This is a genomic window from Stenotrophomonas sp. YJH_SMC_110 (assembly GCF_059369255.1).
The window spans coordinates 170,603-226,946 of sequence record NZ_JCAFSM010000005.1 but is presented as its reverse complement, the minus strand read 5'-3'; the positions used below and the strand labels follow the sequence as shown (position 1 = coordinate 226,946).

50 protein-coding genes (2 of these 50 cut by a window edge) are annotated in these 56,344 nt (G+C 68.2%); 25 read left to right on the top strand and 25 right to left on the bottom strand.

The window, feature by feature from the left end; all coding sequences use genetic code 11:
- From lldP to AC5P6H_RS11885, 5 genes are all read left to right on the top strand, one after another.
- Positions 1-99, top strand: partial view of an L-lactate permease gene (gene lldP, locus AC5P6H_RS11905; protein WP_164077365.1) — the end only. The gene continues 1,560 nt to the left of window position 1, outside the view; the window shows 99 of its 1,659 coding nt (coding positions 1,561-1,659); its start codon lies beyond the left edge, outside the window; it ends in the stop codon at positions 97-99.
- Positions 100-152: 53 nt separating this feature from the next.
- A complete protein-coding gene (lldR, locus tag AC5P6H_RS11900; protein WP_495202666.1) occupies positions 153-917 on the top strand; it encodes a transcriptional regulator LldR in 765 nt (254 codons plus the stop codon).
- 4 nt (positions 918-921) lie between these two features.
- Positions 922-2,061: an FMN-dependent L-lactate dehydrogenase LldD gene (gene lldD, locus AC5P6H_RS11895; RefSeq protein WP_014647492.1), complete on the top strand. Its 1,140-nt coding sequence runs from the start codon at positions 922-924 to the stop codon at positions 2,059-2,061.
- Positions 2,058-3,758 (top strand): D-lactate dehydrogenase, encoded by a 1,701-nt coding sequence (dld, locus tag AC5P6H_RS11890; protein WP_495202665.1) that lies wholly within the window; start codon positions 2,058-2,060, stop codon positions 3,756-3,758. The genes lldD and dld overlap by 4 nt, the downstream gene beginning before the upstream one ends.
- Positions 3,759-3,869: 111 nt before the next feature.
- On the top strand, positions 3,870-4,754 hold the full coding sequence (locus tag AC5P6H_RS11885; RefSeq protein WP_495202664.1) for a hypothetical protein: 885 nt from the start codon (positions 3,870-3,872) through the stop codon (positions 4,752-4,754).
- A gap of 69 nt (positions 4,755-4,823) precedes the next feature.
- Here AC5P6H_RS11885 and AC5P6H_RS11880 read toward each other — a convergent pair whose 3' ends face one another.
- Positions 4,824-5,120 carry a hypothetical protein gene (locus AC5P6H_RS11880; protein WP_014037553.1) on the bottom strand — a complete coding sequence of 99 codons (297 nt, stop codon included), beginning with the start codon at positions 5,118-5,120 and terminating at the stop codon, positions 4,824-4,826.
- Positions 5,121-5,289: 169 nt separating this feature from the next.
- Here AC5P6H_RS11880 and AC5P6H_RS11875 point away from each other — a divergent pair, with 169 nt between their 5' ends.
- Entirely contained in the window at positions 5,290-5,949 is a 660-nt protein-coding gene (locus AC5P6H_RS11875; RefSeq protein ID WP_495202663.1) for a decarboxylase, read from the top strand.
- Positions 5,950-6,017: 68 nt separating this feature from the next.
- Entirely contained in the window at positions 6,018-6,797 is a 780-nt protein-coding gene (locus tag AC5P6H_RS11870; protein WP_041863570.1) for a CDP-diacylglycerol diphosphatase, read from the top strand.
- Here AC5P6H_RS11870 and AC5P6H_RS11865 read toward each other — a convergent pair.
- Positions 6,794-7,429, bottom strand: coding sequence for a GNAT family N-acetyltransferase (locus AC5P6H_RS11865; RefSeq protein ID WP_075076513.1), 636 nt, complete (start codon positions 7,427-7,429; stop codon positions 6,794-6,796). The two genes, AC5P6H_RS11870 and AC5P6H_RS11865, sit on opposite strands and share 4 nt — an antisense overlap.
- Positions 7,430-7,608: 179 nt before the next feature.
- Between AC5P6H_RS11865 and AC5P6H_RS11860 the strand changes: the two genes are divergently transcribed.
- Positions 7,609-10,335, top strand: a complete 2,727-nt coding sequence (locus AC5P6H_RS11860; protein ID WP_197575067.1) for a TonB-dependent receptor plug domain-containing protein — start codon at positions 7,609-7,611, stop codon at positions 10,333-10,335.
- Between the two features lie 80 nt (positions 10,336-10,415).
- Here AC5P6H_RS11860 and AC5P6H_RS11855 read toward each other — a convergent pair whose 3' ends face one another.
- Complete coding sequence (locus AC5P6H_RS11855) at positions 10,416-11,057, bottom strand: hypothetical protein (protein WP_075076515.1); 642 nt, start codon at positions 11,055-11,057, stop codon at positions 10,416-10,418.
- A 184-nt stretch (positions 11,058-11,241) separates the two neighbouring features.
- Here AC5P6H_RS11855 and AC5P6H_RS11850 point away from each other — a divergent pair, with 184 nt between their 5' ends.
- Positions 11,242-12,402 (top strand): amidohydrolase family protein, encoded by a 1,161-nt coding sequence (locus AC5P6H_RS11850; RefSeq protein WP_495202662.1) that lies wholly within the window; start codon positions 11,242-11,244, stop codon positions 12,400-12,402.
- Positions 12,403-12,479: 77 nt separating this feature from the next.
- On the opposite strand, the gene AC5P6H_RS11845 is transcribed toward AC5P6H_RS11850, so the two are convergent.
- The gene (locus AC5P6H_RS11845; protein ID WP_069118246.1) at positions 12,480-12,917 is read right to left on the bottom strand and encodes a DUF3806 domain-containing protein; all 438 of its coding nucleotides are present in this window, start codon (positions 12,915-12,917) and stop codon (positions 12,480-12,482) included.
- A 208-nt stretch (positions 12,918-13,125) separates the two neighbouring features.
- Positions 13,126-14,007: a LysR substrate-binding domain-containing protein gene (locus AC5P6H_RS11840; RefSeq protein WP_046431153.1), complete on the bottom strand. Its 882-nt coding sequence runs from the start codon at positions 14,005-14,007 to the stop codon at positions 13,126-13,128.
- Positions 14,008-14,129: 122 nt separating this feature from the next.
- Between AC5P6H_RS11840 and AC5P6H_RS11835 the strand changes: the two genes are divergently transcribed.
- Both AC5P6H_RS11835 and AC5P6H_RS11830 read left to right on the top strand, forming a co-directional pair.
- Positions 14,130-14,831: an ankyrin repeat domain-containing protein gene (locus AC5P6H_RS11835; RefSeq protein ID WP_049440918.1), complete on the top strand. Its 702-nt coding sequence runs from the start codon at positions 14,130-14,132 to the stop codon at positions 14,829-14,831.
- A gap of 51 nt (positions 14,832-14,882) precedes the next feature.
- Positions 14,883-16,340 carry an amidohydrolase family protein gene (locus tag AC5P6H_RS11830; protein WP_495202661.1) on the top strand — a complete coding sequence of 486 codons (1,458 nt, stop codon included), beginning with the start codon at positions 14,883-14,885 and terminating at the stop codon, positions 16,338-16,340.
- 93 nt (positions 16,341-16,433) lie between these two features.
- Here AC5P6H_RS11830 and AC5P6H_RS11825 read toward each other — a convergent pair whose 3' ends face one another.
- Positions 16,434-17,363 (bottom strand): LysR family transcriptional regulator, encoded by a 930-nt coding sequence (locus tag AC5P6H_RS11825; RefSeq protein ID WP_445978872.1) that lies wholly within the window; start codon positions 17,361-17,363, stop codon positions 16,434-16,436.
- A 93-nt stretch (positions 17,364-17,456) separates the two neighbouring features.
- Here AC5P6H_RS11825 and AC5P6H_RS11820 point away from each other — a divergent pair, with 93 nt between their 5' ends.
- Positions 17,457-18,647 carry an MFS transporter gene (locus AC5P6H_RS11820; RefSeq protein WP_445978873.1) on the top strand — a complete coding sequence of 397 codons (1,191 nt, stop codon included), beginning with the start codon at positions 17,457-17,459 and terminating at the stop codon, positions 18,645-18,647.
- A gap of 425 nt (positions 18,648-19,072) precedes the next feature.
- Here AC5P6H_RS11820 and AC5P6H_RS11815 read toward each other — a convergent pair whose 3' ends face one another.
- Both AC5P6H_RS11815 and AC5P6H_RS11810 read right to left on the bottom strand, forming a co-directional pair.
- The gene (locus AC5P6H_RS11815; protein ID WP_014647476.1) at positions 19,073-19,726 is read right to left on the bottom strand and encodes a response regulator; all 654 of its coding nucleotides are present in this window, start codon (positions 19,724-19,726) and stop codon (positions 19,073-19,075) included.
- Entirely contained in the window at positions 19,719-22,748 is a 3,030-nt protein-coding gene (locus AC5P6H_RS11810) for a sensor histidine kinase (RefSeq protein WP_495202660.1), read from the bottom strand. Before AC5P6H_RS11810 ends, AC5P6H_RS11815 begins: the two co-directional genes overlap by 8 nt.
- Before the next feature lie 96 nt (positions 22,749-22,844).
- Here AC5P6H_RS11810 and AC5P6H_RS11805 point away from each other — a divergent pair, with 96 nt between their 5' ends.
- The 7 genes from AC5P6H_RS11805 to AC5P6H_RS11775 all read left to right on the top strand — a co-directional run bounded on the left by AC5P6H_RS11805 (position 22,845) and on the right by AC5P6H_RS11775 (position 29,639).
- Positions 22,845-23,177 (top strand): hypothetical protein, encoded by a 333-nt coding sequence (locus AC5P6H_RS11805; protein ID WP_014647474.1) that lies wholly within the window; start codon positions 22,845-22,847, stop codon positions 23,175-23,177.
- Positions 23,178-23,254: 77 nt separating this feature from the next.
- A complete protein-coding gene (locus tag AC5P6H_RS11800) occupies positions 23,255-23,671 on the top strand; it encodes a helix-turn-helix transcriptional regulator (RefSeq protein ID WP_049407118.1) in 417 nt (138 codons plus the stop codon).
- The gene (locus AC5P6H_RS11795; RefSeq protein ID WP_014647472.1) at positions 23,668-24,324 is read left to right on the top strand and encodes a hydrolase; all 657 of its coding nucleotides are present in this window, start codon (positions 23,668-23,670) and stop codon (positions 24,322-24,324) included. Before AC5P6H_RS11800 ends, AC5P6H_RS11795 begins: the two co-directional genes overlap by 4 nt.
- 2 nt (positions 24,325-24,326) lie before the next feature.
- Positions 24,327-24,770 carry a DoxX family protein gene (locus AC5P6H_RS11790; protein ID WP_329768152.1) on the top strand — a complete coding sequence of 148 codons (444 nt, stop codon included), beginning with the start codon at positions 24,327-24,329 and terminating at the stop codon, positions 24,768-24,770.
- Between the two features lie 119 nt (positions 24,771-24,889).
- Complete coding sequence (locus AC5P6H_RS11785; RefSeq protein ID WP_180835401.1) at positions 24,890-26,737, top strand: amidohydrolase; 1,848 nt, start codon at positions 24,890-24,892, stop codon at positions 26,735-26,737.
- Entirely contained in the window at positions 26,716-27,999 is a 1,284-nt protein-coding gene (locus AC5P6H_RS11780; protein ID WP_495202659.1) for an alginate export family protein, read from the top strand. Before AC5P6H_RS11785 ends, AC5P6H_RS11780 begins: the two co-directional genes overlap by 22 nt.
- Positions 27,993-29,639 carry an MFS transporter gene (locus AC5P6H_RS11775; protein ID WP_241886992.1) on the top strand — a complete coding sequence of 549 codons (1,647 nt, stop codon included), beginning with the start codon at positions 27,993-27,995 and terminating at the stop codon, positions 29,637-29,639. Before AC5P6H_RS11780 ends, AC5P6H_RS11775 begins: the two co-directional genes overlap by 7 nt.
- Positions 29,640-29,752: 113 nt before the next feature.
- Here the strand turns inward: AC5P6H_RS11775 and AC5P6H_RS11770 are convergent, their stop codons facing one another.
- Positions 29,753-30,577 carry an alpha/beta fold hydrolase gene (locus AC5P6H_RS11770; RefSeq protein ID WP_495202658.1) on the bottom strand — a complete coding sequence of 275 codons (825 nt, stop codon included), beginning with the start codon at positions 30,575-30,577 and terminating at the stop codon, positions 29,753-29,755.
- Positions 30,578-30,763: 186 nt separating this feature from the next.
- Between AC5P6H_RS11770 and AC5P6H_RS11765 the strand changes: the two genes are divergently transcribed.
- Positions 30,764-31,150 (top strand): hypothetical protein, encoded by a 387-nt coding sequence (locus tag AC5P6H_RS11765; protein ID WP_014647466.1) that lies wholly within the window; start codon positions 30,764-30,766, stop codon positions 31,148-31,150.
- Positions 31,151-31,225: 75 nt separating this feature from the next.
- On the opposite strand, the gene AC5P6H_RS11760 is transcribed toward AC5P6H_RS11765, so the two are convergent.
- From AC5P6H_RS11760 to AC5P6H_RS11700, 13 genes are all read right to left on the bottom strand, one after another.
- Positions 31,226-31,936 carry a DUF2968 domain-containing protein gene (locus AC5P6H_RS11760; protein WP_014647465.1) on the bottom strand — a complete coding sequence of 237 codons (711 nt, stop codon included), beginning with the start codon at positions 31,934-31,936 and terminating at the stop codon, positions 31,226-31,228.
- Between the two features lie 106 nt (positions 31,937-32,042).
- Positions 32,043-34,193 carry a TadG family pilus assembly protein gene (locus tag AC5P6H_RS11755; RefSeq protein ID WP_049408179.1) on the bottom strand — a complete coding sequence of 717 codons (2,151 nt, stop codon included), beginning with the start codon at positions 34,191-34,193 and terminating at the stop codon, positions 32,043-32,045.
- Between the two features lie 8 nt (positions 34,194-34,201).
- Entirely contained in the window at positions 34,202-34,663 is a 462-nt protein-coding gene (locus tag AC5P6H_RS11750; RefSeq protein ID WP_049440896.1) for a DUF3613 domain-containing protein, read from the bottom strand.
- Positions 34,660-35,550, bottom strand: a complete 891-nt coding sequence (locus AC5P6H_RS11745; protein WP_495202657.1) for a tetratricopeptide repeat protein — start codon at positions 35,548-35,550, stop codon at positions 34,660-34,662. Before AC5P6H_RS11745 ends, AC5P6H_RS11750 begins: the two co-directional genes overlap by 4 nt.
- Positions 35,550-36,485, bottom strand: coding sequence for a type II secretion system F family protein (locus AC5P6H_RS11740; protein ID WP_014647461.1), 936 nt, complete (start codon positions 36,483-36,485; stop codon positions 35,550-35,552). Before AC5P6H_RS11740 ends, AC5P6H_RS11745 begins: the two co-directional genes overlap by 1 nt.
- Before the next feature lie 28 nt (positions 36,486-36,513).
- Positions 36,514-37,470 carry a type II secretion system F family protein gene (locus tag AC5P6H_RS11735; RefSeq protein WP_046431116.1) on the bottom strand — a complete coding sequence of 319 codons (957 nt, stop codon included), beginning with the start codon at positions 37,468-37,470 and terminating at the stop codon, positions 36,514-36,516.
- Positions 37,471-37,472: 2 nt separating this feature from the next.
- The gene (locus AC5P6H_RS11730) at positions 37,473-38,822 is read right to left on the bottom strand and encodes a TadA family conjugal transfer-associated ATPase (protein WP_014647459.1); all 1,350 of its coding nucleotides are present in this window, start codon (positions 38,820-38,822) and stop codon (positions 37,473-37,475) included.
- Positions 38,807-40,063: a CpaE/TadZ family protein gene (locus tag AC5P6H_RS11725; RefSeq protein WP_041863560.1), complete on the bottom strand. Its 1,257-nt coding sequence runs from the start codon at positions 40,061-40,063 to the stop codon at positions 38,807-38,809. The genes AC5P6H_RS11730 and AC5P6H_RS11725 overlap by 16 nt, the downstream gene beginning before the upstream one ends.
- 27 nt (positions 40,064-40,090) lie before the next feature.
- Positions 40,091-41,449: a type II and III secretion system protein family protein gene (locus AC5P6H_RS11720; RefSeq protein WP_180835396.1), complete on the bottom strand. Its 1,359-nt coding sequence runs from the start codon at positions 41,447-41,449 to the stop codon at positions 40,091-40,093.
- A gap of 18 nt (positions 41,450-41,467) precedes the next feature.
- Positions 41,468-42,502 (bottom strand): Flp pilus assembly protein CpaB, encoded by a 1,035-nt coding sequence (gene cpaB, locus AC5P6H_RS11715; protein WP_197606048.1) that lies wholly within the window; start codon positions 42,500-42,502, stop codon positions 41,468-41,470.
- Positions 42,503-42,527: 25 nt separating this feature from the next.
- Positions 42,528-43,004 (bottom strand): TadE/TadG family type IV pilus assembly protein, encoded by a 477-nt coding sequence (locus tag AC5P6H_RS11710; protein WP_032962550.1) that lies wholly within the window; start codon positions 43,002-43,004, stop codon positions 42,528-42,530.
- On the bottom strand, positions 43,001-43,546 hold the full coding sequence (locus AC5P6H_RS11705; RefSeq protein ID WP_126412472.1) for an A24 family peptidase: 546 nt from the start codon (positions 43,544-43,546) through the stop codon (positions 43,001-43,003). The genes AC5P6H_RS11710 and AC5P6H_RS11705 overlap by 4 nt, the downstream gene beginning before the upstream one ends.
- 89 nt (positions 43,547-43,635) lie before the next feature.
- Positions 43,636-43,824 carry a Flp family type IVb pilin gene (locus tag AC5P6H_RS11700; RefSeq protein ID WP_005416979.1) on the bottom strand — a complete coding sequence of 63 codons (189 nt, stop codon included), beginning with the start codon at positions 43,822-43,824 and terminating at the stop codon, positions 43,636-43,638.
- Between the two features lie 693 nt (positions 43,825-44,517).
- Between AC5P6H_RS11700 and AC5P6H_RS11695 the strand changes: the two genes are divergently transcribed.
- The 4 genes from AC5P6H_RS11695 (at position 44,518) to AC5P6H_RS11680 (ending at position 52,887) form a co-directional block, all read left to right on the top strand.
- Positions 44,518-45,498: an AraC family transcriptional regulator gene (locus AC5P6H_RS11695; RefSeq protein WP_495202689.1), complete on the top strand. Its 981-nt coding sequence runs from the start codon at positions 44,518-44,520 to the stop codon at positions 45,496-45,498.
- 235 nt (positions 45,499-45,733) lie between these two features.
- Positions 45,734-51,571 (top strand): ESPR-type extended signal peptide-containing protein, encoded by a 5,838-nt coding sequence (locus tag AC5P6H_RS11690; RefSeq protein WP_495202656.1) that lies wholly within the window; start codon positions 45,734-45,736, stop codon positions 51,569-51,571.
- Between the two features lie 61 nt (positions 51,572-51,632).
- The gene (locus AC5P6H_RS11685) at positions 51,633-52,475 is read left to right on the top strand and encodes an OmpA family protein (RefSeq protein WP_134808999.1); all 843 of its coding nucleotides are present in this window, start codon (positions 51,633-51,635) and stop codon (positions 52,473-52,475) included.
- Between the two features lie 148 nt (positions 52,476-52,623).
- The gene (locus tag AC5P6H_RS11680) at positions 52,624-52,887 is read left to right on the top strand and encodes a DUF6959 family protein (protein WP_223224455.1); all 264 of its coding nucleotides are present in this window, start codon (positions 52,624-52,626) and stop codon (positions 52,885-52,887) included.
- Positions 52,888-52,967: 80 nt separating this feature from the next.
- Here the strand turns inward: AC5P6H_RS11680 and AC5P6H_RS11675 are convergent, their stop codons facing one another.
- Positions 52,968-53,795 carry a class I SAM-dependent methyltransferase gene (locus AC5P6H_RS11675; RefSeq protein ID WP_495202655.1) on the bottom strand — a complete coding sequence of 276 codons (828 nt, stop codon included), beginning with the start codon at positions 53,793-53,795 and terminating at the stop codon, positions 52,968-52,970.
- Positions 53,796-53,858: 63 nt separating this feature from the next.
- Between AC5P6H_RS11675 and AC5P6H_RS11670 the strand changes: the two genes are divergently transcribed.
- Entirely contained in the window at positions 53,859-54,266 is a 408-nt protein-coding gene (locus AC5P6H_RS11670) for a MerR family transcriptional regulator (RefSeq protein WP_495202654.1), read from the top strand.
- A 73-nt stretch (positions 54,267-54,339) separates the two neighbouring features.
- Here the strand turns inward: AC5P6H_RS11670 and AC5P6H_RS11665 are convergent, their stop codons facing one another.
- Positions 54,340-55,056 (bottom strand): MgtC/SapB family protein, encoded by a 717-nt coding sequence (locus tag AC5P6H_RS11665; RefSeq protein WP_014647448.1) that lies wholly within the window; start codon positions 55,054-55,056, stop codon positions 54,340-54,342.
- Positions 55,057-55,157: 101 nt separating this feature from the next.
- Positions 55,158-56,344, bottom strand: partial view of a chloride channel protein gene (locus AC5P6H_RS11660; RefSeq protein ID WP_075077104.1) — the 3' portion only. It continues 586 nt past the right edge of the window; only the last 1,187 of its 1,773 coding nucleotides appear in the window; its start codon lies off the right edge, out of view; the stop codon is at positions 55,158-55,160.

The following is a 56,344-nucleotide window of genomic DNA, read 5'->3' as shown; positions in this document are numbered from 1 at the left end:
CTGTTCCGCTTCACCGTCAAGCACAGCCTGATTTTCACCACGATGGTCGGCCTGATCACCCTGGCCCAGGCCTACTGGCTGACCTGGATGATTCCCTGAGCCATGCATGGCTGGCCGACCACCCGCTGTGCGCTTCGGGCCACAATGGCGCCATGAGCACGCAACGTATTTCGGACAGGGTGGCCGCGCAGCTGCGCGGCCTGGTGCAGGAACAGCGGCTGCGGCCAGGCGACCGGTTGCCCGCCGAGCGCACCTTGGCGGTGCAGCTGGGGGTCTCGCGCACCGCGCTGCGCGAGGCGATCGCGCGGCTGGCCAGCCAGGGCCTGCTGACCGCACGCATCGGTGGCGGCACCTACGTGGCCGAACCGGCGGCGCGCGCGCGGCAGGCGCTGGATGAACCGCTGGCGCCGTACCTGCCGCTGTTCCAGGGCGACCCGGAATACCGTTTTGACGTGCTGGAGATCCGCCACGCGCTGGAAGGTGCCACTGCCTGGCATGCGGCGCTGCGAGCCACCGATGAGGACCGTATGCGCATCGCGCAGGCCTTCCAGACCATGATGGACGCGCACGGCAAGGACGACCCCACCGGTGAAGCAGAGGCTGACGCGGCCTTCCACCTGTCCATCGCCGAGGCCTCCCACAACCTGGTGCTGCTGCAGGTGATGCGCGGCCTGTTCGAACTGCTGCAGACCAACATCTCGCAGAGCCGCGAGAAGCTCTACACCTCGGCGAGGACCTTCTCGCCCCTGTCCGACCAGCACCGCGAAATGATGGATGCGGTGCTGGCCGGCGACCCCGAACGCGCGCGCGCCGCTGCGCATGCCCACCTCGAGTTCGTGCACACCACGCTGCGCACGCTCGATGACAACGAAGCCCGGCGTGCGCGGGCCTCGCGCCTGCCTTCCCCACACGGTTGACCCCATGATCATCTCCGCCTCCACCGATTACCGTGCCGCAGCGCAACGCCGGCTGCCGCCGTTCCTGTTCCACTACATCGATGGCGGCGCGTATGCCGAGCACACGCTGAAGCGCAACGTTTCCGACCTGTCCGACATCGCGCTGCGCCAGCGCATCCTGCGCAACATGTCCGACCTGAGCCTGGAAACCGAGCTGTTCGGCGAAACGCTGGCAATGCCGGTGGCGCTGGCGCCGGTCGGCCTGACCGGCATGTATGCCCGCCGCGGTGAAGTGCAGGCGGCGCGCGCGGCCGACAGCCGGGGCATCCCGTTCACCCTGTCCACCGTATCGGTGTGCCCGATCGAGGAAGTGGCACCGGCCATCCAGCGGCCGATGTGGTTCCAGCTGTACGTGCTGCGCGACCGTGGCTTCATGCGCAATGCGCTGGAGCGGGCACAGGCCGCCGGCGTGACCACGCTGGTGTTCACCGTGGACATGCCGGTGCCGGGCGCGCGCTACCGTGATGCACACTCCGGCATGAGCGGCCCGAATGCCTCGCTGCGCCGCATCGGCCAGGCCGTCACCCATCCGCACTGGGCGTGGGACGTCGGCCTGTTCGGCCGTCCGCATGACCTGGGCAACATCTCCACCTACCGCGGCAACCCGACCGGGCTGGAGGATTACATCGGCTGGCTGGGCAGCAACTTCGATCCGTCCATTTCGTGGAAGGACCTGGAGTGGATCCGCGAGTTCTGGAAGGGCCCGATGGTGATCAAGGGCATCCTCGACCCGGATGATGCGCGCGATGCGGTCAGGTTCGGTGCCGATGGCATCGTGGTCTCCAACCACGGTGGTCGCCAGCTGGATGGCGTGCTGTCTACCGCACGTGCATTGCCGGCCATCGCCGATGCGGTGCAGGGCGACCTGAAGATCCTCGCCGATTCGGGCATCCGTACCGGCCTGGACGTGGTGCGCATGCTGGCGCTGGGGGCCGATACCGTGCTGCTGGGGCGCGCCTTCGTCTATGCGCTGGCCGCGCAGGGCGAGGCCGGCGTGGCCAACCTGCTGGACCTGATCGCCAAGGAGATGCGCGTGGCGATGACACTGACCGGCGCGCGCCGCATCGCCGACATCAGCCGCGATTCGCTGGTCAACCTGCCATGAGTGGCCATGACGCCGTGCTGGCGCAGTTGCGCGACGCGGTCGGCAGCCGCCATGTGTTGACCGGCGACAAGACCACGCGCCGCTTCCGTCGTGGCTACCGCTTCGGCGATGGCCCGGTGCTGGCGGTGGTGCGCCCAGGGACCTTGCTGGAACTGTGGTATGTGCTGCAGGCAGCGGTGCAGGGCGGAGCGGCGATCATCCTGCAGGCGGCCAATACCGGCCTGACCGGTGGCTCGACCCCGGATGGGGACGACTATGGGCGCCCGATCGTGCTGGTCAGCACGCTGCGCCTGACCGGCATCCAGCTGTTGAACGAGGGCCGCCAGGTGCTGTGCCTGCCCGGCGCCACGCTCGACCGCCTGGAGCAGACCCTGGCACCGCTGGGCCGCGAACCGCATTCGGTGATCGGCTCCTCCTGCATCGGCGCCTCGGTGCTGGGCGGCATCTGCAACAACTCCGGCGGCGCGCTGGTGCGCCGTGGCCCGGCCTATACCGAGCTGGCGCTGTATGCGCAGGTCGATGCGCAGGGCCAGTTGCAGCTGGTCAACCACCTCGGCATCGCGCTGGGTGATACGCCCGAGCAGATCCTGCAGCGCCTGCAGGCCGGTGACTATGCCGCTGAGGACGTGGGTGACGGCGATGGCCGCGCCGCGTCTGATCCACGCTACGCCGAGGAAGTGCGCCGGGTCGATGCCGATACGCCGGCACGCTTCAACGCCGACCCCAGCCGCCACTTCGAAGCGGCCGGTTCGGCCGGCAAGCTGGCGGTGTTCGCGGTGCGCCTGGATACCTTCGAAAAGGAGCCCGCCGAGGTCTTCTACATCGGCAGCAACCGCACCGACAGCCTCACTGCGATCCGGCGCCAGCTGCTGACCGGCTTCGAGCGCCTGCCGATTGCCGGCGAGTACATCCACCGCGATGCCTATCACATCGGCGAGCGCTACGGCAAGGACAGCTTCCTGTTGATCGACCGCCTCGGCACTTCCCGTGTGCCCGCCGCGTTCGCATTGAAGAGCCGGGTCGATGGATGGTTCGAGCGGCTGGGCCTGCGCGGGGTGACCGACCGGGTGATGCAGGTGCTGACCGGCCTGCTGCCCTCGCACCTGCCCCGGCGCATGGGTGAATTCCGCCAGCGCTACGAGCATCACCTGTTGCTGAAGGTCTCCGCACAGGACGCGGCGGCAACCGAGGCCTGGCTGCGCGGCTTCTTCGCCGATCATGAGGGTGGTTACTTCCACTGCACGGCCGATGAGGGGCGCAAGGCGTTCCTGCATCGCTTCGCGGTGGCCGGCGCGGCGGTGCGCTACCGCGAAGTGCATCGGGACCAGGTGCAGGATATCGTGGCGCTGGACATCGCCCTGCGCCGCGATGATGCCGACTGGTTCGAGCAGTTGCCGGCCGATATCGATGGCCGCCTGCTGCACAAGCTGTATTACGGGCACTTCCTGTGCCATGTGTTCCACCAGGACTACATCGCACGCAAGGGCGAAGACCCGATGGCGATCGAGCACGCGATGTGGGCGCTGCTGGACCAGCGCGGCGCCGAGTATCCGGCCGAGCACAATGTCGGCCACCTGTACCCGGCCAAGCCGGCCCTGGCCGGGTTCTATCGGCAGCTGGACCCGAGCAATACGTTCAATCCGGGCATCGGCCAGACCTCGAAGGAAAAAGGGTGGGGTGGCTGCGACTGCGGATGATGTAGAGCCGAGCCCATGCTCGGCTGCTCTTCCCGACAGACAGCCGTCGAGCATGGCTCAGCCCCACCCGGACAGCAGTTACCATCGGAATCCCGTACGCAGGAGCCGCCCATGCCCACCATCGTTGCCCGCGCGACCCTGTGCGCTGCATTGCTGGCAACACCGCTGCTGGTGCTGGCGCAGTCCGCGATCCTGCCGCAGCAGCGCGACGCCGCCGGCAACGTGATGGAGCCGCTGGGGCAGGTGCTGGAACAGGGAGGGCAGGGCGAAGCACGCATGCAGTACTGCACCCTCGATCGTGCCTGGTGCGTGCGTGTGCAGCCGGTGGCCGAGGACGGCGATCGGCCGACGACGCTGGAAGTCTCTGAACGGGAGGCCGGCGAAAGAGAGCCGCACGTCTACCACGTCAGCATCGACGTGCCGCAGGAAAGCGAGCTTTCGCTGTGGCCGTGGATCGTGCGGCTTGCGCCTGGCGTTGGCAGCGATGAGGCAGTGAGCGACCCGCGGCAGCGCGCCCGCCAGAACGTGCTGGTGGGCGGTATCGTCAAATTCAGCACGATGTACTCAGGCGGTGGTGCCGACGCGTCCACGCTGCAGCTGGCGCGCGTGCGTCACCTGCAGGATGACATCCAGGTGGACGACGACGTGCTGACCCTGCCATGGCTGGGCAACGCGATGATCCGCGCCTGTTTCAGCGAGCAGGACATGAAGCAGCGCGCCGGTGCCTGCCACGACGAGTACGGGTTCTCGGCAAGGCTGGCGCTGGATACCGCCGCCGGGGGCATGCCGGTGCTGCGCTACCAGACGGTGGCGACGCGGTTCCCGGCCGGTGTCTCACGCTTCGAGGATTCGCTGGCCAAGGGGCCGTTGAAGAAGAAGGACCTGCGCACCGAGCAGGACCCGGCGTGCAGCTACACGCGGTTGTTCCGCTTCAGTGATGGGGTGTTCCACCCCGACCAGGCGCTGCCGGACTGCGCGGGGTATACCGAGCCCTGAGCTGTAGAGCCGAGCCTGCGCTCGGCTGTCACGGAAGCGCAGCCGGGCATGGGCTCGGCTCTACAGCGCCTACTCGCAGCGGGTGGCGGTGATGATGTTGTCCTTGTCCACGTACACACGCAGGCGGTCGTGGCGGATGTCCTTGGTGGTGATGGTGTTGGGGCCGATCGGGTTGACCAGGCCGGCACCGCTTTCGCTGGACAGGCGGCGGATGTTGGGCTCATTGGCAGGCTGGCCGATTGCCCAGCCCAGCTGGCTGGCGTCGCAGTGGCCGGTACCCTTGACCTGCGGACCGGGGGTGCTGACGCAGGCCGACAGCAGCAGGGCCGACGCGGGTAGCAACAGGGACAGACGGAAGGCGGACATGCAGCGCTCCTGCGCAGGGAAGATGGGCGGAACGATAGCACCCGGCGCGCGAAAGGCGTCAGCGCCCCGGTCATTGCCGGCACGGCGTAGCCACTGCATAGTGGGAGGGATGACTGGCATCGCGCCAGCGGGCAGGCCGGGCCATTCCGGTGCAGGTGCTGGATACGGTATGACGGCAGACAGTTTCCGCGACAAGCGCAGGGCGATGACGGTACTTGCAGTATCGGTGCTGGCCGTGGCGTGCGCCGCCACTGCCGCCGAGCCAGTGCCGGCCGCAGCCGCGGAAACGCCGGTGTTCGGCGCGTGGCGCAACCTTCAGACCGAGGCCGGCTACGCGCCGGCCCAGCGCAATCTGGCCTTCGCCATGCTGCCGCAGGCGGCGACTCGCGGCGACCGTTTCGCCGTCCTCGACCGTGAGGGCAAGCGGGCGGTGTGTTGCCTGCAGGTGGCCAGCCCGTCGCTGGGCGTGGCCGCGCTGCGCGAGCACTACCACCTGCCGCAGGCCTGGGTGACCGACCTGAGCAATGGCCGCAGCCCGGCGCGTCCTTATCTGCCGCATGTCTATGCGATGCAGCGGGTGGACGAACTGGCAGACTACGGCTTCGCCGATGTGCCCGGGGCCTACAGCGACCTGGGTGGGCTGCTGGTCCCCGAGGGCGCCGCCCTGGAGGACGATGGCAGTGCCGTCCTGCTGGGCGACAACCGTTATTCCCTGCATTTCCAGCGCCAGCCGCACGCCGATGATGATGGCGCGCTGGACCGCTACACCCTGCAGGGCGGCGACGGCGAGGCCCCGTTCGTGGTTGAAGTGCCGTTCGGCACCTACTGACTGCAGCACTGCACTGGCTAGAATGCAGCGCGGCGCCGTCTGCCGTGCCTGTTCCGTGAGTTGCTGCCGTGTCCCTGCGCCCTTTGCTGCTGTCGTCCCTGCTGCTGTTGTCCGCCTGCGCCAGCGCGCCACCTCCACCGCCGGCCCATTCCGATGCGCTGTGGCGCTTGATCGAGCGTGACTGCAAGGCGGTGGAAGGACCGCGTGGCAGTTGCCTGCGGGTGGAGACGGCGGCCGACCGCCGCGACGTGCTGGTCAAGGATGCGCACGGTGACTACCAGTTCCTGCTGATGCCGCTGGACAAGGTCAGTGGCATCGAGAGCCACGGCCTGTACCAGCGTGGGGTACCCAACTATTTTGCGGCCGCCTGGCAGGCGCGCGGGCATACCGAACAGGCCCTGGGCCGGCCGCTGCCGCGCAGCGTGGCCAGCCTGGCACTGAATTCGCCGCACGGTCGCTCGCAGCACCAGCTGCATATCCATGTCGACTGCCTGCGCGCGGATGTGCTGCAGGCACTGGATGCACATGCCGGTGCGCTGGGTCCGCGCTGGTCACCGTTTCCGGTGCCGCTGCGCGGGCATCAGTACCAGGCCTATCTGCTGCCCGGTGCAGAACTGACCGCCAATCCGCTCAATCTGCTGGCCTATGGCCTGAGCGGCGTGGGCGATGTGGGCCAGTGGAGCCTGGTGGTGGCCGGGCGCGGCGAGGTGCGGGGCGGCCCCGGCTTCATCCTGCTGGCTACCCGCGTGGATGCCGCCAGCGGCAACGATGCCAGCGGCGAGGAACTACAGGACCATGCCTGCACGGTCTTGACCGGTGCCGGTGCGGCACTGGAGCGGGTGCGCTAGCCGATCGGCTGCTGGCAGCTGCGCCAGGCCGACGCGGTCAGCGCCAGCAGCTGACGGTCATGCCATCCCTGCGCGTCCAGATGGTAGTCGCGCAGGATCCCTTCGCGGATGAACCCATGGGCCTGCAGCGCCTGGGCAAACGGGCTGGTGCAGCCTGGCGGCAGCAGCACGAAGAGGCGGTGCAGGCCGACATCGTCGAACAGGAACGGGCACAGTGCCCGCAGTGCCGCCTGCGGATGGGGGTGCCGGTGCTGCAGCGATTGCAGCTCGGCGCAGCGCGAGTGCAGCGACTGCAGGCGGATATGCAGCTGGTCGTGCAGTACGCCCTGCACGTCGTCGAACACACCCAGCACCAGCAGGTCGTTGTCTTCCTGCAGGCGTGAACGATAGACGCTGGCGAGGAACCGCGCCTCTTCATCAATGCCGTAGGACGGCCGTTGGCCGCGCTGGCGACGGTCGTCGAAGGCACGCCAGCGTGGCAGGTCGGTGCGCTGGAACGAACGCAGGGTGATGGGCGTGGCCTGGAGGTGGAGCAAGTGGCGGCGCAGGACGGGTCGTAGTGGAGCGAAGTGGGTGGAAGGGGCGCTGTTGGTCATCCCGGCACGATGCGCATCACTGACGCGCCAGGCCATGCAATTCATTGCAAAAGTGGGGTGGTGCCGTAAACGCGTCTGATTCGGTTCAGGCATAAGCCCATCAGGGCTGGTCATTTCCGTTGAAACCACCCATTCAGGACACTTTCGTTACGGGATCGTTATGTGTCGTACCGGCTGCGGCTCCCGTACCACCCGCCCACTCCCCCAGGAAGCCCATGTCCGCCTCCCACAAGGCGATGCGCCCGCGTCCGCTGGTGCTCGCGCTGTCGTCCCTGATGCTGGCCTCGCTGCCGGCCTTCGCGCAGGAAAGCGCGCCCACCACATTGCAGGAAGTGAAGGTCACCGGCTCGCGCATTCCACGTGCCAGTGTCGAGGGACCCTCGCCGGTGACGGTGATCAGCCGCGAGCAGATCGACGCACAGGGCTACCGCAATGCCTTCGACGCCCTCAGCGCGCTGACCGAGAACACCGGCAACGTGCAGGGCGAGGATTTCGGCAATACGTTCACGCCGGCCGCCAACACCATCAATCTGCGCGGGCTGGGTCCGAACCGCACGCTGGTGCTGGTCAACGGCCGTCGCCAGGCCGACTACCCGCTGGCCTACGAAGGCTCGGTGAACGTTGTCAACCTGGCCAACATTCCCAGCGCCCTGATCGAACGCATCGAAGTGCTGGCTGCCGGTGCGTCGGCGGTGTACGGCTCCGACGCCATTGCCGGTGTGGTCAACATCATCCTCAAGGACCGCTTTGAAGGCGTGGACGTGAACGTGCGCGCCGGCGGCACCCAGCAGGGCGGCGGTGACAACCAGCGCGTGCAGGTGGTGGGCGGCAGTTCCGGCGAGCGCTGGGACGGCCTGTTCGGTTTCGAGTTCGACGTGCGCAAGGCGATCCACGCGCGCCAGCGCGACTTCATGGATTCGCTGGACGATGACCCGGCCGGCAAGGCGCCGCAGGCGACCGCGATCGCCTATCGGCGCAACGCTGCCACCGGCCGCAACATCGATCCGGGCGTCAACGGCTGCGACGCCGCGTCGGACATCTATGGCGGCAGCGTGTTCCGTGCCAACAACCCGCGCCAGGGCTGGTACTGCGGCAGCAACGAGGCCGCCGCCAGCTACTGGACCGTGCAGACCCAGAAGCGCAATCTCAACGGCTACGGTCTGCTGACCTTCCACGTCAACGAGACCACCGACCTGTTCGCCGATGTCGCCGTGGGCAGCGCGCGGATCTACAACAACACGCGTGCACCGACCTGGACCTCGGCCCGCAACTACTTCTACAACCAGACCACCGGCAACCTGGAAAGCTGGTACCGCCGCTTCGCGCCGGAGGAAATCGGCGGCCTGCCGCGCAATGCCAACCGCTTCCTGGAAAACTCGTGGTCGTTCAATGTCGGCGCACGTGGCCAGATCGGCGACAGCGGTTGGGATTACGAAGCGGTCTACAGCCGCTCGCGTTACGAGAACCGTACCCGCCGACCGGTGCTGCTGGCCGGCATCAACGAATACCTGCTCGGTCCGAAGCTGGGCGTACGCAATGGCGTTGAGGTCTATGCGCCCGACCCGGCACGCCTGTTCAAACCATTGACCCCGGGCGAATACGAGGGCCTGTCCGGCTACCAGGAAAGCCGCAATGCGGCGTGGCTGCAGACCTTCAGCGCCAGCGTCAACGGCCGTTTGTTCGCGCTGCCCGGTGGCGACGCTGCATTGGCGGCGGTGGTCGAGGCCGGCAGCCAGGGCTACCGCAACCGCCCGGACCCGCGACTGGGCACGGGCGAGTTCTGGAACACCAGCGCCGGTATCGGTGCCGGCGGTGATCGTGACCGCTATGCGGCCGGCGTGGAGCTGCAGTTGCCGTTGCTGAAATCGCTGACCACGACGCTGGCCGGTCGCTATGACCAGTATCGCGCCGGTGGCGAGCACATCGGCAAGGCGACCTGGAGCTTCGGCGTCGAGTTCCGCCCGATCGAGAGCCTGTTGATCCGCGGCTCTGCTGCGACCAGCTTCCGTGCGCCGGACATGAACTATGTGTTCGCGACCGAGACCCGCGGCTACAACCCGGGCATGACCGACTACTGGCGCTGCCGCACCGCAGGCCAGTCGTACGACAACTGCGACTACAACGGCCTGTCGATCGACTACAGCAACCGCGCCAACGCGCAGCTGCAGCCGGAAACCGCGAAATCCTATGGTTTCGGCGTGGTCTGGTCGCCGCTGTCCGGCCTGGATTTCAGTGCCGACTACTACGACATCCGCATCGACAACGAGGTCACCAGCCTCGATACCAGCCGCATCCTGCGCGACGAAGCCGATTGCCGCCTGGGCCGCACGCTGGGTGGCGAAGCGCGCGATATCGGTTCACCGCTGTGCCAGGACGCGCTGTCGCGGGTGATCCGCAACCCGTCCACTGCAACCGTGCAGCCGGACCAGGTGACCCGCGTGCTGATCAATCCGATCAACGCGGCCTCCGAATCGGTGCGTGGCCTGGACCTGAAGGGTAACTGGCGTTTCGATGCCGGCCGCTATGGCCGCTTCACTACGCGCCTGGCCTATACCGTGGTGCTGGAGCACACGTACCGGCAGTTCTCCGATGATCCGGAGCGTGACATCCGCAATTCGCTGGATGACTACCAGTGGCGCAGCAAGGCCAATGGCAGCATCACCTGGAACCAGGGTGACTGGACCACCACGCTGTACGGCAACCGTTTCGGTTCACTGCCGAAGACCGATGGCAGTGGCCGCATCGCGCCGTACATGACCTACAACGCCAGCGTGTTCCGCCAGTTCGGCGAGAACCTGTCGGTGGGCGTGATCGTCAACAACCTGCGTGACAGCCGCCCGCCGGCGGACAGGAACGGTGGCGGCTGGCCGTTCTATCCGGTTGGCAACTACGACCCGTATGGCCGCCAGTACTGGCTGCAGCTGGACTACCGGTTCCGCTGATCCGGCTGGCAAACAGAAGGCCCGGCAATGCCGGGCCTTCTGCTGTGTCGATGTCCGCTGTGATGGCGGGCGCCGGTGGCCTAGGGCAGTGCCTGCTGCAGGTACGACTCGATGACGTAGCTGAAGGGCTGCTGCTGGCGATCGCGCAGCAGGGCGCGCACTTCCAGGATCACGCTGCGGTCGCCTTCGCCACGCGGTGGCCAGAAGGTCTGGTCAGCCAGTGTCTGGCGCTGGAAGCCGAGCGGGCCAACCACGCGGCCAAAGGGTTCGTCGGTGCTGTCCAGCACCTGGTTCATGGCGGGACTGAGGTGGTCCGGCAGGTACCAGTTGTCGGCCTCGGAGAGTACGCGGCTGCCACAGACCAGCTGCACACGGCGGTAGCGAAGGGCGGTGCCGGGTTTCGCACCCAGTGCCTGCAGCACGTCGGCCGGTGCTGTCTTGTCCTGGCCGTGTACACGCACCGCGCGCACCCGCGCCTGTTCGGCCAGGCCGTGTTCGGCGCACCAGTATTCCAGGGTGGCGGTGGCGCTCTGCCCGGAAAGCACACGCTGGTGCAGCCGCTCGACCAGCGCCGCCGGGGCGATGCGCTGTTGGCCAGGCGGCGCCTGCAGCGGCGCGGTGGCGGCCGCATCAGTGGCGGACAGGCTGGCCATCGGGGCAGCAGCCAGCAGGGACGCGGCCTGCCAGCGGCGGAGACGATCGTGGCGGTCGGACGGGCCCATGCGGCATCACAGCGGAAACAGGTGCCTATGGTACCCGTTCAGGGGTGTGCACGGCGTGGCTGCGAGCCGCCGTCGCGGCGGCATTCATCGTTCTGATGAATGTGTGGCATCCAGATATTTCGTTGGCCGATGGCAGTGCCAGCGCGCAGGATGGCGCCATGACTTGGCTTTCCGGGAGTTTCCGATGACGCTTCAGTTCGTCCATGGCGCGGTTGATCGCGAGGGCGCGCCGCTGCATTTCCACATCCACAACGGTCGTATCAGTGGTCTCAACGGTGATGCTGCGCCGCGCGAGGGTGCGGAACCCGTCGACTTGCAGGGCTGTGCCGTCCTGCCGGGCCTGGTCGACGGCCATATTCATCTGGACAAGAGCTTCGTCGGCGACCGCTGGCACCCGCATCAGCCGGTGAACAGCCTGCGAGAGCGGCTGGCGGTGGAGAAGGCCGCGGTGGCGGGCGCGGCGCCAATGGTGGACCGTGCCGAGGCCTTGATCCGCCAGTGCAGCCGCTTCGGCACGGTGGCGATGCGCTGTCACGTCGATGTCGACGGCAGCACCGGCCTGCGCCATCTCGAAGCAGTGCGCGAGGCGGCGCGGCGCTGTGCCGACATCATGCGCATCCAGCTGGTGGCGTTCCCGCAGGCCGGGGTGATGTCCTGTCCGGGTACCGCCGCCGTGCTTGAGCAGGCCCTTGCAGCGGGCGTGGAGGTGCTGGGCGGCATCGATCCGACCACGCTGGATGGCGATGCTGAAGGCCAGCTGGCCCTGCTGTTCGGCCTGGCCGAGCGCTATGGCGTGCAGCTGGACATCCACCTGCACGAGCCCGGCGAAACCGGACTGGCCCAGTTGCTGCGCATTGCCGCGCGCACCCGTGCCGCTGGCCTGCAGGGGCGGGTGGCGGTCAGCCATGCCTACTCGCTGGGCGACGTGCCGCTGGCGCGCGCGCTGCAGGTGGGTGAAACACTGGCCACGGCGGGCGTTGCGATCATGAGCAACGCGCCGGGCGACCATCCGTTCCCGCCGCTGCGTGCATTGCACGACGCCGGCGTGCGCGTGTTCGCCGGCAATGACAACATCCGCGACTGCTGGTGGCCGTACGGCAACGGCGACCTGCTGCAGCGCGCGATGCTGCTGGGCTACCGCTCGGGCTTCTACACCGATGGCGACCTGATGCTGGCGCTGGACATGGTCACCACCCATGCCGCGCAGGTGATCGGGCTGCCGCAGCACGGCATCGCCGAAGGCCGGCCGGCGACGTTCGTGGCCGTGCGTGCGGACCATGGCCCGGCGGCCGTGGCCGGGGTGCCGGTGGAGCGCCGGGTGGTGGTTGACGGCCGCTGGTTGTAGATCCACGCCGTGCGTGGAGGGAGCCATCGCGTGGTCTCATTCATCCACGGATGGCATGGATCCATCTCGATGTGTCGTCAGGCGTAATCGTCGGCGCGGGTAGCGACGAACGCTTCCAGCCACGCCAGCAGGTGGGCGATGTCGATGACTTCGCCCTGTTCGACGCGCTTGAGCAGCAGTGTGCTGGCGCCGATCTGCAGGCTGCTGTCGGCATAACGCAGCACTGCATCGATGCCCCAGGCGTCGGTGACCTGCATCCAGGCCAGCCCCGGCACGCGCTGGGCCAGGGTGTCACCGAACGCCACGCCCAGCGCTTCCCAGCCATCGCAGTCGTCAGGCTCGATCAGCTCGGCATCGATCACGCGCTGCAGCGTGCTGGCCGCCAGCGGCCATTGCACCGGCAGCGTCGGGAAGCCGGCGGCGACGCGCGCGGCGATCAGCGAGCGCTGGTGCTGCAGGTGCGTCTGCAGGGCGGCGGGCAGGGGGTCGAAGCGGGCGGGGATTTCGTCGGACATGACACGATGCCGTGGAGCACGGAAACAGGGGGCACTCTAGCGGCAGAGCCGTGACTTCCGCGCGACAGGCGTGATCAGCTTTCGATGGTCAATGCGCGGATTTCGCTTCGGGGTCAGATCCGTTTCGGAAAACGGATCTGACCCCACGCGGGACGATGTTGCCGTCGCGGCTGCCGGCCAGCGGCCCACGCTACCGCAGTTGCAGTGGTCAATCCGGTTCGCGCTGCACCTGCCGCCACAGCTCGCTGGCCAGCGCGCGCACCGCATCGTCGGCGTCCGCACGATGCAGCAGGCCGATTTCGTAGTTGTCGATCACCGGCAGGTCGCGCTCACCATCGATGATGCGATGATCGCGGGCGACCGCGCGGCGGGGCAGCAGGCTGATGCCGATGCCATCGGCCACGGCGCCCTGGATGCCACTCAGCGACGAGCTGGTGAAGGCGATGCGCCAGCGCAGGCCCAGCGCTTCCACGGCGTGGATCATCTCGTCGCGGTACAGCCCGCGCGGCGGGAAGGTGACCAGCGGCAGCGGGTCCTGCTGCAGGCAGCTGCTGCGCAGGCTGTCGATCCAGTGCATCGGCTCGCGGCGGCAGTGCACCGCCTGACGGCTGTTGCGCCGCTGCTTGACCAGCACAAGATCCAGTTCACCGTGGTCGAAGCCGTGCGCCAGGTCGCGGCTGAGGCCGCTGCTGATTTCCAGTTTCACCTGTGGGTGACGGCGGCTGAAAGCGGCCAGCATGCGTGTGGTCTGCGCGTTGACGAAGTCCTCGGGGACACCGATGCGCACCGCGGTTTCCACGGTGGCGCCGGCCAGCGCCTGCGCCATTTCCTCGTTCAGGTCGAGCATGCGCCGCGCATAGCCGAGCAGGGTGTGGCCGGCGTCGGTGGGGTGCACGTCGCGGTGGCCGCGCTCGAGCAGGCGATGCCCCGCCAGCTCTTCCAGGCGGCGCACCTTCTGGCTGACCGTGGACTGGGTCGAATGCAGGCGGGTGGCGGCCGTGGTGAAGCTGCCGCAGTCGGCCACCATCACCAGCGCCCGCAGCAGGTCCAGTTCGAACAGGGTTCTATTCGATTTGGCACTGTCTTGCATTTGAACATTTCACTTCTGGATACCCAGGCCGACTTCTACCATGCAGGGCAGGGGCCGGCAATGCCCGGCTGTTGCTACCGTCGCACGGCGTTCCGTGGCGACGGACATGAGGAGACACTGTCATGCGCGTCCATCATTCCGCTGGCTGGCCTGCGCCGTTCACGCGCGTGCTGCTGTTGTGCCTGCTGGCCATGGTCACCCCCGCCTGCACCGCCACGTCCCGGGCCGACGCAGACGCGCGCCTGCGGGATGCCGCCAGCCGCGGCGACGCCGATGCGGTGCGGCAGGCGATCGAGGATGGCGCCACGCTGGAGGCGCGCGATGGCCAGGGTCGCACGGCGTTGCTGCTGGCCACGCAGGGCAACAACGTGGATGCCGCGCGCGAGCTGATCGAAGCCGGTGCCGACGTCAATGCCAAGGATGTGTTGCAGGACAGCGCCTACCTGTATGCCGGCGCGCGCGGCCTGGATGAGATCCTGGCGATGACGCTGGCGCATGGCGCCGATCTGCGCAGTACCAATCGCTATGGCGGCACCGCGCTGATTCCGGCCGCCGAGCGCGGCCATGTCGCCACCGTGCGCACGCTGCTGCGTGCCGGTGTGGCGGTCGATCATGTCAACCGCCTGAACTGGACCGCGCTGCTGGAAGCGATCCTGCTCGGCGATGGCGGTGCGCGCCACCTGCAGATCGTGCAGTTGCTGCTGGAGGCCGGCGCCGACCCGGAGCTTGCCGACGGCGACGGCGTGACGCCGCTGGCGCACGCGCGCCAGCGCGGCTATACCGGAATTGAGACCCTGCTGCGCCAGCACGGCGCGGTGCGCTGAATGCAAACCCCTTCCACCCGCACGCTGGGCGTGCCCATCAGGATGCTGTCCATGTTCCGTTCCCGTCCGTTGTCCCTTGCCATCCTCCTTGCGGTGGCACCGCTGTCGGCGTCTGCCGCCGAGCGCGCCGACCTGCTGATCCGCAATGCCACCGTGGTCGATGTCGAGCACGCCAGTACCCGGGCCGGGCAGAGCGTGGTGATCCGTGGCGAGGACATCGTCGCCGTCGGCCCGGACGCGCAGCTGCGCAGCCAATGGAGCGCGGCCCGCCAGATCGATGCCAAGGGCAAGTACCTGATCCCGGGCCTGTGGGACATGCACGTGCACTTTGGTGGTGGCCCGGCGCTGATCGAAGAGAACAAGGCACTGCTGCCGCTGTACATCGCGCACGGCATCACCACGGTGCGTGACTGTTCCGGCGACCTGCCCGAGCAGGTGCTGCAGTGGCGCGGGGAAATTGCCAAGGGCACGCTGTTCGGTCCGCGGCTGCTCAGCTCGGGCGCGAAGATCGAAGGCCTCAAGCCGGTCTGGAAGGGCACGATCGAAGTGGGCAGCAAGGCTGACGTCGACAAGGCGATCACCCGCCTGCAGCACGACAAGGTCGATTTCGTGAAGATCACCGACAGCACGCTGAAGCCGGAACTGTTCCTGTACTCGGCCAGTGCCGCGCGCAATGCCGGATTCAAGGCGTCGGGGCACATCCCGATGGCGCTGACCGTGGAGCAGGCAATCGATGCCGGGCTGGCCTCGATCGAGCATCTGGACTATGCATTCAAGGCCGGGAGCAAGGACGAGGCGCAGATTGCTGGCGACTTCGGTGCCGGCCGCATCGACCGCGCCGAAGCCAACCGCCGCCTCGACGCCAGCTTCGACCGCGATACGGCGATGCATGCCTACCGCGATTTCGCCAGGCGCGGCGTGTTCGTGACCCCGACCCTCAACGGTGGCCGCATCCTCGATTTCCTTGACCAGGATGACCACGCGAACGATCCGTACCTGGCTTACATCGGCCCGGGCCTGCGCGCGACCTACCAGTGGCGCGTTGAACGTGCCGCCAAGGCAACGCCAGCGCAGATCGAAGCGCGCCATGCGCAGTACCACCAGGTGGCCGCCGTGCTGCCCATGCTGCAGGAAGCCGGCGTGACGATCATCGCCGGCACCGATGCGGGCTTCCTCAACTCGTTCAACTTCCCGGGCATCGCCCTGCACCAGGAACTGCAGCTGTTCGTGAAGGAGGGCTTGAGCGCGCCGCAGGCGCTGTCTGCCGCGACCCGTTCCGGCCCGGCCTGGTTCGGCCAGATGAATCGTTACGGGGGTGTCGCGCAGGGCAAGGCCGCCGATCTGGTGCTGCTGACCGCCAACCCGCTGCAGGACATTGCCGCCACCGAAAAGATCGACAGCGTGATCCTGCGTGGCAACGTGTATGACCGCGCCGCGCTGGACAAGATGTTGGCTGATACCAAGGCCAAGGTGGCGGCGTGGAATGCCGAGGCGGCGAAGACGCAGTGATCGACAGGGTCAGAGCCCTTCCCGGTGGGAAGGGATCCGACCCTATGGGGTTGGACGGAATCCACGCCATGCGTGGATGATGCGGCCAGTGACCTAACGCGGTGCCGGCCGCATTCCGTGCAGCTGCGGCAGTGCGGCCTTCATCGCATCGATGAAGGCGCGCAGCCGTGGCGGCTGCTGGCGCGCGGTGGGAAATACCACGTGTACCGGCAGCGCCGGCGCCTGCCAGTCCGGCAGCAGCTGCACCAGCCGCCCTTGTGCGAGGTCTCCGGCCACCAGCCAGGCCGAGACCACCGCTGCACCCAGCCCAGCACATGCGGCCTGTTGCACCACGAACAGGTTGTCGCTGAGCAGGCGCGGGCTGATCGAAAGGGTATGCGCACGCCCCTGCGCGTCATGCAGCAGCAGGCGTTCGCGGTAGTAGGTGACCAGTGAAATCCACGGCAGTGCCTGCGCCTGTTCTGGTGTGCTGATCGCGGTGGCCTGCACCAGCGAGGGCGCTGCCACGACGATGCGCGGCACTTCGGCGAGCGGCAGTGCGACCATGCGCGGTTCGTCGACCGGTCCCACCCGCACCGCGCAGTCGATGCCTTCGGCGATGAAATCCGGGCGACGATCTTCCAGGATCCACTCCAGGCTCAGCTGTGGGTGCTGGGCGAGGAACGCGAGCATGGTCGGCAGCAGCTGCGCCTGGCCGAAGGCATGCGGCACCATCACCCGCAGGCGTCCGCGCAGCGTTTCCGGTTCGCCGTGCAGTTCGGCCTGCAGCGACTCCCATTCGTCGACCACGCGTTGCGCATGGCGCTGGCAGCGCAGGCCATCTTCGGTCAGCTGCAGGCCATGGGTGGAGCGCTGCAGCAGGCGCAGGCCGAGCTGCCGCTCCAGTGCCTGAAGGCGCCGGCTGACCGTCGGCTGGGTGGTGCCCAGCTGCACGGCGGCGGCAGACAGGCTGCCGGCATCGACGATGCGCAGGAAGGTGCGCAGCAGATCCAGGCGATCGGCGCCGGTGGCGAGGTCATTCATGCGTGTCACGTATGAAGTATATGTGCAGGAGCCTACTACAGACGCACGGCGAATACGGGCAGGATACGCCCACTTCCTCCACCGGACTCCCCCATGTCTATCCCTTCGCTGTCCGTCGTCGCACCCGCGAACGCGCCTTCCACCCCGCTGGTGCTGGCGATGGCGGCCGGCGCCGGCTTTTCGGTCGCCTCGCTGTACTACAGCCAGCCGATGCTGGGCCTGATCGCGCAGGACCTTGGCGCAGGTGAGCGCGCCGCCGGGCTGGTGCCGACCCTGACCCAGCTCGGCTACGCGCTGGGCATCCTGCTGCTGGCACCGTTGGGCGACCGCTTCGACCGCCGCCACCTGATCCTGTTGAAGTCCGCGCTGCTGGCGTTGGCACTGGGCGCCGCAGCGATGGCCGGGCACCTGCCGGGCCTGCTGATGGCCAGCCTGCTGGTCGGGTTGATGGCCACGCTGGCGCAGGACATCGTGCCGGCCGCTGCGGTGCTGGCGCCGGATGCACAGCGCGGCCAGATCGTCGGCCGGGTAATGACCGGCCTGCTGCTCGGCATCCTGCTGTCGCGCGTGGTCAGTGGCGTGGTGGCCGAGGCATGGGGTTGGCGCACGCAGTTCGTGCTGGCCGCGGTATCGGTGGCGGCGATGGGCGCAGTGATGGCGCGTGCGCTGCCGCGTTTCGCACCGACCAGCACGCTGCGCTATCCGGCGTTGCTGGGCTCGTTGCTGGCGTTGTGGCGCGAGCAGCCGCAGCTGCGCCGCGCGGTGGCGAGCCAGTCGTTGCTGGCGGTCGGCTTCAGCGCATTCTGGTCGACGTTGGCGCTGATGCTGCATGCCCGCCTGGGCCTGGGCAGTGCGGCGGCGGGTGCGTTCGGTATTGCGGGTGCGGCCGGTGCGCTGGCCGCACCGTTCGCAGGACGTTTCGCTGATCGCCTGGGTTGCCATGCCGTGGCGCGGTTGGCGATCGCGGTGGCGCTGCTGGGCTTCGGCCTGCTGCTGGCCGAAGCCTGGCTGCCGGCCGCCGCGCTGCTGCCGCTGCTGGTGGTGAGTGCGCTGCTGTTCGACTTCGGTTTCCAGTCGGCGCTGGTGGCGCACCAGACGCTGGTCTATGGCCTGGTGCCGCCGGCACGCAGCCGGCTCAACGCGCTGCTGTTCACCGGCATGTTCATCGGCATGGCCGCTGGCGGTGCGCTGGGCAGCCTGGCGCTGGCGCAGTGGGGGTGGCACGGCGTGGCCTGGCTGGCGGTGATGTGCGCGGGCGGCAGTCTGCTGCTGCGTTTGAAGTAGGGGGGGTGTTCGGCAGGGCTTGCAGCCCTGCACCTGCGGTAGTGCCGGCCGCTGGCCGGCAACAGCGCAAACAGCGGATTTTCAGTAGCCTTCGACAGGTTCCTGCGGTCTGTTGGAACGGCTCTTGGGGTCAGATCCGTTTTCCGAAGGAAAACGGATCTGACCCCTGATTGATTTCGATATCTGACAGAAGTGTCGACCAAGGTCGACACCTACCAAACGCCATCGGAATCCGTCAGAGGTGGGGCGGTGTCGGAGTGTGGGGTGTCAGCCGCATGGATGCGGCTGCCAAGCTTGCAGGGACGTACTTGCAGCGTCCCCGCAGTCCGACACCGCCCCGCCATCCCACGGGATCCATGCTGTTGCTGTTGCTGTTGCTCCAGCCCGTAGCAGGTGCAGGGCTGCAAGCCCTGCCGAACAACCCCCTAATCGTGACCGCTGTCGTCCAGGCTGATGATGCCGCGCCGCAGCGCCTGGGTCACCGCATGCGTGCGATCGCCCACGCCCAGCTTGTCCATCAGGCTCTTCATGTGCGCCTTCACCGTCTGCTCGGAAATCTGCATGCGCTCGCCGATGCGCTTGTTCGACAGGCCACCGGCCACATGCCGCAGCACCTCGGTCTCGCGCGGCGACAACCGGTCCTCCACCACATGTGCGGCAATGCTCGCAGCGACTGCCGGTGGTATCGGTGCGCGCCGGCCGCCAGCGACCATGCGGATCGTATCGACCAGCTCGTGGCGCAGCATGTCCTTCAACAGGTACGCACTGGCGCCGGCCTGCAGCGCCCGTACCGCACGCACGTCACCGCGATAGGTGGTCAGCACGATGATGCGCGCACGCGGGTCCATCGCGCGGATCCGCACGATGGCTTCCACACCATCCAGGCGTGGCATCTGCAGGTCCATCAGCACCACGTCCGGCTGCAGCTGCTGATAGCGCTCGATGGCTTCCTCGCCATCGGCGGCCTCGCCGAGCAGGCGCAGGTCGGAATGGGCGCCCAGCAGCGCGGCCAGGCCGTCACGCAGCAGCGGGTGGTCGTCGACCACCAGCACGCCGATCGGGGCAGGGGACTCAGTCATGGTGGCTTCTACTCCAGGGCCAGCGCCAACGCGATGGGCGGCGGTGATATAGGCGACGGGCGGGAACCGCCAGCGCGACTTCAGTGCCCAGCCCGGGGCGGGTCCACAGCCGCAGCTCCGCGCCAAGGCGCTGCGCGCGCTCACGCATGCCCTGCAGGCCCCAATGGCCATGCCCGGCATTTTCGTCGGCGATGCCGACGCCATCGTCGCGCACGTGCAGCAGGAAGCACCGCGCGCCGTAGGACAGCTCTACCTCGATGGCGCTGGCATTGGCGTGGCGCAGTGCATTGCGGATGGCCTCGCGGCCGATCAGGAACACCTCCTCGGCGGCATCGGCCTGCAGCGGTGGTGTTGCGCCTTCCACAGTCAGGCGCAGCGGATTGGTGCCGTGCCCGGCGTATTCGGCGTGAACATCGGCCAGCGCCGAAGCGAGGTCGCGGCCCGCGAAAGGACCGTCGCGCAGTGCGTTGACCCGCTCCCGGCCCTCGGCCAGGTTGCGTTCGGCCAGCTGCATCGCCGATTCCAGCTGGCCGCGCACCCTGTCCGGGGTCTGCGGCGACTGGCTGATCGCGTGCAGCCGCAGGATCAGGCCCTGGCTGCCCTGCAGCAGCGTGTCGTGCAGGTCGCGGGCAATGCGTTCGCGTTCGCCATGGCGTTCCTGCAGGCGCGCACGGAACAGTGCAGCCAGCTGCCCGCTGCGGATGCGCACCGCCAGGACCAGCAGCGCAAGCACCGCGGCGGCGCACAGCAGCTTGAACCACAGGGTCTGCATGAAGGTAGGGGCGATGCGGAAGGTGCGGCTGGCGGGTGCAGTGCTCCAGATGCCGTCTTCGTTGGCGGCTTCCACCTCGAACCGGTAATTGCCCGGTGCGAGGTTGGTGTAATACGCGCGCGTGCTGCTGCCGGCATCCTGCCTGCCGTCGTCGACCCCGGACAGGCGATAGCGGTAGCGGTTGCGCTCCGGGCGCGCCAACGACAGCGCCACGTAATCGATCTGCAATTGGCTGGTGCCGGCCGGAAGGCGCAGGCCGTCGCGCAGTGGCTGGTGTTCACTGCCATACAGCACGTCGCCGATGTGCACGCTGGGCGCCATGGTGTTGACGTGCGAGCGGGTGGTGTCCAGCCAGGCCAGGCCCTGGTTGGTGGCCAGCCACAACAGGCCATCGCTGGCCAGCGCGGTGGTGGAGATCGGTCCGCTCTGCAGGGCGATGCCCGGCATGCCATCCACCGCATCGAACAGGCGGGGCGTCACCGGCTGCCGGCTGCGCAGTGCGCGCCGCAGCTGATCGCTCCCGAGCCGGACCAGGCCACGACTGCCATTGAGCCAGAGGTAGCCATTCGCATCGGCCACCATGCCGGTGATGCCTTCCATGACGCCGGCCATGTCGGTGCTCACCTGAACGAACCGGCCATTGCCCGGGCGCACGGCCAATCCGGCCTCGCCGGCTACCAGCAGGAGGTCCTGATGATCGAGTACCGCCGTGATCGGCCCGACCGACAGGCCGTGGCTGGCGTCGAAGGTTTCGATCTGCGTCGCCCCCATGCGGCGCAGCCGGCCGTCTGCATAGCCGAGCAGCAGCTGGCCGTTGGCATCCAGCGCCAGTGACGAGCAGGCCTGTTCGGGCAGGCGGCGTTCGCGTTGCCACTGGCCCTGCTGGTAGTGCAGCACCCCCCGTTCGCCGGTGCAGACCCAGGCCTGTTCGTCGTCGGGGAACAGCAGGGCATGCAGTGGTTGCCCGGTGAACGGCGCAGGCAGCGGAATCCGCGTGGTGCGGCCGGCCACGGTGCGCGCAAGGTTGACCCAGTCGAACTGCCAGATCGGGGCAGCTGCCTGGCGCGCGGCGGCCTGCAGCTGCGTGGCGCTGCCATCGAGCAGGGTGCGCTCGAGGTCGTAGGGCTTGAGGTCTTCGCCATAGCCATACACATGGCCATCGCTGGCCCGCACCAGCGAGCGGTAGGGATCACTGGGACCAACCGCCAGCGTGTGCACGCTGCGCGCGCGGAAGCGGTTGAGGCCGAGATTGGTGCCGACCCAGAGATTGCCTTCGCGATCAACGATGATCGGCACGGCCGAGGTGGCGGTCAGCCCGTGCGGCGAATCGAAGCGCTCCATGCGTATGGCGCGGTCGCCATCGAAGGTGACCCGGGCGACACCGCCATGCGGGCTCATCGTTGCCCACAGCGCGCCATCGGCAGTGAACTGCAGGCGCGCCGCCACCAGCTCCGGCAACCGCCGTGCCTCGCGCTCGCTGTCCGGCAGCAGGCCTCGTGCGTTGGCCAGCGGCGACGTACCGCGCACGCGGTCGGCCAGCCACACTTCCCCCTGCGGACTTTCGGCCAGCGTCGCCATCTGCGAAACGGCGATGCCGGTGTCCTTGAAGGCCGCCTGGCCGGCCGCGCGCACCCAGATCTTCAGGTCGGCCAGTACCCAGAAGGTGCCGCGGCTGTCGTGCAGCAGCCATTGCACGCGATGTTCCGGCACCCCCATGCCAGCGGGCAGCGGCTGCCAGCGTTGGCCAGTGAACTGGCGTAGTCCACCATTGATCGCGGCCCACAGCCGGCCGTCACGGTCCTGGCTGAAGTGTGGCACCACACCCACCGGCACGCCCTGGTCGCGGCCGTAGTTGTGCAGCTGGCCGCGCGCAAACTGGCTGATGCCGGCCTGGAAGTAGCCGATCCACAGTGCATCGTCGCGGCCCCGCGCAAGGGTGACCATGTTGGTGGACGGGAAATGGCTGCCCGCGGGAGCGGCCTGGCGTTCAAAGCGACGACCGTCGAAGCGGTACAGCCCTGAGCCCGTGGCCAGCCACAACAGGCCATCGCGGTCCTGGGTGATGTCCCAGATGTCACCGGGGGCGCCCTGGCCGACGCGCCAGGCCGTGTGCTCGTAATCGGGCAACCCGCCGCTCACCGGCGGGCGCTGCACGGCAAGGGCGGGCAGGGCGGTCAACAGCAGCAGGCAGGTCAGCAGCGTCCGCAGGTGACGTTGCAACGGGAAGGGGCGGCCACGCATGGCGCGCATTCTGGCAGGTGCGGGGCAGTCCGGGGTGACCCGAACGGGGTAGGCAGTGGCCGCCGTGGTCGGCTATCACGCCGGCATGTCCCCTGGAGCCCGGCCATGCAGCGCCTGTTCGTGATGTTTCCTGATCGCGGTCCGGGCGTCGGCCTGCTGTGGCTGCGGCTGTGCCTGGCCGCCGCGCTGTGCGCGCCTGGCACGCATGCTGGTTGGGGGGCGGTGCTGTGCGGGCTGGCGGCGGCCATGCTCGTGCTGGGCGTGTTGACGCCGCTGGCGGCCCTGATGGCAGCCGCGACCATGTTCGCGCAGCAGGCGCCGTGGCCGCTGGTGGCGTTGCCACCGGCGCTGCTGATGCTGGGGCCGGGCGCCTACTCGGTGGATGCGCGCTTGTTCGGGCGCCGCCTGCTCGGCCGCCGGCCTCCCCCATTCGGGTAGGTGCCGGCCTCGACCGACGGGGGTAGGGCATCGTGCGCCGGCCACGCACCATGGGCCACCCCCTCGCGGCGCCCCGCATGGCCACCGTCAGTCCGTCCGATCCGTCCGCCACCCCGCTTGCCCCGCAGCAGGCCGCCGCACTGCAGCGCGCCCTGCGCTATGTCGATGAGCACCTGTCGCAGCCGCTGCGGGTGACAGAGCTGGCGCAGGCTGCCTGTGTCAGCCGCTTCCACCTGGTGCGCCTGTTCCGTAGCGGCACCGGTGCCAGCCCGCTGCGCTACGTGCGCCGCCGCCGCATCCAGCGTGCCTGCCAACTGCTGCCCAGCGCGCAGCTGCCGATGGCGTGCCTGGCCCAGCAGCTGGGCTTCTTCGACCAGAGCCATTTCGTCCGCAGCTTCCGCGCCGAGACCGGCTGCAGCCCCGGCCAGTATCGGGCCGGCGATGCGGCCCTGCTGCTTCCCCCTGATCATGTTTCCCACGGAGTCCACCCATGAGCCTTGCCACCGCCACGCCCGCCCCGGCCCTGCTGTCGCCCACCGACCATGCCCTGGTGCTGATCGACTTCCAGTCGCAGATGGCATTTGCTACCCACACGATCGACATCTCCGCGCTGCGCAACAACGTGTCGCTGATCAGCAAGGGGGCCAAGGGGTTCAACGTGCCGGTCGTGTTGACCACGGTGGCCGAGACGTCATTCTCCGGCCCGATGTTCCCGGAACTGCCGCAGATCTTCCCGGGCCAGCCGGTGTTCGACCGCACTTCGATGAATACCTGGGAAGACCAGCCGGTAATCGATGAGATCAACCGCATCGGCAAGCGCCGGCTGGTTCTTGCCGGCCTGTGGACCAGTGTCTGCATCGTGGGTCCGGCGCTGTCGGCGCTGGCGCAGGGCTTCGAGGTCCACGTGATCACCGACGCCTGTGGCGATGTCAGCGAAGAAGCGCACGAGCGTGCGATCACCCGCATGGTGCAGGCCGGCGCGGTGCCGATGACCAGCGTGCAGTACCTGCTTGAACTGCAGCGTGACTGGGCACGCGGTGAAACCTACGACCTGACCACCGGCATCGCCCGCGACCACGCCGGCGGATATGGCATCGGCATCCAGTACGCCAAGCGCATGTTCGGCGCGCAGGAAGGCGGGCACTGAGCATGCTGGCCGGCCACGGCCACGGCCACGGCCACGGCCTCGACCTGGCCCTGCTGATGCTGCGGGTGGCGGCAGGCGGCTTCCTGCTGCCGCACGCGCTGGGCAAGCTGTTTGGCTGGTTCGGCGGACCGGGGCTGGCCGGCTTCGCCACCGAGCTGCGCGGTTTCGGGCTGCCGGCAGTGGCGCCGTTGCCGCTGCTGTTGTCCCTGCTGCAGGTGCTGTCCGGGCTGGCCGTGCTGCTGGGCTGGCAGACCCGCATCGCCGCGCTTGCCGCCGCTGCCTTCATCGGCTTCACCGTCCTGTTGGCCTTGCCCAGGGGCTGGTTCTGGATGCGCGGCGGCAGTGAGTACCCGCTGATGTGGGCCACGGTGCTGCTGGCCATCGCCCTGGCCGGGCCGGGGGCCTGGGCGCTGGACGGTCCACGACTTCCGGGAGCTTTCGCATGAGTCACGATCCCCTCGACCACGGCCGCCGCAACGTGGTGCTGGCCAGCGGTGCCGCGGTTGCGCTCGGCCTGGCCGGTCGCGCCGCTGCCGCACTCGATTCCACTTCCAAGGAGCGTCGCATGAGCACGCTGGTCATCCGCAATGCCCGCATCACCACACTCGACCCGCAGCAGCCGCACGCGCAGGCATTGGCCGTGCAGGAGGGCCGCATCGTCGCTGTCGGCAGCGATGAGGAGATCATGCGCGGCTGGGGCAATGAAGCGACCCTGATCGACGCGCAGGGCCGGCGCCTGCTGCCCGGCCTAAACGACAGCCATACCCATCTGATCCGCGGTGGCCTGAACTACAACCTGGAGCTGCGCTGGGACGGTTTGCGCTCGCTGGGCGACGCGCTGGACATGTTGAAGGCCCAGGTCGACCGCACCCCGGCACCGCAGTGGGTGCGCGTGGTCGGTGGCTTCACTGCCGCACAGTTCAACGAGAAGCGCCTGCCGACGCTGCAGGAGCTCAACGACATTGCGCCGGATACGCCGGTGTTCCTGCTGCACCTGTATGACCGCGCGCTGCTCAACCGCGCCGCGCTGCGCGCCTGCGGCTACAGCAAGGACACGCCGGATCCACCGGGCGGGCAGATCGTGCGTGACTCGCTGGGCAACCCGACCGGGCTGCTGCTGGCCAAGCCCAACGCGCTGATCCTGTATGCGACGCTGGCCAAGGGGCCACGCCTGCCGATCGAATACCAGGCCAACTCGACGCGCCACTTCATGCGTGAACTGAACCGGCTCGGCATCACCTCGGTGATCGACGCTGGCGGTGGTTTCCAGAACTACCCCGAGGACTACCAGGTCATCGAGCAGCTGCATCGCGATGACCAGCTGACGGTGCGCATCGCCTACAACCTGTTCACCCAGAACAAGGGCAAGGAAGTGGACGACTTCCGCGGCTGGAGCGAGATACTGCAGCCGCGACAGGGCGATGACCTGCTGCGCCACAACGGCGCTGGCGAAATGCTGGTGTTCTCCGCGGCCGACTTCGAGCTGTTCAACGAGCCGCGCCCGGAACTGCCGCCTGAGCTGGAACCGGAACTGCACGATGTGGTGAAACTGCTGGTCGAGAAGCGTTGGCCGTTCCGCATCCACGCCACCTATGACGAGAGCATCACCCGCATCCTCGATGTGTACGAACAGGTCAACCGCGAGGTGCCGTTCGATGGCCTGCACTGGTTCATCGACCACGCCGAGACCATCACCCCGCGCAACATCGAACGCATCCGCGCGCTGGGCGGCGGCATCGCCGTGCAGCACCGCATGGCCTACCAGGGCGAAGCCTTCGTCGAGCGCTATGGTGTGCAGGCGGCGCGGCACACGCCGCCGGTCAAGCGCATGCTGGCCGAAGGCGTGCCGGTCGGTGCCGGTACCGATGCCACCCGCGTGGCCAGCTACAACCCGTGGGTGGCGTTGTCCTGGCTGGTGACCGGGCGCACCGTGGGCGGGCTGGCCCTGTATGGCGATGAGAACCTGCTCGAGCGCGAACAGGCGCTGCGCCTGTGGACCCAGGGCAGCGCCTGGTTCTCCGGCGACGAAGCGGTGAAGGGCACGCTGAAAGCTGGCCAGCTGGCTGATTTCATCCTGCTCTCGGCCGACTTCTTCCGCGTTGATGACGCGCAGATCGCCGACATCACCAGCCTGCTGACCGTGGTCGGCGGCCGCATCGTGCACGCCGACGGCGACTACGCCGGCCTGGCGCCGCAGCTGCCGCCGGCGATGCCGGACTGGTCGCCGGTCAACCGCTTCGGTGGCTACCACGTCGGCGGTGCTGCCACCGGATTGGCCGCCGCCCATCGCCACCATCACGGTGTCGCCTGCAGCACCCACGGCGCGCACGGGCATGCGGCCCGGCATGCGGCACCCACCGATGACCTGACCGCGTTCTGGGGCGCGATGGGATGCTCGTGCTTCGCCTTCTGAGCCTGGCGCTGCTGGCCATGCCATGGATGGCGCTGGCCTGTGACACCGGCCGCTGCACCGACATGGGCGCCGGGCAACTGCAATGGGACGCCTCGCTGCGCTTCAGGGGGATGTACTACGACCCGGCCCGGTTCGGTATCGGCGGCAGTGAAGACGGCTACGGTCTGCTGCGTGCACTGGCGTCGGCCACGTATGTCGAGGACAACTGGCAGGCACGGGTGCAGCTGGGCGTGCATGCCGAGAATGGCAAGGCAGGTGGACCCGGCCGCACCGACCGCAGCGCGCTGGACGTGCAGCAGGCGTACTGGCGCTGGCAGCGCGGTGGCTTCCATCTGCAACTCGGCCGGCAGGAAGCCGGCTATGGCAGCTCGCGGCTGTTGTCGGTGCGCGATGGGCCGAACATCCGCCTGGCGTTCGACGGTGCGCGCGTGGGTTGGAAGGGTAGATCCGGCACGCTTGAACTGATGGCGCTGCGTCCGCTGGAGAACCGACCGGGTGCCCTCGATGATCGCGGCGAACACGGCGCCCACCTGTGGGGTGCCTATGCCACCACGGCACGCGGGCGGGGCGCGGGACAGTGGGATCTGTACCTGCTGGACTACCGTCGCGACGGCGCGCGCTTTGCCGCCGGCAGCGGCACCGAACGTCGGCAGACCCTGGGCGCGCGCTGGTTCGGCCAGGCTGGTGCACTGGACTGGAACAGCGAGCTGGTGGCGCAGGGCGGTGAACTGCGAACGACCGCTGGCACGCTCGCTATCCACGCCTGGACGCTGGCCACCGATACGGGGTGGCGCTGGACGGACCTGCCGCTGCAGCCGCGTCTGGGGCTGAAGGCCGACATCGCCAGTGGCGATGGCAATCTGCACGACGGCCGCCTGGGCACCTTCAATGCCTTGTTCCCGAAGTCGGCCTATTTCAGCGAGGCCAGCCTGCTGGCCCCGGCCAACCTGATGGACGTCCAGCCGACCCTGACACTGCGCCTGCACGACGCGGTGACGACGGAACTGGGCGTACAGATGGCCTGGAAGCATCGTCGCGCCGATGCGGTCTACACCACGCCGGCACCGCTGGTGGCGTTGCCGGGCAGCGCCGGCGGCGCGCGCCGCATCGGCACGCAGTACAAATCCGAAACCCGCTGGCAGGCCAGCGAACACTGGCAATGGCAGCTGCAGCTGGCCTGGGTCGATGCCGGGCCTGCACTGAAGCAGGCCGGCGGCCGGGACACGCTGTTCGCCTCGATCGTTGGAGCATGGCAATGGTGAACGCAACCGCGTCGCACCCCCCCGCACAGGCCGCAGGCGCCTGGTCCCCACTGAAGATCCAGATGTTCCGCTCGATCTGGCTGGCGATCCTGGCCAGCAACATCGGCACCTGGGTCAACGACGTGGCCGCCGCCTGGGTGATGGCCGAACGTACCGGCTCGCCGTTGATGGTGGCCTTGGTGCAGTCGGCCACCACCGTGCCGATCGTGCTGCTGGCACTGGCCGCCGGAACCCTGGCCGACATCGTTGATCGCCGCAGGTACCTGCTGGCCACGCAGGGTTGGATGCTGCTGGTCGCCGCCGTGATGGCGGCGCTGACCGCAATGGACATGCTGACCCCGCAGCTGCTGGTGCTGCTGACCTTCTGCATGGGCTGCGGTGCGGCGATGGCGATGCCGGCGCAGGCCGCTATCGTGTCCGAACTGGTGCCGCAGCCGATGCTGGCCTCGGCGGTGGCGCTGAACTCGATCGGCATCAACATCGCGCGCTCGATCGGCCCGGCCATCGGCGGCGTGATCGTCGCCCAGCTCGGTGCGGTCTGGGCCTTCGGCTTCAACGCCATCACCTTCGCCGCGATGCTGTTCGTGGTGTGGGGCTGGAAGCGCGACCCGAAGCAGTCCAGCCTGCCGCCGGAAGGCTTCGGTGCGGGCCTGAAAGCGGGCCTGCGCTATGCCAGCCGCGCCGGGCGGTTGCAGGCGGTGTTGATCAAGTCGGTCGGCTTCTTCTTCTTCGCCGCAGCGATGAATGCGCTGCTGCCGGTGGTGGTGCGTGGGCAGATGCAGGGCGGGGCGGGCCAGTACGGCATGCTGCTCGGCTGCATCGGCATCGGTGCGGTGGGGGGTGCGCTGCTGCTGCCGAAGCTGCGCGCGCAGCTGGATCGCGACCTGCTGGTGCTGCTGGCGACCCTGTCGCTGGCCATGAGCCTGGTCGGGCTGGCGCTGACCCGAAGCTGGTACGTGCTGCCGCTGGTGATGCTGGTCAATGGCTTTGCCTGGATCACCGTGCTGTCGTCGCTGCAGATCGCGGCGCAGACCGCAGTGCCGGCGTGGGTGCGTGCGCGTGCGCTGGCGCTGTACATCATGGTGTTCTCTGCCGGCATGGCCGCCGGCGGCCTGAGCTGGGGCGCACTGGCTCAGCGCACCTCGCCGGAGCTGGCCCTGCTGGTGGCTGCCGCGGGTGCGGTCATCGGCGGGTTGCTGGTGTGGCGCGTGCGCATCGCCGGCACCGAAGACCTGAACCTGCGTCCGGCGGGGCACTGGCCAGCCCCCGAACTGTCGGTACCGGTATCCAATGATCGAGGCCCGGTGCTGGTGACCATCGAGTACCGCATTGACGATGCTGATCGCGCCGCGTTCCAGGCGCAGATGCGCACACTGGGCACCATCCGCCGCCGCGATGGCGCCGTGGTCTGGGGCGTGGTCGAGGACGTGGCCAGTCCAGGCATCCACCTGGAGTATTTCGTGACCCCGTCGTGGCTGGAGCACCTGCGCCAGCACGAACGCATCACCGCCGACGACAGGGCGATCCAGGAAGTGCTGCGCGGATTGCATCGCGGTGAGCGTGCGCCGGTGGTGCGCCACTTCGTGGGTGGGCATGACCCGCTGCCTGTCGCTGTGCCGCATCACCACACCGACATCTGAAAAAAAAGGGGACGGAGGGGATTAAGTCGTTTGTGCACAAACGACTTAATCCCCTCCGTCCCCTTTTTGCGATCGAAGGGGCGGCGGCACCGTTACAGTGCCGCCGCGGCACATCAACTGCGCGCGAACGCCAACAGGTCGGCGTTGAACTGCTCGGCGTGGGTGATGGTCAGGCCGTGCGGGGCACCGGCGTATACCTTCAGTTCGGCATTCTTGATGATCTGCGAGGAGAGCTTGGCCGAGGCATCGAACGGGACGATCTGGTCGTCATCACCGTGCACGACCAGTGCCGGCACGTCGATCTTCTTCAGGTCTTCGGTGTAATCCACTTCCGAGAATTCGTGCACGCAGTCGTACTGGCCCTTGACGCCACCGAGCATGCCCTGCAGCCAGAACGCATCACGCATGCCCTGGGTGACCGTGTTGCCATCGCGGTTGGCGCCGAAGAACGGGGTGGTCAGGTCCTTGAAGAACTGCGAACGGTCGCCGCGGGTGCCCTTGCGGATGCCGTCGAAGACCTCCAGCGGGGTGCCGGCCGGGTTGCCGGCGGTCTTGAGCATCAGCGGCGGCACGGCGCCGACCAGCACCACCTTGGCCACGCGCGTGCTGCCGTGGCGGCCGATGTAGTGGGCCACTTCGCCGCCGCCGGTGGAATGGCCGACCAGGATCGCGTCCTTCAGGTCCAGCGCCTCGATCACTGCAGCCAGATCGTCGGCGTAGGTGTCCATGTTGTTGCCGTCCCAGGTCTGGCTGGAACGGCCGTGGCTGCGGCGGTCGTGGGCGATCACGCGGTAACCGTTCTGGCCCATGAACAGCATCTGCGGGTCCCAGGCATCGGACGACAGCGGCCAGCCGTGGGCGAACACGATCGGCTGGCCGTTGCCCCAATCCTTGTAGAAGATGCGGGCGCCGTCGGCGACGGTGACGAAGTTGCTCATTGCAGGTTCCTTGGCGGAAGGGAGGGAAGGCACCGGCAGGCTGCCGGTGCCTTCGGCAGTACAGCGCAGGTGCCGGCGACGGACTTGCACCGCTGTGCTGGATTGCAGAGGATGTGACGCATATCGCTCTGGCGGGACCCGAGTCGCGCGCCGAGGATGTCCGCAGCCCGCCTGTGGAATGCCCGGATGCCCGCCACGCGATGGTCCCTGCTGTTGTGCCTGCTGTTGCCGATGGCCGCGCCGGCTCAGACCAATGTCTACAAATGCGTGGATGGACCGCATCCGGTCTACCAGCAGACACCCTGCCAGGGCCGGGCGGCGTGGCGCTGGGATGTCCCGGCGGAGCAGTCATTGTCCCGTGGGGCGGTGGTTCCCGCAGTCACGCCATCGAAGCCGTCGCGTCGCCCGCGTCGTGCCGTCCGGGCGCAGGGCGCATTGATCACGATCAGTACGGATGCGGCGGCCTGCGAGCGTGTGCGCCGCCAGCGCGGACAGGCGCTGCTCAAACGTCGGCGGTTGGATTTCGTGCAGCGCCGGCAGCTGGATGACGCGGTCTACGACGCCTGCCAGTGAAGTGGTGCACTGAAGCGCCGAAAACAACAACGGCGCCCTGGGGCGCCGTCGTGTGCAATGCCGTGAGTGCAGCTCTCAGCGGCCGTCGCTGGTGGCGGCCGGTGCCGGCGAGGGCACGCTGTCCGGCTTGGGCAGGCTCAACTCCGGGTTGCCCTGTTCGGCCTGCAGGATCTGGATGCGGCGCTGCAGGGCGTCCAGCTGGCTGTTGGTGCTCTGCACATCGGTGCTGAGGCTGACTGCCTGCTGCTGGGCCTGCTGCAGGGCGGCGCTGACCTGCGCCGACTGTGCCTGCTGCTGTTCCATTTCCTGCTGCAGGGTGCGCAGGCGTTCTTCGTTGTAGGCCACCAGGCGCTCGGTGTAGCGCTTGCCGGCTTCCAGGCGCGTGGTGTCGATGTAGACCTGGGCCAGCTGCTCGGACTGCTGCGCGAAGGTGCGGTAGACACGTTCGGCGTTGTCCACCGCATCGGTCTTGATCACCCGCCAGAAGTTCTTCTCCTGGAACAGGGCGACGTAGTAGGTCAGGGTATTGGCGTTGAACAGCAGGCTGGCGCCGTAGTTGCCGTTGTAGGTGGTGCGCAGCTCGGTCAGCTGGCGCGAATCCATCAACTGCTTGAGCTCGTCCACGGTATTGCGCACCACCGGCGCGCTGCGCGCCGGTTCGGCTGCAGCCTCGCGGTCGCCACGCGCGGCCATCGCCGCCGGTGCCACCAGCATCATGGCCACGGCCAGCACTGCTGCGTTGCGCGCATGCCGGGCGAAGACCGCGCCCCCTGAAGTTTCTCGCATGTCTAGACCATCCACGGATGAGTGTGGGTTGAGATGAAGGTGGGTTCCCCGCCGGGAGTCTAGCATGGGCGCGGGCGCCGCCAAGGGCGGCGGTCACGGCGCGATTTCAATAGACCAGCTGTGCCGCGCTGCACTGGATCGACTGCACGTTGACGTCCGTCCGGCCCAGTTCCAGGCCCAGCACGCTGGCCAGCAGGTTGGTCAGCAGAGTGCCGACACTGTTGAGCACCGGTCGCAGTGCGGCCAGGATCGGCTTCAGCACGGTGCACAGCAGGCCGCTGCAGCTGACGCTTCCGTCCGGGTTGGCGACGCCGCTGCCACCGGCGCCATCGAGGAAACCCGCCGGCGCGGTCTGGATGTACGACGCCAGGTTGTTGCGTACGCAGCCGTTGTAGTCGATCAGGTTGCCGAGCAGGCTGTCGCAGCGGTTGATCAGCAGGCCGCCGACCAGCGAGCCGAGCAGGCCATCGAGCAGGCCCAGGCCCTGGCCGGTGACGGTCGTCCTGTAACCGGTCCACACCGAACCGTCTTCCCAGCAGGTGGTCAGGCCCAGCAGGCAGGGCTTGGGGACGCCATTCTTCACCGTCCAGTTGCCCAGCGGGGCGAGGTTGCGTGCCGGATCGCCATCGCGCAGCAGCGGGATGACCTGGTCGACGTTGTAGCGTCCGCCAGTGGGAAAGGCCGCCTGCAGGTAACGATCGGCCAGCGCCTTGGCCGTGTCGTTGGCACTCATGCCCTGCTTGGGCGAGCTGAGCATGCCCGACAGCACCCGCAGCAGCTCGTTGACCAGGCTCGACACTGCGTCACCGATCGCGAGCGGATTGATCCGGGTCGAGCCGGTCTCGCCCGCAGCCAGGGTCAGGTTCTGTGAGCCGGTGAGGGCGGGCAGGGTGATCCTGTCGTTGATCAGCGGCTGTCCCAGCAGCTTCAACAGCTGTTCGTTCTGCAGCGTGGCGTCGCAGACATTGGCCTTGGAGAATCGCTGTGCGGGGTCGACGTTGCCGACGCAGGCACGCAGCACCGATGAATCGACCTGGATGGTGGCCTTGGGGGGACTGCCGCCGCACTGGATGCCGGTCAGGGTACCCATGCCGTTGGCCACGTCGACGTGCAGCGGCAGGTGCAGGCGCGTGCCGAGCAGGTTCAGCAGCGGCCCAAGCGCGAACAGGTTGTTGCTGTCCACGTCCACCATCAGCCGCACCTGCGCATTGTAGGCGCGGGTGCCGACGCCGCCGATGGCGATCGACGGCGGCTCGACCACGCCGCCCTGGATGTTGATGCCCAGCAGGTCCAGCCCCTTGATCGTCACGCCGTTGCCATCGTTGGCGATGGAGATGGCGGTGCTGATCAGGTTGAGCACGTTGATCTTCGATTCCAGTGCGCTGCCGACGGTGCCGTCGGGTGAGACAACTTCCGCGAACAGCCCGCCGCCGCCGGCCTGGCTGCCGAGCACGATGTTGAGCTTGTTGATGTCCAGCTGGGTGGCGACCAGGTCGGACAGGGCGCGCAGCTGCACACCCACCGTCGAGTCACGGCCGACCACGGTGGCGGTGGCATCGACCAGTTGCGCCAGCGAGATCTTGTTGACCGACAGCAGGCGGTTGAAATCGGCCACGCTGAGGTTGGCGCTCACCGGGATGTTGAGTGCCTTCAGCAGGCCGGATGGGGTGACGTTGGCCTGCGCCAGACCGTCATAGGACAGCACCGTGGCATTGCTGACATCCAGGCCGACCAGGCGCAGGGTCGACAGCAGCACGGAATCGCCATTGGTACGCAGCAGCTGCGAGCCCACCGCGAACACCGCCGTGGGCTCCGAGCGGCGGGCGACCGCCTGCACGCTGACGGTCGGCAGGCTGGTGTTCTGGCCGAAGAAGGGCAGCACGCTGCGCTCGGCGATCACCTGCACCGCATTGCGCGGGTTGCTGGCATCAACGCTGGTGACGAAACGGTTGCTGGTACCGCGGCTGGCACTCCAGTTGCCGCAGCGGACCTGCAAGGTGCCTGCGAACCTGTTCTGGGCCAGTGCGCTTTGCCGGGCGGCGCTGTTGTCGCTGTTGTCCGCGCTGCACAACTCCAGTCGCTGCGCGCCGGCCAGTGCGGCCAGATCGGCAACCTTCTGCGCATCGCGCTTGGCCCAGAACAGATAGCCGATCTCGATCAGGCCCAGCATCGCCAGCAAGGCCAGCATGACCAGCATCATGGTGACCGACATGCCGCCGCGTGCGCGGCCGAAACTGAACTGGCGTGGGCGTTTCATGGCCTACCTCAGCGTCCGGAGGAGGAGGCATCCTTGGACCGGGCAACATCGGTCTCAAAGAAGTCCGGGATCTCGTGTTCAAAGCTCTTCAGGTAACGCGCATAACTCAGGGTGGCCTGGTCACCCAGGATCGGCAGGCGCTGGCCGGCCTGCTGTCCCGACGCCTGCAGGCGGAACAGGTTGCGGGTGGCTTCGCCGCTCTGCAGGCGCGCACGCGGTGTTGCCGGCGGGGCACCGTCGGTTGCGGGGAGTGCCGGTGGCACCGCTGCCACCGCCGCGGATGCGGCGGGTGCGGCCAGCTCCACGGTGGGAAGCGGCTCGGCCTGCATCGGTGCTGCGGCCGGTGCCGACGGCAAGGGGCCACCGAGCATCTGTCCGGTCAATGGCTGTTGCTGGGCCTGCACGGCACCGGCAGCAAGCAGGCAGGACAGCACGGGCAACAGGCGTCGGGTCAGGCGCATCGCAGTCATGGTGTGCTTCCGGTCGGGTGTTCGGTGGTGCTGAAGCGTTCCAGCATCGACGGTGGCAGGCGCTGCGGATCGCGCTCGTCACGTGCTTCGCGGCGTGGTTCGGCTGCCAGCCGGGTACTGCCCGACGCACGGGCGCCGTGTTCGCTGCTGACCGCGGACGCAGGCGCAGGGGCGTTGACGGCGGCCGCCGCCTGCCGCTGCTGCAGGCGCGTGCGGATCTGCTGGGCCTGCTGCTGGATGCTGCGGCGCGTTTCGTCGTTGAGGTTGGCCTGTGCCGCCAGGCGCTCCGCGGTGGCCTGGTCGCCGCGCAGGAGCGCCCACAGTGCGAGATTGGCCGTGGCCTTGGCGTTGCCTGGCGACAGTTCCAGGGCCTTGGCCAGCGGCTCGCGCGCCTGGTCGAACTGGCCGGCGCGCAGCCGCGCATAACCCAGGTCGCCCAGGTAGTCGGTGTTCAAGGGCTGCAGTTGCGTGGCGCGCGCCAGCGCCTGTTCGCTGCCGGCGTCGTCATCGCGGCGTGCAGCGATCAGGCCCAGGCCGTGGGCGGCCGCAGCGGCCTGCGGCCCGCTGGACAGCTCGCGATACAGCGCGACCGCTGCGTCGCTCTGGCCAGTCTCGCGCAGGGCGTCGGCCTGCAGCAGGCGCAGGGCGGGGCGATCACCATAGCGTTGGCGGAAGGCCTCCACGTGGGCGAGCGAGGCATACCAGGCGCCCTGCTGCTGCATGCGCTCGATCAGCTCCAGATAGGTGTTGCGGCTGTCCTGCGGATCGGGCTCCGGCGGCGCAAGGCTGGGCGCCCGCACGTACTTCGGCGTGGTCGATGCGCAGCCACTGGCCAGGGTGGCGAGGGCGACGGCAAGCAGCAGGCAGGGGGTGCGCAGGGCAGGCATCAGGGCGATCCCATCTTGGACATGGTGGTGGCCAGCGCGACCAGCGCTGGACCGGCAAGCACCAGCATCAGTGCCGGCAACAGGGTCAGCATCATCACCACGGTCATCTTCACCGAGAGCTTGCCGACCTTTTCCTTCAACGTGTTGCGGCGCTGCTCGCGCAGGCGGATGCTGAACTGGCGCAGCGGTTCCTGCACGGCGCCGCCGTGCGCATGCACCTGCAGGATCAGCTGCATCAGGCTGGCCAGGTCGTCATCGGCGTAGACCTCGCTCAAGCGCCGCAGTGACTGCGCGCGGGTGCGGCCGTGGGTGTAGGCCACGTTGGCTTCCTGCAGTTCGCCGCCCAGTACCGGCAACGCATCGCGCAGCTTGTCGCCCAGCGTCTGCAGGCTCTGGTCCATGCTGAAGCCCACGCCCTGCAGCAGGCGCAGCAGGTCGATCAGCAAGGGCAGTTCGTTCTCGACCGCGCGGCGGCGGCGCTTGACCCACGACGACAGCACGAACTTGGGCAGCAGCAGCCCGGCCGCCAGCGCACCGATCACCACCATCACCCTGGCCAGACCGTGCGCGCTGCTGAACGCCAGCGCCAGCGCCAGCACCAGCAGCGCAAGCAACAGGCGCAGGCCGAGATAGATGGCGGTGCCGCGGCGCGTGTTCCAGCCGGCCAGGTCCAGCAGCAGCCTGTCCTCGTTGGCCAGCAGCGCGGCCTCCAGGCGGCCACCACTGAGCGAGCGCCCGAAGCGCTCGAGCCAGCCCAGCGAGTCGCGGCGCGTGGCCTCGGTGTCGCGGGCTTCCTCGCGCGGCTGCAGGGCGGTCTTCAGCGCGGCCGAGGTGCGGTGCTCGCGATGGCTGCGCACCCAGCCGGCAATGCCGAGCAGGGCGACGCCCGCTGCCAGCACCAGCAGCGAAAGGGCGAACCAGGCGCTGGCGCTCATCGGGCACCTCCCGGGTAGCTGCGGGCGGTCATAGCGATTTGGCCAGGCGGTACAGCAGCAACGCCCCGAGCAGTTCCAGGCCCAGTGCGATCAGCAGGATCCTGTGGCCGAGCGGGTCATGCAGCACCGGCTGGAAGAACGCCGGGCTGGAGATCGCCATCAGCACCGCACTGGCCGGTGGCAGCAGCCCCAATACCCAGGCCGACATGCGGGTTTCCGACGTGGTGGCGGCCAACTCCTGCTGGGCCTGCTCCAGGTCGCGCATGAAATCACCCATGCGCTGCAGGATCTGGTCGGCGCGCCCGCCGATGCGCACGCTCACCCCGATCACCACCGCCAGCACCTTCAGCACGTCCATGCGGTACGGCTGTGCGGCCAGGCTCAATGCACGATCCAGCTCCATGCCGCTGCGCGCATAGCGCACCGTGGTGTCCAGCAGGCCGCGCAGTGGCGCGCTGGTCTGCATCGAAGACACCTGGAACGCGGCCTGCAGGCTGTTGCCCAGCGCGGTGAGGCGGACCAGGTTGTCGAGGAAGTCCGGCATCTGGTGCAGCAGCTGCGCGCGCAGTCTCGTGATCCGGCGCATCACCCACAGCCAGCAGCCCAGCAGGTACAGCAGAAGGGTCAGCGGAAACATCCAGGCCGTGCCCAGCCGCACCGCCGCCACGACCGCAAGCACCAGTCCCGGTACCAGCAGCATCAGTGGCAGCTTCCAGCCCGGCTGCAGGCCGGCGCGCTGCAGGACGCCATCCCAGGGTAATGCGCGGCTCCCACTGCTGGCGGGGCGGGCCGAATCGTTCGCCGCCGCAACGGCAGGCCCGGCCGGCACCGCACCGGCCGTGCTGCCGCGTGCCAGCTGCTGCTCGGTGTGCTGCAGCGAGGCCTGGCGCTGTTCACGGCTGCTGGCGGTACCCCACAGCCAGACGGCCAGCGCCAGCAGCACCGAGATGATGCTCAACACGCCCAGCAGCAGGCCGGTGCCCATGTTCAGAAGTCCCCGTAGAGTGATTCGCGCAGCTGCTGGCGGAACGGCTCCAGCTTGTGCGAATGCGGATGGAAGCCCAGGCCGATCCAGCGGTCGGTCTCGCGGCCGGTGCCATCGATCTGCACCTCGTGGCGGAACATCTCCTGGGTGGTGATCAGGTTGTCGCTGACCCCGGTGATCTCGGTGATCGAGACCAGCACCCGGCGCCCGCTGCCCAGTCGCGAGATCTGCACGATGAAATCAATGGCGCTGGCGATCTGCCGGCGCAGGCTGTCTTCGCTGCCCTGGAAGCCGGCAAACCCGGCCAGCATCTCGATGCGGTACAGGCAGTCGCGCGGCGTGTTGGCGTGGATGGTGGCCATCGATCCGTCGTGGCCGGTGTTCATCGCCTGCAGCATTTCCAGCACTTCAGCGCCGCGCACTTCGCCGACCACGATGCGGTCCGGGCGCATGCGCAGGCTGTTGCGCACCAGGTCGCGGATGCTGACCGCGCCCTGGCCCTCGGCGCCGCCGATGCGGCTCTCCAGGCGCACCACGTGCGGATGGTTCAGCGAAAGCTCGGCGGTGTCCTCCACGGTGATGACGCGCTCATCGGCCGGCACGTAGCTGGCCAGGGCATTGAGCAGCGAGGTCTTGCCCGAGCTGGTGCCGCCGGAGACCAGGATGTTGCAGCGCCCCAGCACCATCGCCTTCAGCAGTGCCTGCATCGGTGCGTCGAAGGTGCCCTTGGCGAGCAGTTCGTCGGGGGTGAACGGGTCCTTGCGGAACTTGCGGATGGACACCATCGGTCCGTCCACCGCCAGCGGCGAGATGATCGCGTTGAGGCGGCCACCGTTGGGCAGGCGCGCGTCGACCATCGGATTGGAATCATCCAGCCGGCGGCCGAGCGGGGCGAGGATGCGGCGCAGGATGCGCAGCAGGTGGGTATCATCGGTGAAGCGCTGGGTGGCGCGCTTGAGCTGTCCGCCCTGCGAAACGTGCACGTCCTTGAAGCCGTTGATCAGGATGTCTTCGATGGAGGGGTCGTGGAGCAGGTCGTCCAGCGGGCCGAAACCGGTCAGCTCCTTGACCAGTCCCTCGGCGACCACCTGCATCTCTTCTTCGTTGATCGGGATGCGCCATTCCTGGATGAAGCCCACGGTCTGCACCTGCACCCAGCGGGCGATGGTGTCCGGGGCCCAGGAATCGATGTCGATGCGCTCGTCCTCGATGCTGTTGAGCAGATGCTCATGCGCGGCCGACAGCACCTTCTGGTACTGCTCGGTCTGCGCGAACGGCAGGTGGCCCGGGGCAGATTCGGGCAGTACCGGGCGGGCAACGGCATGCGGGAACGGGGTTACCTTGTCTTCCATTGCGATCCACCCAGGGCAAGGGAGAGTCTTTCCCGCAGGCCATGCGGCTGGACCGGGCAGGCGGCCGGATCCAGGCGCGACACGAGCGGGGCGAGGGCACGCAGATAGGGGTCGCGCGGGGCATCCTGCAGCAGCAGGTGTCCCTGGCTGGCGGCCAGGCGCACGCGCGGTCGTTCGGGCAGCGTCGCCAGCAGCGGTACTTCGAAGCGGCGTGCGATCTGTTCCGGGCTCATGCCGCTGCTGTCATCGTGGCGGTTGATCACCAGTTGCAGGCGCTTCTCGCGCTCACGCTGGCCCGCCAGGTGCTTCAGGGCCTGGTCCAGAGAAACCAGCGTGGCGATCGAGGCATCGGTGACCAGCCAGATCTCGTCGGCCTGGTCCAGCAACAGGGGCGGAAGCTGCCGCAACGGGCAGCCGCCGGCATCGCACAGCACGCTGGCGAACACGCCGCGCAGGCGCTGCAGCAGCGCGCCAGGATCCGAGGGCGGAACGGCATCGCTGCCACTGGCACGATCCAGCAGCACCAGCCCGGAGTCATGGCGCGCCATGGCCGTGCGGGCGAGGGTGGCATCGATGCGGCTGGCATTGCGCAGCGCGTCTTCGTAGTGGAAGCGGCTGTCGAGATTGAGGTACAGCGCGAGGTCGCCGGAGGGCTGCGCCAGCTCCATCAGCAGGCCGTCCTGCTGCACGGCTTCGCCCTGGGCCAGGGCGCGCGTCTGCTGCGCCAGCACCGAAAGATGTGCGGCCAGGGTGCTGGTGCCGACGCCGGCGCGCACACCCAGCAGCACGATCAGGCGTGCCTTGTGTGCGTGCTGGGCAACCGCTGCCGGGCGCGGAGACAGGGCGCGCCGCAAGGCCGCCTCGATGCCTGCGTCGTCACTGTCCAGGTCCAGTACATCGCGCAGGCCGGCGCGCAGCGCGATCACCACGCCTTCGACCTGGCCGGCGCTGGTGGCGCCCACGGCCACCAGCGGCAGGTCCGGTTGGGTCTGCTGCAGCTGCTGCGCCAGCACGCTCGAGGCGGCCGCATGCTCGGGCCGGAAGTCGAGCAGCACCAGGCTCTGCGGGCCGCGTTGCAGGTCCTGGGCGGAGGTGGGGGCGTTGCTGTCCTGCCAATGCAGGGCGGTGCTCGGCGGCAGCTTGGCGGCCAGCCGGGGCAGCAGTTCGCGGTCGATGCCGTACAGGACCAGGTTCATTGGCGGTCCTTGCGGATGCAGCGGCTGGGCGGTGGCGTAGGGCATGGGCGTGGTATCGCAGGCATCATGGAGTCAGCGCGAGAATCCGGGCACCGGGTCCTGGCTGACCGGACCCAGCAACCAGGAACCCCACTCGGGGAGATGCGGCCTGGCTTCGCGCTCGCCGGGCAGCGGCAGTTCGGTGTTGCGCGCCAGTGGCTGCACCAGGCGCGGGGTGACGATGATCACCAGCTCCTTGTCCTGGCGCTTGTAATCGAAGTTGCGGAAGAACGAGCCGATGATCGGCAGGTCGCCCAGCAGCGGAATCTTGCTGACGTTGGAGACGATGTTGGAGCTGACCAGGCCCCCGATGACGAAACTCTCGCCATCACCCAGCTCGACGGTGGTGTCGGCGCGGCGGGTGGTGATCGAGGGAATCTGCACGTTGTTGAGCACAATGGCATTGCTGTAGTCCAGGTCGCTCGCTTCGGGCGCTACCTTCAGCGCGATGCGGTTCGCTGCCAGCACGGTCGGGGTCACGGTCAGGCCGATGCCGAACGGCTTGTAGGTGATGGTGGTAGTGCCAAGCCCCTGCGGTTCCAGGATCGGCAGTTCGCCACCGGCCAGGAAACTGGCGCTCTGCCCGGACAGCGCCACCAGCGTCGGCTCGGCCAGTACGCGGGCCATGCCATTGGCCTGCAGCAGTTCGACATCGGCGTTCCACAGCCCCTTGGTCGAGCCGAAAACAAGGCGGAATGCCGAGGAAATCGGCGAGACGGCCTCGTTGCTGCTGTTGCCTTCCTTCATGCCGGGCAGCAGGCCGGTGTTGCCCGGCAACCCGGTGCCGGGCCGCGCGAAGCCGTAAGCGAAGCCGCCGTTGCGGTTCTGGAAGTTGATGCCGATCTGCTTCATCGCGGTCTTGTTGAACTCGACCACCTTGACCTCGACCTGGACCACACCGCCGCTGCTGATGGTGGACGTATCGGCAAGCGCACCTTCCTTGCCCAGTGCCATCGCCGCCGTGCGTTGTTCCTGCATGTGCGAGAGCACGCTGTCAGTGCTTCCCTGCAAAAGGCCCTGCTGGTCCTGCTGGGTGAACACCAGATCGTTGCCGCCGGTGCTGGCCGCGCCCTGTACGGCGCTCTGCACCCGTACTGTCACCCGTTGCGGCTCGGCCTGCTTGCGGTGCCACAGCAGCAGGGTGGTGGTGCCGGGCATCCTGCCCACCAGCAGCGCCTGGCGCTGGCCGCGCAGCATCACGATGTCGGCAACGCCGGGGTCGGCAATGGCCACCCGTTCCAGGTCGGCCGGCAGGTTCCAGGGACGCTGCTCACGGGCCTGCAGCACCAGGTCATCGGCGGCCACGCTCGTTGCCGGTGCCAGCAGCACCAGCAGCAGGGCCAGCCACCGCTGGCGGGGAGAAAGGCGTGGACGGCGGTGACGTTCGGTCATGGATGCGCTCGATGCTGGTCAAAGGGAGCCACGGGGGGCGGAACTGTCGCCACGGATGATCTCGATACCCGAAGCGCGCGGGGCGCTGCGACGGGGCGCCGGCGCACGCGCGGGTGCATCCGCGTTGCTGCGTGGCGGGGCGCTGCCGCGGCCGGCCAGCGCGTCGCCGTCGATACCGGCGAAGGCGTGGTTCTCCGGGCGCTGCAGCGCCAGCTGCTGCTCTGCGTCGAGCCCACGCAGCGGATCGATCACGCCGCGCGACTGAGGGAACAGTGCGAGGTCGGGCAGGCCGGTATCGGCGGGATTGCGCAGCGCCAGGAACAGCTTGCCCTGCTGCGCACCCAGCAGCAGTCGATTGGCGTCGGCCACCGGTACCGCCAGCACCGCGCTGCGCGCGGGTTGCGGGGCTTCATTGCTGCTGTGGCTGCCGCCACTGCCGGTGATGTCGGCCGCGCGCGGGTCGTTGCGGGTGTCGGCCTCGCTATTGGAGGTGGCTTCCGAGGCGACCGGCGCGATGTCCTGCTGCCCATAGCTCAGCACGCGCAGGCGCGACAGCAGCAGGCGCGTCTGCGCGGCTTCGGCGGGGCTGTTGACGCTGGGCTGGGCATTGCGCAGGTTGAGGAAGACGTCGACGAAGTCGCCGGGAAGGATGCGGTTGCCGGCACCGACCAGTTCGTCCACGGGCACGGCCAGTGCGCGCTCGCCCGGCCGCAGCTGCAGCGAGAAGCCCTGTGCCAATGCGCTGCTGCTGACCGGGCTGCCTTCGGCGATGTCCTGCACCGGCACCTTGCCGACCACGGCGGCGATGCTGGTGGCGGCACCGGCGACGGGGGATGTGCGCTGGGCCAGGCGCAGGTCGTTGGCGCTGATCGGCTCGCCCGCGGGCAGGCGCGCCACGGCTTCCACCACCGTGATGGCCTGCACTTCGTTGTGCGTGATCGGCGCGGCCGTGACCGGTGCGGCCGGTTTGCGCCCGATCATGAAGGCGATCAGCGCCAGCAGCACGGCCAGGCCGATCAGGGCGACGGCAGCGATGCGGGTCAACTTGAGCATGGAACCGTCTCCAAAATACCGGTCATCAGTTGCCGCTGCCGAGATCGAGCTGGGCGACCGCGACGCTGCGGATGGGAGCCTGCATCACCCACTTGTAGAGCGTGGCGGTGCCGGGCAGGAAGGGATGGCTGGCGTAGTCGTAGCTGACTGTCACGGTCATGCACTGGGCCGTGGCCAGGCCGGCGCAGGGCGCCTGCGCGGACACCACGATGGCATTGCTGCCCCCCGCGCTGCAGTCCACGTTCTGCTTGGAGAACTGCAGCAGCCATTGCATCGAGGTGCGTGCGGCGACGCAGGCTGCGGTGCGCCGTTCGCCGGCCGTGCCGTAGCGCAGCGAGGCGCGCGCGCCTTCGGCCGAGGCGGTGGCCAGGGTCTGCTGTGCTGCCATGATCATCACCCCGGAGAAGGTGAACAGCAGCAGCGGCAACAGGCCGAGCATCAGCATCAGGGCGAACTCGATGCTGGCGACGCCGCGTTGCCGGCGCGGGCTGCGGATGTTCATGGTGCACCTCCGTAGATGCTTGCCAGCACCCAGCCGATGGCGGCGAGTGCGAGGTAGGCGGCATAGGGAATGCCACGTCGTCCCTGGCGTGCGGTCTGCATGTCGCGCAGGGCCGGATGCGCGTGCCATTGCGTGCTGGTGCGATTCACCTGCATCTGCAGGTGGCCGGGCAGCAACACGCCCAGGCGCCGGCCCGCCAGCACCAGCACGGCGTGCAACCCGGCGGCGAGGCTGGCGACCAGCCAGACCGGCAGCAGCGCCTGCCAGCCCAGCATCAGCCCCAGCACGGCAAAGAACTTCACGTCGCCGGCGCCCATCCAGCGCAGGGCATAGAACGGCAGCAGCGCCAACAGGCCGAGCGCCGCGCCGGCAACGTGGGGCAGCCACGGCTGGCGCGGCGCACTGAACTGGCCGAAGACGATCACCACGGTGGCGATCACGCAAGCGGCGATCAGCCAGGCGTTGGGCACCCGACGGGCATACAGATCACTGATCGCGATCCGCAGGCATACGCCGATGGCCAACAATCCCAGCAGTGTCATCGCACACTCCGTCGTCCGTCACTGGACGGTCTTCGCCTGGTTCCATGCGCCCCACCGTCGCGGCTCTGCCGGCCGCGCGCGGTCGCCGCTCAGGTCGTCGAGCCCGACGCCTTGGTGGCCAGTGCGGAGAGGTTCTTGAACAGCGTTTCGAAGAACCCCTTGATCTGGTCGTTGCCGACCGCGATCAGGACACCAGCGATGACGGCAGCCAGCAGCCCGTACTCGAGCGCGGTGACACCGTCTTCTTCCTTCAGGAATTTGCGGATCGATGCGTTCATGACCAATGTCTCCCTCTACCTGTCTGCGGATGCAGTACACCTGCGTTGGGCGGTGGCCCGGCTCCGCCGGGATCGTCCGTGGGCCTCCGCGCGTCCTGGCGGAGGAGGCACGGCGGGATGGGCCCGCTGTGCTCAAGCAGGGTGATCGTCTCCAGGCAGGCCGCCAGCCGCACGGTCGCGACCGCTCGGCCCGGGGCCGGTGGTCGAGGCATCCAATGATGCGTGCGTGGTCATGCTGTCCCCCTGGGTGCGGCCGGATCAGTTGGCCGGATCACCGTGCTATCGACTTTGCCTGAATGGAAGTTGGCTGCAACAGGAACCTATATGCAAATTCGGCAGAAACCCCGCGATGCTGAAACTTTCAGGCCGTTTCTGTGACGAGAATCCGTTCGAAGGCAAAACGATTCATGGTCGTGCAGATTATGTGATTTCCATTTTCCGGCGCATGCGAGGACCATGCCAATGGCGCCGACATTTTCTTCATCTGTGTATCTTTTTTCTTCATTGCAGCCCGCGGGTTTACCTTCGCCGATTATCGGGCATACTCGCATTCAAGCTGTTGCATTTCCATGGTTGGCCGCATCGGAGCCGATGCGGCCTGCACGACAACGGAAGTGGTTTCTGGATCGCTGCGCGCCCTGTCAGGCAGTGGGGGCCGCATCGCATGGCGGATCAACGGGGGACAACACTGTCATGGTCGATGGTGGGGTAGGAGACAGCGGCGACAGCGGCCTGCGGTCGATAGACCTGGCCACGCTGAGCGGCGTGCTTCGTGTCTGTGATGTCGAACTGCTGCTGCTCGATGGCAATGGGCCACGTGCGGCATTCGCTTCGCGCGTGCACGAGGAAGCCCTGTTCTGCAGCATCAGCTGCGGTTTCCACTGCCGCGGCCGTTTCATGCTGCCGCCGGACTGGGCGATGCTCGGGTACCTGCACGCCACCGATGAGACGCTGAGCTGGTGCCATGGCGTACCGCTCACGCCGGGGATGGCGTTGACGATCATGCCGGAAGGCATCAGTGAGTTCACCCTGAGCCCAGGCACGCACATGACCCTGATGCTGCTGCCGGTGGCACGGGTGCAGCGCAAGCTGACCGAACTGAGCCTGCGCAGCACGCCTCCCGCTGGCCAGGCACTGTCACTGTTCAATCTGGCCAGCGAAGGCACGCCGTTGGCACGCCACTACCAGCAGCTGCACCTGCAGCTGGGGCAGGTTGCAGGCCTGCAGCCGGAAGAAACTGAAACCCTGCTGCACGAGCATGTGCAGGCCCTTCTGGGTGCCGGTGCGGCGGATCGCCCGGGTTGCAGCCGTGCACGGCGTACGCATTATCTGATCGCACAGCGGGCAGAGAACTTCATGCGGCTCAACCTGCGCCGCAATATCTACATGAATGAAATCTGCGATGCGGCTGGGGTCAGCGAGCGCGGCCTGCGTTATGCGTTCGAGGACCTGTTTGGAACCTCGCCCAACCGGTATCTCTCCATGCTGCGCCTGTGCGCGGCCTGCCGCAGCCTGTCGATGGCCGATTCCAGCCGTCGCTCGGTGAAAGCCATCGCCCTCAGCTGCGGCCTGTGGGATCTTTCGCGCTTCGCCGACAATTACCGCAAGGTATTCGGCGAACTGCCGCGCGATACCCTGATGCGCGCGCCCGCGCAGATCGGCCAACCGGCCTGAGCCAAGCCCCGCAAGGGTTTTCGCGGCATTCGTGCCGGAATTGCACATCCGCTTGCCGATCATGTTGCCGCTTCTGCATAAACGGCTGCCGATTCCGGCCGTGGATTTGCCGGAATGCGCGATTGCCGTGCCGGATTGAAGTGCGCCGCCACCGTTGCAACCGCTGAAATGTCAGTCACCTGCCTAACGGCAAGTCCACTGACATTCCAGTTGTTCGCCTACGGGGGAAATGCTCATGAACCGCATCTACCGGCGTGTATGGAACCGCCAGCTCAATGCTCTGGTTGTGGCCTCGGAACTGGCCACCGGCGACAGCGGCGGCGGCGCCGCACGCGATCCGCGCGCCTTCCTGCTGATGCCCACCGCGCTGGCCCTGGCACTGCTGTGCGCGCTGGCCAGCGGCCACGCAGGGGCATCGGAAACCAATCAGTCGCTGCGCGACCTGCAAGCGCTTGCGGCGAAGTATGCGCAGCCGATGCCGGTCAAGGTCGACGCGGAAGTGGCCTTGGCTGCCGCCGCGCGACAGGCGCAGAGCAGCCCCGCGATCAGTGCGGACGCTCGCCTGGGCCTGCAGTTGAACACCACATCGCTGCCGGTGGTGCGTGACGTATTGCCGGCCGCCGTGCAGGTGAAGCTGGCAGCGAACACCACGCCGAAGCAGGTGGCCGTGCCGGCGCTGGCGGCCGATGTACGCGCCACTGTCGGCCTGGGCAACACTGCGATCAAGGCGGCACAGGTGGATGCATCGCTGGCAGCGCACGTTGCGCCGGGCGCGCAGGCGCCGCTGGGCGTGGCTGCCGATGCGCGCGCCAGGGCCAAGGTCGGCATCGCTGGCCATCAGGTCGCTTCGATCGATTCGGGTGCCCAGGCGGCAGCGGGCCTCAGCGGTTCGTCCCTGAAGGCCTCTGTCGACGGCGACACCGACGCGCATCTGGCGGTGGCTGGCCATCACATCGAGGGGCAGGGCCAGGCCCGGGCGACGGCGGCGGTCACGCTGCCGGCCAAGGAGGAACTGCCGGGTGACACGCATGATCGCGCCATCAGTGCCGCGTTCGATGCCGGCGCCGCGGGCAAGGTGCGCGTGCAGGCGCCGGACGGCCAGGAAGTAGTCGCCGATCGCAACCTGAAGCTGGCCGGGCAGGCAACCGTAGCCGCGCAGCACAGCGCGCTGGGCGTCGGCGGTCTGGTGGGCGGAGCAGTGGATGCTGTCGGCGGGACGCTTCACGGTGCCGCGGGTGCGGTCGGTAGCACGGTGGGTGGTGCGCTGAACGGCACCGTTGGCACGGTGGGCGGTGCAGTGGGCGGCGCTCTGAACGGTACTGTCGGAACAGTCGGTGGCGCAGTGGGCGGTGCACTCAACGGCACAGTCGGCGCGGTCGGCGGTGCAGTGGGTGGCACGCTCAACAACGCGGTGGGCGCAGTCGGTGGTGCGGTTGGCGGTGCACTGAACGGCACGGTAGGCAAGGTCGGTGGCGCAGTGGGCGGCGCTCTGAACGGTACTGTCGGAACAGTCGGTGGCGCAGTGGGCGGTGCACTCAACGGCACAGTCGGCGCGGTCGGCGGTGCAGTGGGCGGCACGCTCAACAACACAGTCGGCGTGGTCGGTGGTGCAGTTGGCGGTGCACTGAACGGCACGGCAGGCACAGTTGGCGGCGCCGTGAGCGGCGCGCTCAACAACACGGTCAGTGCGGTCGGTGGTGCTGTGGGCGGAGCTCTGAACGGCACCGTTGGCCAGGTCGGCAGCGCAGTGGGCGGTACGCTCAACAACACGGTCGGCGCAGTCGGTGGTGCAGTTGGCGGTGCTCTGAACGGCACGGTCGGCACAGTTGGCGGCGCAGTCGGCGGTGCACTGAACGGCACCGTCGGTACCGTCGGCGGTGCGGTGGGCGGAGCTCTGAACGGCACCGTTGGCCAGGTCGGCGGCGCAGTGGGTGGCACGCTCAACAACACGGTCGGCGCAGTCGGTGGTGCAGTTGGCGGTGCTCTGAACGGTACTGTCGGTACTGTTGGCAGTGCAGTGGGCGGCGCGCTCAACAACTCGGTCGGTGCGGTCGGTGGTGCTGTGGGCAGCGCACTGAACGGCACTGTCGGTACCGTCGGCAGTGCAGTGGGTGGTGCGCTCAATGGCGCGGTTGGCCAAGTCGGCGGCGCCGTGGGTGGCGCTCTGAACGGCACTGTCGGTACCGTCGGCAGTGCGGTGGGTGGCGCTCTGAACGGCACCGTCGGCCAGGTCGGCGGTGCAGTGGGCGGCACGCTCAACAACACGGTGGGCGCAGTCGGTGGCGCATTGAACGGTACCGTCGGCAGTGCGGTGGGTGGCGCTCTGAGCGGCACCGTCGGCCAGGTTGGCAGCGCGGTGGGCGGCACGCTTAGCAATACCGTCGGCACGGTCGGTGGTGCAGTGGGCGGCATTCTCAACGGCACCACCGGTAGCCCGGGCACAGGCCTGGGCGGTGTGCTGGGAAGCACGCTGGGCAACGTCGGCAGCGCGGTGGGCAACCTGCTCAACGGCAATCTCAATGGCACTGTCGGCAACCTGGGCAGCGCCGTGGGCGGCCTGGTGGGTGGCACGCTCGGCAGTCTCGGCCTGACCCAGCCGTCGGCGATCCCGCCGACCAGCCCGAAGGCACCGGCGCCGGCCGACCCGAATGCCGGCCTGATCATCGGCACCGGTGGCCTGGTCGGCAATGTCGGCCAGCTGATCGGGCCGACCACCACCAGCCTGTTCGGCGGCAATGGCTACCTGAGCAATGGCAATCTCAAGCTCAGCAATGCCAACGTGATGCAGACCTATTCGACGGTCAATGTGCTGGGCCTGCCGGTGGTGAACCTGTCGCCGGTCGGCAGCACGCTCAACGGTCTGGGCGGCGCGGCCACGGGCGGCAGCTCGCACCTGACCCTGATCGGTGGCGTCACTTCCGACAGCTACATCTACAACATCAACAACGGCAATCCGGGTGGCCTGCTGGGCCTGCTGCTGCCGAAGGATTCCCCGGCCTGGGCGGCCAAGTGCCTGGACATCGCGCTGGCCGACATCTCCTGCTGGGCCGTCAACGCCGCGCAGGACTACCAGGTGCTGATGGGCGATGGCGCCTTCGCCAACGGCTCGAAGGAAGTGGTGATCGGCGCCAACGCACGCCATGAACTGCCGAAGGTCGATGCCAATGTCGCCTTCCCCGGTGATGGCGTGAACGATCCCAGCAACCCGACCGGCGTGCCGACGGCCGACTATGCCGCGCGCATGGGCCATTCGGTGATCGTCGGCGACAGTGCCGTCGGCACCGCCAACGGGCAGACCCTGCTGGGTGCCGAGTCCACCTCCAACCAGGCCAACTCGGTCGCGCTGGGCTACCGCTCGGCCGCACTGCGTGGCGCGCAGGCCAGCTACAGTGCCTACGGCCTCACGGCGCCGCAGGTCTCGGCCGGTGAAGTATCGGTGGGCACCGCCGGTGGGGGCGAGCGCCAGATCACCAACGTGGCTGCGGGCAGCGGCAACACCGACGCGGTCAACGTCGCGCAGTTGAAGGGCGCGATCAGCCTGATCAACGGCGTGGCGGATGCTGCGGTGACCTACGATCTGGACGCCGGCGGCAATCCGAACTATCGACGGGTCACCCTCGGCGCAGGCACCGGCACCACCACCATCGGCAATCTCGCCGCCGGTGCGGTCACCGCGGGCAGCCTCGAGGCCGTCAACGGTGGCCAGCTGGCGGCAACGAACAGCGCGATCGCCAGCTTCTTCGGTGGTCGTGCAGCCTTTGACCCGGCCAGCGGCATCTTCACCGCACCGCTGTTCGAGATCAGCACGATCTCCACCACCGGCGCCATCGCCCAGGGCCTGTACACCAACGCCACCGATGCCTTCGCGGCGGTGGATGGTTCGCTGGTCAACCTCAACACGCAGATCACCGATATCCGCAACGGCGGTACCAAGTACCTGCGGGTGAACTCGACCGGTACCGAGGCCGTGGCCAGCGGCGCCGATTCGATCGCGGTCGGCACCAATGCGCGGGCGACGGCAGCCAACAGCATCGCAGTGGGTGCGGGAAGCCTTGCCGATCGTGCCAACACGGTTTCCATCGGTGCCGCTGGCGCAGAGCGTCAGGTCATCAACGTGGCGGCCGGTACCGCGGCCACCGATGCGGTCAACGTGGGACAGCTGCAGGCCTCGGAGCAGGGGGCACTGCGCTATGACCTCAACGCCGATGGCAGCGTCAACTATGCCAGCGCCACGCTGGGCCAGGCCGGCACCGCCACCACGCTGCGCAATCTCGGCCCGGGCCAGGTCAGCGCCACCAGCAGCGAGGCCATCAACGGGGCCCAGCTGTTCGCCGCCAACCAGGCTGTGGCCACCCACCTCGGCGGTGGTGCTGCGGTCAGCGCCAGCGGCGTGCTGACCGCACCGACGTACTCGATCAACAACGTCGCCGCCAACGGCACCGTGACCAAGGGCAGCTACAACGACGTCGGCACCGCCTTCGATGCGGTCAGCAACTCGCTGGCCAACGTTGCCGACCAGACCGGCGAGATCGACAAGCTGGCCGTGAAATACGATGTCGACGGCAGTGGCAACGTGCTCAACAGCGTGACGCTGACGGGCACCGGTACCGGTGCGGTGAAGATCACCAACGTCGCCGCCGGCAGCATCCTGGCCGGCAGCAGCGACGCCATCACCGGCGACCAGCTGTTCAGCACCCACAGCACCATCGCCAACTACTTCGGCGGCACCACTGCCTACAACGGCACCACCAACGCGTGGACCGCGCCGACGTTCAGCATTTCCAGCATCGCCACCGATGGCACCTTCACCAGCGGCGATTACAACAACGTCACCGCCGCTTTCACTGCCGTCGATGGCTCGCTGAAGGTCCTCAACCAGCGCATCACCAACGGTGGCGGTGGCAGTGCCTACCTGGCGGTGAACTCGACGGCGGCCGCAGCCACCGCGGCCGGTGCGGAAGCGGTGGCGGTCGGCCCGCAGGCCAGTGCAGCCGGTGCCAACAGCGTGGCGGTCGGCAACGGTGCCAGCAGCAGTGCCGGCAACAGCGTGGCGCTGGGTGCCGGTTCGGTGGCCAGCGTTGGCGCACAGAGCGGCTATACCGGCGCCTACGGCCAGACCGGTGCCAGCAACTCGGCCGGTGAGGTCTCGGTCGGCAGCAGCGGCAGCGAGCGCAAGATCACCCACGTTGCCGACGGCTCGGACACCTACGACGCAACCAATGTCGGCCAGCTGAAGAACGGCGTGAATTACGCCATCGACGAGTCGAAGAAGTACACCGACCAGAAGATCCAGAACATCACCAACGTGGCGGGCAGCTTCCGCGCCAACAACACCAACAACCTGGCCGATCCGTCCGCCAGCGGCGCCAACTCCGCCGCCGGTGGTGCAGGCTCCACTGCCGCCGGTGCCAACTCGACCGCGCTCGGCAATGGTTCACAGGCGCAGGCCGACAACTCGGTGGCATTGGGTGCAGGTTCGGTGGCGAACCGGGCCAACACGGTCTCGGTGGGTGCCAGCGGCGCCGAACGCCAGGTGGTCAACGTGGCCGACGGCTCGCAGGCCACCGACGCGGTCAACGTGCGCCAGCTGCAGGCCTCGCAGCAGGGCACCATCCGCTACGACACCACGGTGAACGGTGCGACCAACTACAACAGCGTCACCCTGGGCAGCACCAGCAGCGGCCCGACCACGGTGCGCAACGTTGCCGCTGGCACCGCCGGTACCGACGCGGTCAACGTGGATCAGCTGAAGTCGGGCATGGCGCAGACCCTGGACTGGTCCAAGGCCTACACCGACGAGCGCATGGGTGGCTTCGAGCGCGACCTGCGCAAGACCGACAACCGTGCTTCGGCCGGTATCGCCTCGGCGATGGCCACCGCAGCGCTGCCGCAGCCCAGCGAGGCGGGCCGCAGCATGGCCTCGATCGCGGCTGGCAGCTACAACGGCGAATCGGGCGTGGCGCTGGGCATCTCCGGTGTCTCCGAAGGCGGGCGCTGGATCTACAAGTTCAGCGGTTCGACCAACAGCCGTGGCGAGGCCGGCGTGGCCGTCGGTGCCGGCATCCAGTGGTGATCCCCGCCGCCGGGCCGCACCCGCGGCCCGGCATCGCGGAAACGTCTACAGGGGGAATGACATGAAACAGCATCGCATCGCCCGCGCCGCCCAACATGCCGCTACGCTGGGCCTGATCCTGGGGATGGGCCTGCTGGCCGCCTGCCGCAGCCATGCGCCGGCCACCGACGGTCCCGTCGAAGCCACCGCCGTGCAGTTCCCGGAGGCCTCCAGGGCCTCGTTGAAGGAAGGCATCTATCCGGACGTCGCCGACCTGCGCCGCTTCGCGCCGGGCATGAGCAAGCGGCAGTTGTACACGCTGCTGGGCACGCCGCATTTCAATGAAGGCATGTGGGGCGTGCGCGAGTGGAACTACCTGTTCAACTTCCGCACCGCGCAAGGTGCGGAGTATTTCACCTGCCAGTTCCAGGTCCGCTTTGACAGCAAGGGCATTGCCCAGGCGGGTTACTGGAAGCCGGAATCGTGCGCGGCCGTGCTGGAGCCGCCGCGGCCACCGGTCCCGCCGGCACCGGCACCGGCACCGCTGCCGGAACAGCCGCTGCGGCTGTCGGCCGACGCGTTGTTCGGCTTCGACAGCGCGGTGCTGAGCGCGGAAGGGCAGCAGGCGGTGCAGGGCATCCTGGCGCAGGTACGCGAAGCCGCACAGGTGCAGTCGATCAGGGTGACCGGCTATACCGACCGTATCGGCAGCGCCAGCTACAACCAGTCGCTGTCGCAGCGCCGCGCCGAGGCCGTGCGCAGCGCGCTGGTGCAGGGCGGCGTGCCTGCGGCCAGCATCAGCGCCGAAGGACGCGGCGCGGCTGAGCCGATCGTGCAGTGCGGGCAGCGCAACCGGCGCGAGCTGATTGCTTGCCTGGCGCCGAACCGGCGCGTGCAGATCGCCGGGATGGCACAGCCACGTTGACCCTCCTGCGCCGGGGCTGTGCCCCGGCATCCCGAGTCCCCCCTGACCGCCGGCAGGCGTGGCAACGTCTCCCCCGTCGTCCACGCCTGCCTGCGGCTCAGGTCTTCAAACGGTGCACGCGATGAATGCCCAATTCCTGCCACTCTCCATGAAGACGGAAGCTACGCTCAGCGTGTACGGCCAGCTCGGCAACCATGCCGTGGTGCGCATCCCGGGCCGGCGCCTGCCCGGCCTGATCCTGCAGGCCGATACCGTGGCAGGGTTCCTGGCCCAACTGCAGGAAGCACAGGCCTGCCTGCGCAGCGGCCGCGCACAGCGCACCGACGCCGAGCTGGACATGCTGATCGACGTGCTGCAGCAGTGGTACGCCTTGATCGAATCGCGCCTGGCCGACGCCGGCGAGGCGCTGTAAAGAAAAAGGGGACGGAGGGGATTAAGTCGTTTCCTGCACACGCGGGGCAAGAACGACTTAATCCCCTCCGTCCCCTTTTCCTACGCGCGGGCGCGGACCAGCCAGCAGGCGGCATCCACGCGTACGCGGTCACCTTCGATGAACGGCGCGAATGCAGCCAGCGCCTGGTGGCGAAGCACGGCGGCACGGGCTTCCGGCATTGAGCGCAGGGCCAGCCCCAACGGGCCCAGCTGGCCGACATAGGTGGGCAGGTCTTCGCGGGCGATCGAGCAGGGCAGGTCTACCGCAACCACCTCCACATCCTTCCAACCGGCGGCCTGCACAAGCCGCTGTGCCCGCCCGCCATCGGCGAAGGCGAACTGTCCCGGCGCGCCGGGTACCCGGCGCGGCAGATCCAGTGCATCGCCGATGGCGCGCTCGGCCGTGGTCATGAATGGATTCTCGTCGGCACTGCGCCAGGCGATGAAGCGCAGCCCAGCGCCGGGTGTCGCGGCACGATGCAGGTTGGCGAACGCGGCCTGGCTGTCCTCGAAGAACATCACGCCCAGCCGCGACTGGATCCAGTCGAAGTGCGCGGACGGCAGAGGATGGCGCTGCGCGTCTGCCACGATGAAGTCCGCGTCCAGTCCCGCAGCCTCGGCGCGCTGGCGGGCCAGCGCCAGCATCGGCGCGGAGATGTCCAGGCCGGTGCTGTGTGTCGCCGGGCGTGCGGCGGCTGATGCCAGCAGGCTGGCACCGGTACCGCAGCCTACATCCAGCAGTTGCGTGACGGTCTCCGGAAGTTCGGCCACCAGCAGGTCGGCCATGGGCTGGAACAGGCCATCGAGAATGGCCTGCTGCGCAACCCAGACCTGGCCGCCAGGACCGTTCCACAGGGCGCTCTGATCAACGGGGGGTGTACGGGTCATGGTCTTGCCTTGCAGGGAAGTCGCCCATAGGTTGGCGCTTGAAGGTCACTTGAGGTCAAGCCCGTGCGTGAACTGGATATCGGCGAAGTGGTCAAGCGCAGTGGCGTGCCGGCCTCGACCCCGCGTTACTACGAACAGCTTGGGCTGCTGCAGGCAGTGGGCCGTCGCGGCCTGCGCCGGCAGTACGACGAGCAGGTGCTGGAGCGGCTGGCACTGGTCGGCCTGGGCCAGGCGGCCGGGCTGTCGCTGCAGCAGATCGGCGCATCGCTGCCGCCGCAGCGCGGATGCCTTACGCTGGATCGTGAGGCCCTGCTGGCGCAGGCTGATGTGCTGCAGCGGCAGATCATCCAGCTGCAACGGGTACGCCGGCACCTGCAACGTGCGGCGGCCTGCCCGCAGGCAGAGGATGCCCGGAAGTGCGGCTCGTTCCGGAAGCTGCTGCGGGCACAGCAGCGCATGGCGGGTGGGTGAGAGAAGCGTATCCACGCATGGCGTGAATCCACTGCAGCACGACCTCGGCAGATCCACGCCCTGCGTGGATGATTCAGTCGCGGGTGCTGACTTCCCACGTGGCATGCAGCACCCCCGGCACGTGCTCCATCCGTGCCAGCACCAGATCCAGCTCGTCGGCACTGACCGCGGTACTGACCAGCACCGCGATCACGTCGGTAGGCGCATCGGCATGCTCGACCACCTGCACATCGCCCACCGGATACTGCGCGGCCTCCAGCGCATCGACCAGTCGCTCGCGCACCCGCGGTACGGCTTCGGCATCCACGCTCAGGCGCACTTCGTAGGTGGCTTCGGTCGCCGCCTCGTTGATCGGGATGCGGTTGATCGCATTCACCAGCGGCCGCAGCAGCGTGTTGCCGGCGATGATCAGCACGGTCAGCAGCACGCCCTCGGCCAGCATGTCCGCGCCGGTGCAGCTGCCGACCGCCGCCGAGCACCACAGGGTGGCGGCGGTGTTCAGGCCGCGCACGTTCATCCCTTCCTTCATGATCACGCCGGCGCCGAGGAAGCCGACACCGGAGACCACGTAGGAGATCACCCGTACCGCCTCGGCGCTGCCGGCGATGCGCATGCCCAGGTCGACGAAGGCGGCGGCGCCCACTGCCACCAGCACGTTGGTGCGCAGGCCGGCGGTGCGTTGCCGGTACTGGCGCTCGGCGCCGATCAGCGTGCCCAGCACGAAGGCGGCCAGCAGGCTGACCACGGTGTCGGCGAAGGGACCGGCCTGGAAGGTCTCAATGAAGCGCATGGCCGGAGTCTACCCGGTCGAGGTGACAGTAGATCCACGCCATGCGCGGATTTCGAAAGTGTCAGAAACGACTTAATCCCCTCCGTCCCCTTTTGGCGGGGTCAGTCGGTGTCGTCGACGCGCTCGCCCATCAGTTCGCGCTGGCGCTTGTCCAGTTCCTCGGCGTAGCGCTTGCGGACGAAGGCTTCAGAGACCACGCCCAGGACCTGGCCGTCGGCGGCGACCACGGCCAGTTCATCGGCCTGGGTCTGGTCGAAGCGCTGCATCACGCTGACCACGTCCGCGGCCGGTGACAGTGACACGTCCCGGTTCTCGGCCAGCTCGCCGATCATGGTCTCCGGCTTCACGCCGTCGCCGTAGACGCGCGGAATCTGCACGATGCCTGCGTAATGGCCTTCGCTGTCGATCAGGATCACCCGGCTGCCCGAACCCAGCGGGAAGCGCTGGCGGAACGTGGCGGCATCGAGATCGGCCGGCGCGGTAGCCACGCCCTTGCGCATCAGCCGGCCGGCGTTGAGGTTCTGCACCCAGCCCACGTCGCGTGCGCTCTTGATGGTCTCGCCGCGCAGGTGCATGCGCCAGGTCGAGAACGAATAACCGAACCACTGCCGTACCAGCGTGCTGGAGACCAGCACCGCACTCATCACCACGCTGGTCAGCAGGAAGTCGTGGGTGCCTTCCAGCACCAGCATGGCCATGGTCATCGGTGCGCCGACCACGGCGGCGGCCAACGCTGCCATGCCAGCCAGCGCGGCGGACGTGGCATCGATCACCGGCACACCAGTGGCCATCGCCAGCAGGCCGGCGAACAGGGCGCCGACCAGGGTGCCCATGAACAACGAGGCGAAGAACAGGCCGCCGCGGAAACCAAACCCGAGCGAGATGCCCGAGGCCAGGCACTTCAGGGTCAGCAGGCCGCCGATCCAGATCAGCGGCAGGTGCGTGGTCAGGTCCAGGTGCAGTGCGCCATGGCCGGACGACAGCACCTGCGGGCTGGCCAGTGCCAGCGGGATCAGCAGCAGGCCGCCGACCACCGGCCGGCCCCACAGCGGCAACGGGCTGCGCTTGACCGTGCCTTCGATCGAGGCGATCAGCCGCATCACCGCGATGCCGACCATCGCGCAGCAGCAGCCAAGCAGGCCGTAGATGGCATAGTCGGCGGCGCGGACATCAATCGTCGAGGCAGCCGGCAGCAGGTAGGGCTCGATGCCGGCCTGGTCGGCCACGAATGCACCTGCCAGCGCGGCCACCGCCACCGGCGCCAGTGCGGCCGGGGTGTAGGCGCCGA

Coding starts and splice junctions, on each gene's coding strand:
- AC5P6H_RS11770 (WP_495202658.1), bottom strand. CDS start 30,577: ATGAGCAACTTCGTCACCGTCGCCGACGGCGCCCGCATCTTCTACAAG.
- AC5P6H_RS11860 (WP_197575067.1), top strand. CDS start 7,609: ATGTCCGCCTCCCACAAGGCGATGCGCCCGCGTCCGCTGGTGCTCGCG.
- AC5P6H_RS11795 (WP_014647472.1), top strand. CDS start 23,668: ATGAGCCTTGCCACCGCCACGCCCGCCCCGGCCCTGCTGTCGCCCACC.
- AC5P6H_RS11740 (WP_014647461.1), bottom strand. CDS start 36,485: ATGAGCGCCAGCGCCTGGTTCGCCCTTTCGCTGCTGGTGCTGGCAGCG.
- AC5P6H_RS11745 (WP_495202657.1), bottom strand. CDS start 35,550: ATGCCTGCCCTGCGCACCCCCTGCCTGCTGCTTGCCGTCGCCCTCGCC.
- AC5P6H_RS11735 (WP_046431116.1), bottom strand. CDS start 37,470: ATGGGCACCGGCCTGCTGCTGGGCGTGTTGAGCATCATCTCGGTGCTG.
- AC5P6H_RS11775 (WP_241886992.1), top strand. CDS start 27,993: ATGGTGAACGCAACCGCGTCGCACCCCCCCGCACAGGCCGCAGGCGCC.
- dld (WP_495202665.1), top strand. CDS start 2,058: ATGAGTGGCCATGACGCCGTGCTGGCGCAGTTGCGCGACGCGGTCGGC.
- AC5P6H_RS11760 (WP_014647465.1), bottom strand. CDS start 31,936: ATGCGAGAAACTTCAGGGGGCGCGGTCTTCGCCCGGCATGCGCGCAAC.
- AC5P6H_RS11855 (WP_075076515.1), bottom strand. CDS start 11,057: ATGGGCCCGTCCGACCGCCACGATCGTCTCCGCCGCTGGCAGGCCGCG.
- AC5P6H_RS11805 (WP_014647474.1), top strand. CDS start 22,845: ATGCAGCGCCTGTTCGTGATGTTTCCTGATCGCGGTCCGGGCGTCGGC.
- AC5P6H_RS11710 (WP_032962550.1), bottom strand. CDS start 43,004: ATGAACATCCGCAGCCCGCGCCGGCAACGCGGCGTCGCCAGCATCGAG.
- AC5P6H_RS11685 (WP_134808999.1), top strand. CDS start 51,633: ATGAAACAGCATCGCATCGCCCGCGCCGCCCAACATGCCGCTACGCTG.
- AC5P6H_RS11865 (WP_075076513.1), bottom strand. CDS start 7,429: ATGGCCTGGCGCGTCAGTGATGCGCATCGTGCCGGGATGACCAACAGC.
- AC5P6H_RS11780 (WP_495202659.1), top strand. CDS start 26,716: ATGCTCGTGCTTCGCCTTCTGAGCCTGGCGCTGCTGGCCATGCCATGG.
- AC5P6H_RS11665 (WP_014647448.1), bottom strand. CDS start 55,056: ATGCGCTTCATTGAGACCTTCCAGGCCGGTCCCTTCGCCGACACCGTG.
- lldR (WP_495202666.1), top strand. CDS start 153: ATGAGCACGCAACGTATTTCGGACAGGGTGGCCGCGCAGCTGCGCGGC.
- AC5P6H_RS11725 (WP_041863560.1), bottom strand. CDS start 40,063: ATGCCCTACGCCACCGCCCAGCCGCTGCATCCGCAAGGACCGCCAATG.
- AC5P6H_RS11695 (WP_495202689.1), top strand. CDS start 44,518: ATGGTCGATGGTGGGGTAGGAGACAGCGGCGACAGCGGCCTGCGGTCG.
- AC5P6H_RS11825 (WP_445978872.1), bottom strand. CDS start 17,363: ATGAATGACCTCGCCACCGGCGCCGATCGCCTGGATCTGCTGCGCACC.
- AC5P6H_RS11700 (WP_005416979.1), bottom strand. CDS start 43,824: ATGAACGCATCGATCCGCAAATTCCTGAAGGAAGAAGACGGTGTCACC.
- AC5P6H_RS11755 (WP_049408179.1), bottom strand. CDS start 34,193: ATGAAACGCCCACGCCAGTTCAGTTTCGGCCGCGCACGCGGCGGCATG.
- AC5P6H_RS11675 (WP_495202655.1), bottom strand. CDS start 53,795: ATGACCCGTACACCCCCCGTTGATCAGAGCGCCCTGTGGAACGGTCCT.
- AC5P6H_RS11720 (WP_180835396.1), bottom strand. CDS start 41,449: ATGACCGAACGTCACCGCCGTCCACGCCTTTCTCCCCGCCAGCGGTGG.
- AC5P6H_RS11850 (WP_495202662.1), top strand. CDS start 11,242: ATGACGCTTCAGTTCGTCCATGGCGCGGTTGATCGCGAGGGCGCGCCG.
- AC5P6H_RS11840 (WP_046431153.1), bottom strand. CDS start 14,007: ATGCAAGACAGTGCCAAATCGAATAGAACCCTGTTCGAACTGGACCTG.
- AC5P6H_RS11790 (WP_329768152.1), top strand. CDS start 24,327: ATGCTGGCCGGCCACGGCCACGGCCACGGCCACGGCCTCGACCTGGCC.
- lldD (WP_014647492.1), top strand. CDS start 922: ATGATCATCTCCGCCTCCACCGATTACCGTGCCGCAGCGCAACGCCGG.
- AC5P6H_RS11875 (WP_495202663.1), top strand. CDS start 5,290: ATGACGGCAGACAGTTTCCGCGACAAGCGCAGGGCGATGACGGTACTT.
- AC5P6H_RS11750 (WP_049440896.1), bottom strand. CDS start 34,663: ATGACTGCGATGCGCCTGACCCGACGCCTGTTGCCCGTGCTGTCCTGC.
- cpaB (WP_197606048.1), bottom strand. CDS start 42,502: ATGCTCAAGTTGACCCGCATCGCTGCCGTCGCCCTGATCGGCCTGGCC.
- AC5P6H_RS11785 (WP_180835401.1), top strand. CDS start 24,890: ATGAGCACGCTGGTCATCCGCAATGCCCGCATCACCACACTCGACCCG.
- AC5P6H_RS11810 (WP_495202660.1), bottom strand. CDS start 22,748: ATGCGCGCCATGCGTGGCCGCCCCTTCCCGTTGCAACGTCACCTGCGG.
- AC5P6H_RS11765 (WP_014647466.1), top strand. CDS start 30,764: ATGCCCGCCACGCGATGGTCCCTGCTGTTGTGCCTGCTGTTGCCGATG.
- AC5P6H_RS11880 (WP_014037553.1), bottom strand. CDS start 5,120: ATGTCCGCCTTCCGTCTGTCCCTGTTGCTACCCGCGTCGGCCCTGCTG.
- AC5P6H_RS11680 (WP_223224455.1), top strand. CDS start 52,624: ATGAAGACGGAAGCTACGCTCAGCGTGTACGGCCAGCTCGGCAACCAT.
- AC5P6H_RS11830 (WP_495202661.1), top strand. CDS start 14,883: ATGTTCCGTTCCCGTCCGTTGTCCCTTGCCATCCTCCTTGCGGTGGCA.
- AC5P6H_RS11730 (WP_014647459.1), bottom strand. CDS start 38,822: ATGGAAGACAAGGTAACCCCGTTCCCGCATGCCGTTGCCCGCCCGGTA.
- AC5P6H_RS11845 (WP_069118246.1), bottom strand. CDS start 12,917: ATGTCCGACGAAATCCCCGCCCGCTTCGACCCCCTGCCCGCCGCCCTG.
- AC5P6H_RS11835 (WP_049440918.1), top strand. CDS start 14,130: ATGCGCGTCCATCATTCCGCTGGCTGGCCTGCGCCGTTCACGCGCGTG.
- AC5P6H_RS11690 (WP_495202656.1), top strand. CDS start 45,734: ATGAACCGCATCTACCGGCGTGTATGGAACCGCCAGCTCAATGCTCTG.
- AC5P6H_RS11800 (WP_049407118.1), top strand. CDS start 23,255: ATGGCCACCGTCAGTCCGTCCGATCCGTCCGCCACCCCGCTTGCCCCG.
- AC5P6H_RS11820 (WP_445978873.1), top strand. CDS start 17,457: ATGTCTATCCCTTCGCTGTCCGTCGTCGCACCCGCGAACGCGCCTTCC.
- AC5P6H_RS11705 (WP_126412472.1), bottom strand. CDS start 43,546: ATGACACTGCTGGGATTGTTGGCCATCGGCGTATGCCTGCGGATCGCG.
- AC5P6H_RS11815 (WP_014647476.1), bottom strand. CDS start 19,726: ATGACTGAGTCCCCTGCCCCGATCGGCGTGCTGGTGGTCGACGACCAC.
- AC5P6H_RS11885 (WP_495202664.1), top strand. CDS start 3,870: ATGCCCACCATCGTTGCCCGCGCGACCCTGTGCGCTGCATTGCTGGCA.